The organism is Microbulbifer agarilyticus S89 (assembly GCF_000220505.1).
Taxonomy (GTDB): Bacteria; Pseudomonadota; Gammaproteobacteria; order Pseudomonadales; family Cellvibrionaceae; genus Microbulbifer; species Microbulbifer agarilyticus_B.
Genome location: NZ_AFPJ01000030.1, coordinates 1 through 57671 on the forward strand (window position 1 = coordinate 1; position 57671 = coordinate 57671).

Sequence of the window (57671 nt, forward strand, 5' to 3'; positions counted from 1 at the left end):
TGCCCTCTTCTACTGAAACAGACCGAACACTCTAGGAACGGAACTGATCGAATAGCAACCGACCAAAACAGCTCAATATTGGAAGCTATTTAGTGGCACAAAATGTCAGCAACCACGAAAAACAAGAAAATACCGACCGGCACCAATAACGCCCACAGCAGGGGCGGCTTACCTTATGCGCTTTTTGCGCGAAAATGGGAGCGTAGCGACCGCGCAAAACGTGCATAAGGTAAGGCGTCCCGCGGAGGCCCGAAGGGCCGGAGCTTCACTGCCTGTGATTGTTAAGCGCCGTGCTGGCACATGACATAAATGGCACCCACAAAGGTTACTAAATTTACCACAGCAAATATTGAAAGAAGCGCAGTGAGGACAACCAGCTCTGGGGCCACTTGAAGCCCAAGCTCATCTCGAATTTCAAAAACGTCTCTTCTGGTAACAAGATTTGTGACCGCACCGTAAGTAAATAAGATCACGAGAGAGAGACTTAGTAGTGCGGGTAACGCTAGCGCCCACTGCACATCATCCACCTTCCTGTTTGCAAAATAGAAGGTGAATATTGCACCAGATATGGCGAAGTGAAATGCATTTATCTTCACGACAACATCAATGTAGAACTTGTAGAGATCAATGTGTTTTTCGTAGTTCTTCCAGATTAGTTCTTTTCTTTCCATATCTCTCTCAAGCGCTTAACGCCGCCAGCAGGGGCAGCTTACCATGTGCGCGTTTTGCGCAAAAATGGGAGCAAAGCGACCTGCGCAAAAGGTGCGCAAGGTAAGCTGTCCCGCGGAGGGCCAAAGGCCCGGAGCTTTACTGCCTGGCCTCGTTATTGCGGCCGCACTCTGAAACAGATACTAGCACTTTGCCAGCCACGGCTTGGCTGGCCACTGCCCGAAATTTACAAGGAAAGAATACCGCACTTTCCCCAACTATTTTTTATCTTACCGGCACTCCAAAAAATCACTCCGGACTGCCCATTTATACTGATCTCGGACGAACACTCTAGGAAAGAACTTGAATGAATAGCAACTAACTAAACTGCCTCGATAGTGGATGCTATTTTTTGGCACTGAAACTTCAGCAACCTCTGATAAACGGAAAAAATTTACCGGCACCAATAACGCCGCCGGCAGGGGCAGCTTACCTTGTGCGCATTTTGCGCAAAAATGGGAGCAACGCGACCTGCGCAAAATGCGCACAAGGTAAGCTGTCCCGCGGAGGGCCGAAGGCCCGGAGCAAATTGCCCGGCTTTGTTAAGCGGGCCCTACGAAGCGCCACATCTCCCGTTCAAAACCAGACTTAGCGCCATCCTGTACACAATACGGAAAAGCCCAGCCATTGGAAAAGACTTCAATTGTTTTTTGAACTTCGGATGACGAAACACCCGAGAACTTAGGTACTACTTTCTCAGGAAAGCCACCGTTAGCCGGAACATCAAAAGTAAGCTCTAAATAGCAATCAGTGCATTGAATCTCAATTGAGTCCATCACTGCCAGAGGCAATAAGTATCCATGCTCACTTCTTTGCTCATATCCGCACTCTTTCGGTTGAACGATTTGGTTCTCCGATGGGATAACGCTTGCCCATGAGAGCGGCGGAAAAGCAAGAATAATGAATACAATTACTTTCATAGCTATTACCGCTTAACGCCCAGCGCAGGCGCAGCCAACGCGGAGCACATTTTGTGTTAATGTTTGAGCGCCAGCGAGTAACACAAAAGGTGCGTAGCGTTGGCTGTCGCTCTGCCGCTGTTTGTTAATCATTTAACCGGCCCCGACTGAGCCAAAGAAAATGAGCTGCTACAAGGACCGGGAGAATGATGAAGAACCCTACAATGTACGAACTAGTAGCGGTGAACAAGTATGCGAAAAGTGCCACAGTAGCGAGTACGCCAAAAAACAAACCAACTCTAATTTTATTAGCTGAGATCACCTTGGCTTCAGGGTTTAAAGTTTTTCTATATAGACTAAAAGCGGACCATATACCACACGCACCAAAAAAGACAACAACTAACATATAGACTGATGAAAGTGGTTGGTACGGAAGGGCTATTAACATAAAGGGTAAAAATACCAAGCCATACGCCAATATTAGTGATGGCATAGTGAACGCTAAATAAAACTCTGCGCTCAATAGGAATCGCTTAATCCGAGTACCTTTGCTCATTTTGCTCTTCCTTGATTAACAGTTTATTCATAAGCCTAAGGCTTTATATATTTTTGGCTACTATTTCCGGAGCCAGCCAAGCTGACTTCGAGAAAATACCACTATTTACAACAACTTATATAACACTGATTAAATCACAACCGGAAATAGCGAGCCACTGGCTTCAGTCGCCGTTTTCCACGGGAGGCTCTTGAACACATTTTTCGTCCAATAAAATCAATGAGTTAGAGAGGTTTTTCTTTGGATGTAAGCCACTGCTTATTATTTCGGACTATTCAGGGCTTTATTGTTTTGCGAAAACGCGCGGTTAAACCGAACCACCTGCGGCGTGTGCAGAGGCCCAGGCCCATTGGAAATTGAACCCACCCAGCCAACCGGTTACATCCAGCACTTCACCGATAAAGTACAACCCCGGCTGCTGCATACTTTCCATGCTTCGGGATGACACCTCATTGGTATCGACACCACCGAGGGTGACCTCTGCGGTGCGGTAGCCTTCGGTACCTTCCGGAGTCAGCGTCCAGGTTTGCAGCTTTTCTGCCAGTGTGCGCAGTTCACTATCGTTGTATTGCTTGAGCGGCTTCGTTTGCAGGTCGTTTCTGTGCAGGAGAAACTGCACCAGTTTTTTACTCCACAGTTCTGCCAGTGCGGTGTGCAGGGAGGTCTCCGGCTTGTTGCTGCGCTGCTCCACCAGCCAATCTGACAAATCCATTCCGGGAGCCAGATCAAAGGTCACCGGCATCCCCTCTTTCCAGTGGCTGGAAATCTGGAGTACGGCTGGGCCGCTCAACCCCTTGTGGGTAAACAGCATCTGTTCCTGAAAGGCACCCTGTGCACAACTGGCGGTTACTGCGAGTGAGGTGCCCGGCAATTCCTGCTGCCGGTTTAACGTGCGCTGATTCAATGTAAAGGGCACCAGTGCGGCGCGGGTGGGAACGATGTTATGGCCAAACTGACGTGCCACCTCATAGCCAAAGCCGGTGGCGCCCATGGTGGGAATCGACAGGCCACCGGTAGCGATCACCAGTGAGGTACAGAGAACCTTGCCCAGAGATGTATGTACGGCAAAGCCCTGCGGCTCGAGGGGCTCGATCCGCTGGATATCACAACGGGTGCGGATCTGCGCTTTGGCTTCGCGGCATTCCGTCAGCAGCAGATCGACAATGTCCCGGGATTTGTTATCGCAAAACAGCTGGCCGAGGGTTTTCTCGTGGTAGGGAATACCGTGCTTTTCTACCAGCGCGATAAAGTCCCACTGGGTATAGCGGGCCAGTGCGGATTTGCAGAAGTGCGGGTTTTCGCTGTAGAAGTTGTCCGGCGCCGTGTACAGGTTGGTGAAGTTGCAGCGACCGCCGCCGGACATCAGGATTTTCTTACCGACCTTGTTGGCGTGGTCGAGCACCAGCACGCTGCGGCCACGCTTGCCCGCCACCGAGGCACACATCAGGCCGGCGGCGCCGGCGCCGATGATCAGTACATCGGCCTGGGTGGGGAGGTCTGTCATTCTTTAGTCGAATCAGGAGTCGAATCAGGTCTTCGGCAGGGTTACGCCGCGCTGGCCCTGGTATTTACCACCGCGATCCTTGTAGGAAACATCGCAGATTTCATCGGACTCGAAGAACAGCATCTGCGCCACGCCTTCATTAGCGTAGATCTTCGCCGGCAGGTTGGTGGTGTTGGAGAATTCCAGGGTCACGTGCCCTTCCCACTCCGGCTCCAGCGGGGTCACGTTCACGATGATGCCGCAGCGCGCATAGGTGGACTTACCCAGGCACACGGTCAGCACCGAGCGCGGGATGCGGAAGTACTCGACGGTACGCGCCAGCGCAAAGGAGTTGGGCGGGATTACACAGTAGTCACCCTCGACGTCGACGAAGCTGTCTTCATCGAATGCCTTGGGGTCCACGGTGGCGGAGTGCACGTTGGTGAAGATCTTGAACTCACTGGCACAGCGCACATCGTAGCCGTAGCTCGAGGTGCCGTAAGAGATCAGGCGGTCGCCGGAGGCCCCGTGGCGTACCTGGCCCGGCTCGAAGGGCTCGATCATGCCCTCATTCTCAGCCATACGACGAATCCACTTATCGGATTTGATGCTCACCCTGTCCCCTCACTTGTTCATATCTGGCGGTCATTAAAGAGGCCGAATCATAGCGGTTTTGCCCTGTGCAAAAAAGTGTCAACTCACTTGGTACAGGCTTGCCGATACTGGATGAGTACTGTATAAATTGCCAGTAACAACTGTATACACATACAGTTAAACCCTGACAGACCACCCGTGTGGAGCGAGCCAATCGTGAACAGCGCCGAAAACTTTTTGCAAAACAAGCAGTTAGCTAAGCAGGCCAACAACGAGCCTGCGCCACCCAGCCAAGAGCAAGCGCAGCCATTGCAGCAATTGCTCACGCGCCCGGATATCTGGCAACTGGCCAGTGGCCACGGCCGCAGCCGCACTGGTATCAGTACCGGCTACCGCGGTCTTGATGCCATGCTCACTGGGCACGGGTGGCCGCGCGCCGCCTCTACCGAACTGCTGATCGACAAGGCGGGGATCGGCGAGATGTCACTGATCCTGCCCGCCCTGGCCGAACTCACCCGCCAGGGGCAGATGGTGATACTGGTGAATCCACCGCTGATTCCCTACGCCCCGGCACTGGTGCAGGCGGGTGTGCAGCTGGAGAAGCTGCTGGTTCTGCACCCCCGCGGCCAGCGGGACCAGCTGTGGGCAGCGGAACAGTCCCTGCAATCCGGTGCCTGCGGCGTGCTGGTCCAGTGGCAGGGTAAAGAAACCCCGGCAGACAAAGACCTGCGTCGCCTGCAGGTCGCCGCCCGTGATGGCGATTGTCTGCACGTCCATTTCCGCCCCGGCTCCTGTGTGAAAACGCCGTCGCCAGCGGCACTGCGCCTGCAGCTGAAGAGCGACGGCGAACAGCTGGCGCTGCACCTGTTCAAGCAGCTGAACGGTAAGTCCGGCCAGCGCGTGCATCTGGCGCGCAATCCGGATCTGGTGCGCCGCGATCAGCCACTGCACTAACGGCCCCGCCCGAGGATAAAGAGGAATCATTCATGCTCTGGCTCTGTATCCAGCTCCCCAAACTTCCCCTGGAAGCGCTGACCCGGGCGCACCGTGCCGGTGACAGTACTCCTCTGGCGGTGGCCCAAAGCAGTTTGATTATCGAGGCCAACCAGGCCGCCAATAGCCACAATGTGGAGCCCGGACTCAGCATTGCCACCGCCTGTGCTTACTGCGCAGACCTACAGCTACTCGAGCGGGATGCAGAACGGGAAGAGCAGCTCCTTCAACAACTGGCACAGTGGGCCTATAGCTTTACCCCAGTAGTCTCCCCACGCAGCGCCGAGCGCGAGCACAACCAGCCAGATAACCACTTTGCCTGCCTGTACCTAGAAATCAGCGGCTGCCTCAAGGCGCACCATGGCCTGCGCCCACTACTGCAACAACTGGGTAAAGAGCTGCGTAAAATGCGCATCAGCCACTTTATGGGACTGGGGCACAGCCCCAGTGCAGCCCACCTGTTGAGCCAGTTACCCGAGCACCGCCAATGGCTGGCAGAAACCAAACACGCCCCGACGCCACAGCAATGGCGCCAGTGGATCAGCTTTGCCCCCAGTAAACTGCTCGACTGCAACCACAAGGCCATTGCCAAGCTGTATGCCTCGGGTATCAAGCGGGTCAGCCAGTTGCTGGCGATTCCGCTGTCGGAAGTGGGCAGCCGCTTCGGCCGCAACTTTATCAGCTACCTGGCGCAGCTGAACGGCACCCGCCCGGACCCTGTACCCAGTTTTGAACCACCGGCGGAGTTCCACAACGAGCTGTTTTTCCCCAGCCCGTTGGATAACAGTGAACAGCTGCTCTTCCCCGCCGGCCGCCTGATACGCGAACTCTGCCGGCAGCTGCAGCGCCGTCAGCTGTACAGCCAACAACTGTGCTGGGTGCTGGATTACGGCAGCCGCGGCCAACAGCAGCTCAATGTGGAAGTATCCCGCCCACTGCTCGACCCGCAGCGTTTGATTGCGCTGACCAAGCTGCAGTTTGAACGGGTGGAATTGAAAGAGCCGGTACAGGCGTTGACGCTCAAGTGCCAGCAGCTGCAGCCGATTGAAAACCAGAACCTGCGCGAAGACTTCTTCGACGAGGGCAGCAAGCTCAATGAAAGTTACCAGCTGATCGACAAGCTCAAGGCGCGCCTTGGGCACCAGGCACTGTCCGGTGTCACCCTGAAAGAAAGCTATCTACCGGAACAGGCCTGGCAAAACGCCGACAGTCTCACCTTGCAAAGCAAAGCACGGAGCCACCACCTCACCCCGGTCAGGGCGCCCCGCCCCAACTGGTTGCTGCCAAGGCCGGACCGTATCCAGCAGCGGGACCACAAACTGTTTTACGACGGGGAACTGCATTTACTGCAGGGGCCGGAACGGATCGACGGTTACTGGTGGCAACACCGCCGTCACGCCCGTGACTATTACATCGCCCGTGGCAGCCACGGCAGCCTCTACTGGGTATTCCAGGACCTGACCTCAGAGAACTGGTTTCTGCACGGGGTGTATTCCTGAGCAAGCCAGCAACACCATAGCGGACACGTATCGGTATGCAGTACGCCGAACTTTTCTGTCAGAGTAATTTTTCCTTCCTTCAAGGTGCCTCGCATCCCCAGGAGCTAATTGCAACCGCTTACAAGCTTGGCTATGACGCACTGGCGATTACCGATGAGTGCTCCATGGCAGGTGTGGTGCGCGCCTACTCCGAGCTGCAAAGCCTGACGGAACAACAAGCGCGAAAATTCAAGTTGATTTGCGGCAGCCTGTTTCGCCTGCAGGAAGAGGACCAGCAACTGGTATTACTGGCCACGAACAGATTGGCCTACAGTGAAATTTGCCAGCTGATTTCCAGCTCGCGCCTGCGAGCGGAGAAAGGCCAGTACCAGACTTTTCTCGCGGATATCATCCAGCAATGTAAGCATGCACTGTGCCTGTGGCTGCCGCCGCAAACGACGCAACAAAAATTGCCATTGCAGATTCCCGGGGAACTGAAACAGCATTTTGGCGAGCGCCTGTATATCGCGCTGCACCACCATTTACTGCCCGGTGAAAACCAGCGTTTGCAGGCACTGATCGCCTTTGCCAAGTCCGAACAGCTTCCGCTAGTGGCCACCAATGCGGTCCTGATGCACAGTCGCAGCCGCAAACCGCTGCAGGATGTACTGAACGCAAACTATCACAACTGCACCCTGGATCAGCTGGGCTATCGCCTGCAACAGAATGCCGAGCGCTACCTGCGCAGCCTGCCAGAGATTTCGGCACTTTATCCACAGAGTGCGATTGAGAATACCCTGCGCATTGCCGAGCAGTGCACCTTTAGCCTGAGTGAACTGCAATACCAGTATCCCGCAGAGGTGATCGCGAAAAATAAAACCGCCGGTGAATACCTGCGGGAACTGGTGGAGACCGGTATTCCGATCCGCTGGCCCAGAGGGCCGGAAGAGCGTATCCGCCAGCAAATTGAAGTCGAGCTCGCGTTAATTGCCGAGCTGAAATATGAGCACTACTTCCTCACCATTTACGACATCGTCCAGTATGCGCGCAAGCAGCACATTCTCTATCAGGGGCGCGGCTCTGCGGCGAACTCAGTGGTGTGCTACTGCCTGTTTATTACGGAAATTGACCCGCACAAGATCGGTTTGCTGTTCGAACGGTTTATCTCGCGTGAGCGCAACGAACCACCGGATATCGATGTGGATTTCGAGCACGAACGGCGCGAGGAAATTATCCAGTACATCTATCAAAAATATGGGCGCGAACGCGCCGGGCTGGCAGCCACCAAAATCACCTACCGTTTCAAAAGTGCCCTGCGCGATATCGGCAAAGCGCTGGGGCTCGGCGCGGCAACCATTGAACAGCTGCAGGCCGAACGCAGCTGGTGGGATAAGCTGGAAGATTTTCCCGATCAATTAAAAAAAGTAGGCATCGCCCCCAACAGCGTCGCCGGGCGCATGCTGCCCAAGCTGCTGGAACAAATCTATGGCTTCCCTCGCCACCTGTCACAACACGTGGGTGGGTTTGTCATTACCGAACTGCCGCTCAGCCAGCTGGTGCCCATTGAAAACGCGGCCATGGAAGACCGCACCATCGTACAGTGGGACAAGGAAGACATCGAAGACCTGAAGCTGATGAAGGTCGATATCCTCGCCCTCGGTATGCTCACCGCCCTGCGCAAGGCACTCAACTATATGGCGCTGTATGGGCGCCGGATGCGCCTGCAGGATATTCCCGCGGATGACCCGGCGGTGTATGACATGATGTGCCGCGCGGATACGGTGGGCGTATTCCAGATCGAATCCCGCGCGCAGATGAGCATGCTGCCACGCCTGCAGCCACGCCGTTTTTATGAACTGGTTATCGAGATCGCTATCGTGCGCCCGGGGCCGATCCAGGGCGGCATGGTGCACCCCTATTTGCGGCGTAAGCAGAAGCTGGAGCCCGTCACTTATCCACATGAGAATTTGCGCCCGGTGCTGGAACGCACTCTGGGGGTACCTATTTTTCAGGAACAGGTAATCAAACTGTCCATGGTTGCCGCAGGCTTCAGTGGCGGCCAGGCCGATGCCCTGCGCCGGGCCATGGCCAGCTGGGGGAAAAACGGCAACCTGATGCAGTTTCGCGAAAAACTGATCGATGGCATGCTGGCCAATGGTTACCAGCACAGCCTGGCGGAACAGTTATTTGAGCAAATGAAAGGCTTTGGTTCCTACGGCTTTCCGGAGTCTCATTCCGCCAGCTTCGCCCTGCTCGCCTATTTCTCCGCGTGGATCAAATGTCATCATCCAGCAGCCTTTTACAGCAGCCTGCTGAACAGCCAACCCATGGGCTTCTACGCCCCGGCGCAACTGGTGTACGACGCCCAGCGGCACAATGTAAAAATACTGCCACTGGATGTGAACCACAGTGGCTGGCATCACCGTCTGGCACTGACAAACAATGCGCTACCAGCCATTCGCCTTGGCCTGCGCTTGGTAAAAGGGCTGGCCGAGGAAACCGCAGAGGCCATTGAGACGGAAAGACTGGAGGGGGACTTTCAATCGCAGCAGGATTTTACCCAGCGGGTCGATATCCCCCGCGCGCAAAGTGCCGTTCTGGCACATGCCAACTGCTTTTACAGTATTTCGGAAAACCGTTTCCACAGTACCTGGCAGGCACTAAATAGCCAGCTGGAGCATACGGCACCACCACAACACCAGCCGGAAACCAGCCAATCGGACAATATCTACAGCGATTATCAAACCACCGGCCTGACACTGCGTGAGCACCCGATCTCCTTACTGCGCAAGCAACGCCGCTTTGACAATCTCACCCGCGCCTGTGACCTGGATGCAATGAGGGATGGAGAAAGAATCAAAGTGCTCGGCCTGGTCACCTGCCGCCAGCGCCCGGGCAGTGCTGCGGGGGTACTGTTCCTCACCTTGGAAGACGAGACCGGGGTAATCAATGTGGTGTTGTGGAAGCAAATACAGGAGCGTTACCGCAAGGAAATTCTGCGCGGCAAAATGTTATTGATTGAAGGCAACCTGCAGGTTAGCCGGGATGCCGAGACCCAGCAGCTCTCGGTCATCCATCTGATCGGGAAAAAGCTCGACTGCTTAGCCTGGAAAGAGATCCAGCGGGTGCGGAGTTTTCATTGATTGAAATAAAAAAGGCCTCCCGAGGGAGGCCTTTTTGCAAGCTGCAGACTTAGAATTCTGCACTCGCGCGCAGGTACCAGAAGCCACCGTTAAAACCAAACGGTGAAGTCAGCGCCTGACGTACGCCGAGGAACTGCAGGGTCGGATCCGCTTCATCATCCGGCTGAACATCGAAAATATTTTCACCACCGATAGACAGCTTGTAGTTATCCGCCAGAGTGATTGTGGTTTCGATATCCACCAGAATTTCACTGCCGTAGGAAGATGCATCAGAAGCATCACCCGGGCCGAACAGACCAAAGGTGCTCTCCCAACCACTGTAACGGTTCAGACGCAGGTAGCCGTTAAACATGTCACCGGCGTCATAATCAAAGGTCAGGGTTGTACGGTCGCTTGGCACCTGGTTTTCCAGGTCAAAAACGCGGGAAGCGTTAATGGTATTAGGGGCAACCTTGCTCACATCCTGGTTGTTGTGATTGTGGCGCAGATCCACAACCAGGGAACCACCGCCAATTTCAAAATCGCTGGTTACCGCCAGATCAATACCGGACACATCAGAGTCAAATGCATTGACGAAGTAGTTAGCGTTACTGCCTTCCAGCAGTGCCGCATTCTCTACGCCAGCACCTTCCAACAGAGCCACATCGGCAGCACCGATGGTGTTGTTACGCAGGGCCAGGCGATCTTCGATGGCAATATTGTAGTAATCGATGGTCACGCTGGTGTTATCCAACGGGCTCCACACTGCACCAAGGGTAAAGCTGGTAGACTCTTCCGGAGTCAACTCCTTGGCACCCAGAGTCATGGCCACCGGATGATTTACCGGGTAAGTACCGTTGGGAATCAGGTTGCCAGAAGAGTCAGAAGTCGTAGTGACGTTCAGGGTGTTCACCTGACCCGGGGTGGGTGCACGGAAGCCGGTGTTCGCGGTACCGCGCAGAGCAAAGCTATCGGTAAAGTCGTAACGTGCAGACAGTTTCCAGTCGAAGGTGGAGCCGAACTCGTCGTAATTCTCGAAACGCAGTGCGGCACCCAGGAGCAGTTTGTCGGTTACATCCGCTTCCAGATCTACGTACGCCGCAGTACTGGTACTGCTGTACTCACCAGCCGCTTCCACCGGGAAGCCCTGGAAACCATCAGAGCCCACGCCAAATACCGCAGCAGTCGGGCCTACCGCAATGGAGGCTTCGTCACCCGCGCCAATCTTGTAGGTCTCATCGCGCCATTCCATACCGAACGCCACGTTCAATGGTGAGGAGAAAGCGGCAACATCTACCGGCTTAACGAAATCCGCATTTACGCTGGTCTCGGCCTGCGTCAAGGTACCCGGATTGAAGGTCAACGGCGAGTTGATGCCCAGGCTCGGGTTAATGGAGTTTTCCAGCACATAGGACACTTCGCTCTCGGCGGTGCGTGCGCGCAGGTCCCAGCTAATGCCGTTGTCCCACTCTCCACGGGCGCCAACCACGGCAGAAACATCGGTAATGTCCGCACCGAAGGATGGATTATAGCCACCGGGGAACTGGGTGTAGATGGGGTTGCGCAGTACATAACCGCTGGCGCTGCTGCTGTCCGCCATCAGGTAATCAGCCGGGTTCAAACCCTGGGCGACAATGTCATCCACCAGGGACTGCGGTGCGGGGTCTGGCATAAAGTCGCCGTCGCCATCGGCCTGCAGTGTTTCACGCGCGCCAAACTCCGCGGAGGGGTCCAGTACCGGGCCACGGTAGAAGAAATCAGAAATGGTCTCGTTTTTGGAATAACCGAAGTTACCGTACAGCTCGGTCGTATCACTCAGCGCGTAGCCGGTATTGGCAAAGAACTTGAGCGCTTCCACTTCCGGGTCACCCCAGCGCTGGCCGAGGCCATCCAGGGGTACATTTTCTTCACCCACGATGCTGCCAACATAGACCGCATCCGGACGCGCTTCACCGCGCCAGGTTTTATCCGCGGAGGAGTGTTCGATGGTAGCGTTCAGGAAGCCCTGTTCACCGAGAGCAAAACCGCCGTTCGCCGCCAGTGTGGTGCGTGCGCCATCGCCCTCAAAGTATTCACCGGTCTGGGCAGACAGGCCGAAGCCTTCCGCATCGTCTTTCAGGATTACGTTCACCACACCGGCAATAGCGTCGGAACCGTACTGGGCAGAAGCGCCATCACGCAAAACTTCGACGCGTTCAATGGCCATAGAGGGCAGCGCGGCAAAGTCCACGGCCTGCGCACCCTGGTTGGTGGTGCCCAGCGGGGCCAACTGCAGGTTTACCAATGCAGAACGGTGACGACGGGTGCCGTTAACCAGTACCAGAGTCTGGTCGGGCGAGAGATTGCGCAGGGTAACTGGGCGAATAAACGCGGTACCATCGGCAATCGGAAAACGCTGAGTGTTGAACGACGGTGCGATCTTGGCCAGTGATTCGGTAAGGTCAAAATTACCCTGTTCAGAAAATTGATTGCCACCCAGTACATCGACCGGCGACAAAGTCTCGGTGGGAGCCACACCTTCTTTGCGAGTGCCGGTGGTAATTACTTCTTCCATTACCTCCTGGTCGTTCGCCGGCTCTGCTTCCTGTTGGGAAAACGCCAGAGATGCTGGCAGTGCGGTTGCCGCAGCCATCGCCAACGTCAGTGCATTAATTTTAAATACGCGCATGAATACCCCTCTCCTAGTTATTTATATGAAACCAGGGTCGATCGGAGCTCAGATACCGCTCCTGACTTCCCGAGAAGCAATACCTTGATAGCGGAACCCCTCCATCGCTTGCCCCTCACATGCAGAAGCAATGATGTGACCCTAATTTAGTTTTTATTCGCAAAACAAAAGTCGCACCAGAGTAGGGCAAATCGATAGCTGCATCAACGAATCATGCACTCAATGAAATTGGCGCCAAGCAAAAGCTAAAGAACCTTTTCGATGGCGGAAAATCAGGAAACAAACATCTTGATAAAAAGCAGAAAAGGAAACGAACATCCTAGTGTCGGCAAGCGTGGATTAACACGCCTTCAGGAAAATGTGGCTTAATCCAAGTGCGGAGTTTTCACTGAGAATCAGCGGCAGGATTACCCGGTCAGCCGAAGTCCTGCTTCTCCATCCACGGAATAATCCGCTCGAACGCGCGCTCGATGTTTTCTATCGAGGTGGCGTAACTGAAGCGCAGCGCGTTGCGGCTGCTCTCGCCAAAGGTATCACCGGCAATGGTGCAAACGCCGGTTTCCCGCAGTAACCGCAGCGCGACATTATTGCCGTTTACGCCTTCCGGCAGCGCGGGAAACATATAAAACGCACCTTCTGGCACATATCCTTCCAGAAAAGGGGTTTCATCTACCAGCTCAACCAGCCGGTTGCGGCGTTTCCGGTAGGTGGCCACTGTGTCGGCAACAAAACGGCGATCGCCTTTCAAAGCAGCTACGCCGCCCCACTGACACGGGGTATTCGCCACCGTGGTGGTAAACATATGATAACGACGTAGCTTGCGGATAGCGCCCTGGCTCGCGATCAACCAGCCGACGCGCATACCAGCCATGCTGAAGGTCTTGGAAAAGCTGCTGGTCACCATCACGTGGTCTAGGTCCGAGCAACAGGACAGCACACTGGCGTAATCGCGGTCATCGTAGATAAGGTGATCGTAGACCTCATCGCTGATCACATAAATGCCACGATAAGCCGCCTCCTGCACGATCGTCTCCACCGTTTCCCGCGGATACACAGTACCGGTAGGGTTGCTGGGTGAGTTGAGAATGATCGCGTGGGTGTTGGTATCAATCGCGTCGATAACTTCCTGCGGATCCAGCTGGTGATTATTTTCCGCGCGGGTCGGGATGTATTTTACCTCCCCGCCATTCATGCGAATCAGCGGCGCATACAGCATGAAAGACGGGTCGGGCACAATAAACTCACGCCCCGGCGCGGACACTGCGGTGAGCGCCAGATAAATGGCTTCCGTAGCGCCGGAGGTAATCAGAATATTTTCCGGGGTGAGTGCGCGCCCGCCACGCTCACTATAATACTCCGCCAGTGCATCAAGCAGTTCAGGCAACCCCGCATCCATGGTGTACCCGGTCTGCCCCGCATTCAATGCATCCACCGTCGCCTGCACCACATGCGGTGGCGTCGGCGCGTCGGGCTGGCCGATGGACAAATGAATGACGTCTTCCATGGAAGCCGCCATATTGACCATCTTACGGATGCCCGGCACGGGAATGGTGAGCAGCGCAGGGTTCCAGACCGGGTCTTCCGATTCGTAAAAATCAAAATCCAGCCGACTCATATATTTGCTCCCGCCGTGGCGCCCTCGTCGGAACGTTGATAAAACAAATCGGGACGCTTGTCGGTTAGTGGCGCCGCCAGCTGGTAGGCCTGTGCTGCGCGCAACACGGCACGATCGTCGAAGCGAGCTCCGACTAATTGCAAGCCAATCGGCAGGCCAGCACGGTCGAAACCACAGGGTACAGAGATGGCCGGTTGCCCGGTCATATTGAACGGATAAGTAAACGGGGTCCACGAAGGCCAGCGGGTGCTGGGCCAGTCCTCCGGCACTTCACGACCGGCGGTGAACGCGGTAATCGGAAGTGTCGGCGTCAGCAAAAGATCGTACTTGTTGTGGAACGCGGCCATGCGCTCACACAGGGCGGCGCGCTCATTGACGGCCTCCAAATAATCCAGCATGGAAAGCTGCGCGGCCTTCTCGGACACTGCCACCAGCTGCGGATCCATCACCGCGCGCTGCTTTTTGCCAATGTCGCGCAGCGCGTTGGCCGCACCACCGTAAAACAGGTGACCGAATGCGGCCAGTGGATCATCAAAACCCGGCGCCACTTCGGTCACTTCCGCACCCAGCGATTGCAACAGTTGGGCGGCCGCGCGCACGCTCTCTTCCACCTCGCGCTCCACCTGCACATAGCCGAGGGTTGCACTGAACGCGATATGTACTCCGCGCAACAAGTCCTGCGGCTCGCCTTCCAGTGCCGCAAGATAATCGATATTGCGGCGGGGAATCGCATTGGTATCCCGGGAATCCGCCTCCGTGAGCACGTTCATCAACAGGGCGCAGTCGGGCACGGTCCAGGTCATGGGGCCGGCGTGCGCCAGAGTTCCAAACGGACTCGCGGGCCAGTGTGGCACTTCGCCAAAACTGGGCTTCAGGCCTACTAGGCCGCTGAACCCGGCGGGAATCCGGATGGAGCCGCCCGCGTCGGTACCCAGTGCCAGCGGGCCCATTCCGAGAGGTACCGCGGCGGCGCTGCCACCGCTGGAACCACCGGCGGTCTTGTCCGGGTTCCAGGGGTTGCGAGTGACGCCGTCTACCGGATTATCGGTTACACCTTTCCAACCAAACTCCGGCGTGGTGGTTTTCCCCAGCGGCACTGCGCCATTGCGTCTGAGCGCCGCAACACTGGGCGCCTCTTTGCCGAGCGTGGATTTTGGGTCGATGGTTTTGGAGCCCTTGATGGTGGGCCACTGGGAAGTGAGAAAAACATCCTTGATGGCAACGGGAACACCGTCCAGCAACCCTTCGGGGTTGCCCTGCTGGTAACGCTGCTCGGACGCGCGCGCAAATGACAGCGTGGTTTCTTCATCCACAAGGTTGTACGCATTCACCACCGGGTTACAGCGTGCAATTTGCGCGAGCATCGCTTGGGTGGCTTCAACCGGAGAAAATTGCTTGTCTTGGTAGCCCTTGAGCAATTCCAGTGCAGACATTCGAATAAAATCGTTCATCGGCGTTATTCTCCGGTTTGTCCCTTCGACTGGCGTCGTTGGGAGGTCGTTAGAAGATCACCTGGTTATGGTGCTCGCAGTTATCATGCTCTTACAAACTGCAATTGTGACGCTCCCCCTAATGTAGCCCGAATTGGCGCCGATTCCGCGAAACACATGTAGAACAATCCGCCCCGATTACGTTGGACAAAATAAAACGTACAAACTCAACCCAGCGGGTGAGGAAATGCTTTCCCGTACTCCTGGGCCAATGCTTGCAGGTCCATGGCGATCGTCGGATACAGAGCAACACCATTCTCTAATTGATCACTACGCAAATTCCATGCCCGCTTTCCCGGAACGCGCACGGAGTCGCCATCATCAGCTTCACACGATTCCCACAAGTGCGTGAGTGCCGCGGTTTGGCGAAGGAAATTCTGTGCACTGCCAAATGCCGCGGGGTCAATGATCTGCAAGAATACGGAGTTGGCTTCATCATCTTGTTCCACGGAGTCCGCGCGGCCATATCCGCCGAGCCCCATGGACAAAATCTCCAGCATTGCAGACAGTGCCGCACCCTTGTAGCCGTGGTCAGCACCACCCACCGGCAGAATACTGCCTCCGTTAGCAAACGCAGCGGGATCATCGGAAAGATGGCCGTCGCGGTCTTTCAGGTACTGCCCAGGTAATTTCTTACCCTCGCGCTCGGCACGCGCCACATAGCCACCGGCAGTCACCGACATGCTGATATCGAATAACAGGGGGTAATCCCCTGCTGGCGCACAGAAGGCAATCGGATTGGCGGAAAACAGCGGAGTCTTGCAGCCCTGGGGAGAAACGGTTTTCTCTGCTGGTGTGGAACAGGTCAGGATGCCTACACAATTGCGCGCAACAATTTTGGGAAGATAAGCCGCTAGACAGGCAATATGCTGGCTTCGACGGATCGTCGCCGTCACCACGCCCTGCTCGCCGACCCTCGCCAGCGCCTGATCAATCGCCTGGTTGACCACCCAGGGCCCGGGCAGAAAATCTGCATCCCAGTTAAAACAGTTGCCGCGATCGGACAGCACTTTTGGCTCGCCACGCAGGCGTGAAGCGCCGCTCTCCAGCCACTTCAAATTACTGGCCACCCGGTTCAGCCCATGGGTAGTAAAGCCCATCAGGTCTGCCTCCAGAAAAACCTCGGCCATGGTATCGGCGCGGTCGGATGCGATACCCGTCGAGGCAAATAGGGTACTGGCGAATTCTTTCAGCGCGTGCGCGTCGTAACGTGGGTGCATAATGGTGTCTCGTCATCCTTTCGAATTTTTGCGCAGGGTTTTTATGTAGAGTTCTTGTGCAGAGTCTTTGTGAAGTGTCTCTGTAAAGAGTCTTCAGTGACCCGAAATCTTGCCGCGCATGGATTTAATTTTGCCGCGGCGGGCTTTGCTATTGAGGCGACGCTCCTTGGAGCCTTTGGTGGGTTTGGTGGGGATGCGCTTTTTCGGCGCGACCAAGACGCTGGCAATCATTTCACGCAATCGCTCCAGTACGTCTGCACGATTCTTTTCCTGGGTGCGGAACCGTTGCCCCTTGATCACAATCACACCTTCATCGGTAATACGCTGGTCACGCAGCGCGAAAAGACGCTGCTTCACCGGACCCGGCAGGCTGGACGCGCCAATGTCGAAACGCAGATGGATGGCGGTGGAGACCTTATTCACATTCTGACCACCGGCACCACCAGAGCGCATTGCATGCATTTCCACTTCATCAAGTGGCAGCGTCAGATTACGAGAAATAAATAGCATAAGAAGGGGCTTTTATATTCGACTCATTTATAGCGGGTACATTCGTCTATGCTTACTCGAAGCAAAGAAAAATAATACCAAATTGACACGTTAAATCCTCGTACTACACACGAAGAGCGACATGAGTCAGGCATGAGCCGAAACAGCAGTAAACACTTGGCGCACTTCAATCCCCCCGTATTCTATGCGGCGACGGCAGTACTCCTGTTGATCGTGGCCTACGCGGTACTGGTCCCGGATCACGCCACCTCCACGTTCAAGTACCTGCAGACGTGGGTCGTGGAACACATGAGCTGGTATTACGTGCTGGCCGTGGCGGTCGTCCTGATCGGCACTGTTGCCATCGCCATGTCCCGGTTTGGCGCCATCAAGCTAGGGCCTGAGCACGCTGAGCCGGATTACGATTTTCTCTCCTGGTTCGCCATGCTGTTTTCTGCTGGCATGGGTATCGGCCTTCTGTTCTTCGGTGTTGCCGAACCGGTGATGCACTATTTGGACCCGCCCGTAGGCGATACCGGTACGGTGACGGCTGCGCGCCAGGCCATGGTGCTTACCTTCTTCCACTGGGGTTTTCATGCCTGGGCAATCTACGCGATTGTGGCGCTGATACTCGGCTATTTCAGTTACCGACACAAACTCCCGCTCACCCTGCGTTCCGCGCTATACCCAATGATTGGCGAACGCATTTATGGCCCCATGGGGCACGCGGTCGATGTGTTTGCCATTGTCGGCACTGTCTGCGGTGTAGCGACAACTCTGGGCTACGGGGTGCTGCAGATCAATTCCGGCCTGAATCACCTGTTCGGCTTACCGATCGGCGACGGCGTACAGGTGGCCCTGATTATACTGACCACTTTGCTTGCCACGGTATCGGTGATTGCCGGTCTGGATACCGGAATCAAGCGGCTGTCCCAGCTCAATATGATATTGGCCGGGTTGCTTTTGATGATGGTGTTACTACTAGGCAGCACCGTATATCTGTTGCAGGCATTTGTGCAGAATTTTGGCAGCTACCTGTCACAGATCATCAACAAGACCTTCAATCTTTACGCGTACGATCCCACGGACTGGCTGGGTGGCTGGACCATTCTGTACTGGGGCTGGTGGATGTCCTGGTCGCCATTTGTGGGCCTGTTCATTGCGCGTATCTCGCGCGGACGCACCATTCGCGAGTTTGTCATCGGTGCAATGCTGGTACCGGCACTGGTCACCATGATGTGGATGACGTTCTTCGGAAACTCCGCCATTCATATGATTCTTGACCAGGGGCTTACCCAGCTGGGCGAGGTCGTTGCCAAGGACCAATCCGTCGCGCTGTTCCAGTTTCTCGAGCAATTTCCTTTTTCCTCGGTCTTTTCGTTTGTCGCGGTCATTATGGTCATCGTGTTCTTCGTGACCTCAGCGGATTCAGGGGCAATGGTGGTCAACATGCTGTCCTCCCACGGACGGGACGAAACGCCGCTGTGGCAGCGAATATTCTGGTGCTTCCTGATTGGCGCTGTGGCGATCGCGCTATTGCTTGCGGGGGGGTTGGGCTCGCTACAGACGGCGGTCATTGTGAGCGCGCTGCCTTTTTCCGTGATACTGCTGATTGCGATGTACGGCCTGATCAGCGCCCTGCGCGCCGACAGCGCAAAACGCATTAGCCAGCACGCACCGGTGGCGCCCATCAGTGCACGCAACCCTGTGGTCTGGCAGGAACGTTTGGAAAATGCATTGCAGCTTTCCACCTTGGCCCAGGTGCAAGCCTTTATCGACAACACCGGTAAACCGGCACTGCAACAGTTTGCGGAAGAAGTGCAAAAAAATGGCTACGAGGCGTCGGTCACCGAGCCCAAGAAACACGTGGTCCAGCTGGAAGTGATGCAGGGCAATGAAACCAGCTTCATTTATGGATTGCACCCCAAGGCCACGCTGAAGCCAGATGCCGCCAATCCAGACCGCGAGCTGGATGACGATGTCGATGATGATCCGGACGATATCTACTTCCGCGCGGAGGTACATCTTCACGAAGGCGGCCAGGACTACGATGTCATGGGCTGGACCTCCGAGCAGTTACTGACGGACATGGTCTCCCAGTACGAGCGCCACATGCAGTTCCTGCACACACTGCGCTAGCACCACGGCCCTCTCAGTATCGGCTCAGTATCGCCTCAACATCTCCTCGGCATCTCCTCAACGCCCCCGCAAAACCGCGGGAATGTTACCGAGGTACACGCGCCACAAGATGTGACCAATCAGACAGGATTAGTTTCGACTTTTCATTCACTCTGCATTTTTCCTCGGTTAGTATCGGACAAGTTCTGGTTTTTCTGGGACTACTAACAGATAAAAATAATGATGCACACACAGGTCTTTCGCTGACACAGCTCAGCGGCAGCGCTGTGCGTAGCGATGCTAGGAGACAACCATGCCCAACGCCAAGCGCAGTCTGGCGGCAGCGATTGCTTTTGCTTCCATCACCAGCGGCCTGAGCGGCACCGCCCTTGCCGACGAATCCCCCTTTTCCCAGGTGGTCGCTTTTGGCGACAGCCTCACCGACGTGGGCAACGCCGGCGTATTCACCAGCGGTGACGACAAGCAGGCAGCCATCGACATTCTTTCGCAACAACTCGGCCTGGGACCGGTTACCCCGTCGTGTGCCGGCCTGAACCTGTGCCTTCCCGAAGTAGACCCAAGCCTGAGCGAAGCCGAACTACTGGCATCCGCAGAGGCCCAGGTGCGCGCTTCACTGTCGAGTGTCGGCGGTGGTTGGGCGGTAGGTGGCCACCGCGCTGCCGATGTACTGCTGAATGTGCTCGGCACCCGCGGCTATATGGATTACCTCGCCGCACAGGGACGCTCCCTCGACGTCAGCGCACACAATTTTGTCAGCGCCCTGCTGCCTGACCCTACCCGCGAAACCGCCACCGGCCTCTACGCCGACCTGACCCAGCTGGTAACCCTGCTGCAAGGCCCAGACGTAATTGCGCAATTGCGCGCGGGCGCGGCCCAGGCGGAAGCCGCCGGTGATGCAGCCACCGCAGCACAGCTGAACGCCGAGGCCGATGCCTGGCAGGCTGCCGTCAACGCAGCCCCCGGCGCTATCGTTGCCGATTCTGGCATTACCGGTAACCCACACCCACTGGGCCTGGGCTACCTGGAAACCACAAGTGGCCGCGCCGATGGCAAGGCACTGTATTGGATTAATGGTGGCGGCAATGACCTGCTGAGCGGCTTCACCGCATCCTTGAGTGGTTCCATTACCGGCGAACAGTTTGCCGCACAGACCGGCCTCGCCGCCAACATGCTGGCCGACAGTGCCGCGGCACTATCGGATGCGGGCGCCAACTATATTCTGGTGGCCAACGCGCCGGACATCAGCCAGACCCCGGGCATGTATGCCGCGGTTGCACAGGCGGTAGCAGCAAGCCCGGAAGCGGCACAGCTGGCCAGCGCAGTGGCCGGCGGTCTGCTCACCCAGGAAGAAGCTGACGCGCAGCTGGCTGCAGCTATCGATGGCACCCTTTCCCAAGCGAGCGACGCAGTAACCCTGTTTAACAGTACCCTGCTGGCCGACGCGCGCGATATCGACGGCGTGCTGATGGTGGATATGGAAGGTATCGTTACCGTCGCCCAGGCGAATCCGGCCGCACTCGGATTCTCCGACGAGTTTGACCAGAGCACCCTGTGCTACAACGGCAACGGCTGTATCGAGCACCCGGTTTACGGTGAGAACGGTACAGCGCCGGACGCCAGTCAGCTGCTGTTTAATGATTCCGTGCACCCCACCCAAGCTGCGCAGGAACTGCTCGCGGACTACTACACCGCTGTAGTGAACGCTGCACAGGTCGCAGGCCAGTTGCCCGATATGGGCGTACAGGCTTCTCGCAGCCACACCGCTGCGCTGGAAGAAAGCTTTGCCAGCAGCCGTTACCGCACAGCGGAAACCGGCGTGTTTGTGAGTGGCGTATTCGGTAACAGCGATTACGACAACAACCTGGCACCCGCCGCCAGCGGTGACGGCAACGGCGGCCTGATCGGCGCCGGTTACGCGCTGCGTGATAACTTGCAGCTGGGCTTCGCGGTGAGCCGCTCTGACCTGTCCCTGGAAAACAGCCAGAGCGACATCGAGTCCACCTCGACCAACTACAGCCTGTTCACGCGCTACCACGCCAATGGTTTCTTTGTTGACGCCAGCGCGACCATCACCGATGTGGATTACGACCGTATCGGCCGCCACTTCCAGCTGGGTGATCAGTTCTCGGAGACGCTGTACGGCGACACCAGCGGTGAAAACACCACCCTGGAACTCACTGCCGGACTGAATATTTCCAACGGAGAAGCACGCTTCGGACCGTTCGCCGGTGTAACCAAGGTGACCGCCGATGTGGATGGCTACAGCGAAGGTGCCATCGATGGATTCACCTATGCCAGTGCCGACAACCAGCAGGCTGACCCGTTTGGTATGAACTTCGGCAGCCAGGAGCGCCGCTACACCACTATGCGTTTCGGTGCGTTCGCCGATAAGGCCTGGGGGGACGTGAGTGCACATGCGCAGCTGTGGTACGAAGACACCACCGGTACCGAAAACGACATGCTGGAAGTGGGTGTTAAGTCCATGACCGGCAATATGAATGCAATGCCGAGCTACGCCAGCAAAGACACCGGGCTCTTCGAAGACGGTGCCGGCGCACTGGTTGGCTTGCGCTGGCAGGCGGCGGAAGCCATCGGGGTGAGCGCAAACCTTACCGCGCGCCCGAACTCCGAACACGGTTCCATCAATGTAACCTACCGCTTCTGATAAAAAGCACTTAGCCAAATAAAAACGCCCACTTCGGTGGGCGTTTTTATTTGTGGATAAAGCTGGGTATTCTCCTCTACCCAGCGATAACCTGAAGTGCCCTCATACAATGTCTAGCTCCCCAATGCCCACCATCACCACCGAACGCTTGCGCCTGCGCCAGCTCACCGACAGCGATGCCGATGCGCAATTCACCCTGGAACTTCTAAACGACCCGGACTTTCACCGCTATATTGGTGACCGTGGCGTGCGCACGCTCGAGGATGCGCGTCAGTATCTCCTGCGCGGCCCCATAGCCATGTATGCATCCCACGGCCTCGGAATGTGTTGTGTAGAACTAAAAGATGGAACCCCCATTGGGCAATCCGGGCTGATGCGCCGCGCGGAATTGGATAATGTAGAAGTCGGCTTCGCCTATCTGCCGCAATATCGCGGACAAGGTTATGCCTTGGAGGCGGCAAGCGCGGCCATGCAATGGGGAAAAAAATCATTGGGTCTAACGCGCATTCTCGCGATAGCTGCGCCCGATAATCACGCCTCTATCCAATTGCTGGAGAAACTCGGGCTGGGCAAGGAAGACGTTTTCACATTCCCGGACAGTAACGAAGAACTCGCACTTCTTGCATGGAACCGGGAAAGCCAATCGAGTAAACAATAAAAAAGCGGGCCGAAGCCCGCTTTTTTACATCACCAACACTCAGTGTGCGCTGGCTGCACCGGCGCCTTGCGGGAAGCGAATGCTTTCCACCATTTCCTGTACATCGGCCGGGATCTTACGGGTAAATTTCGCTACACCAATCGCCACGGCAAAGTTCAGCATCATGCCGAGGGTTCCGATACCTTCCGGCGAAATACCAAACCACCAATTCTCCGGTGTATTGGCTGCAGGGTTGATGAACTTGAAGTACACAATGTACGCTGCGGTAAACAGGATACCTGACAGCATACCGGCAATGGCCCCCTCCTTGTTCATGCGCTTGGAGAAGATCCCCATGATGATCGCCGGGAAGAACGACGATGCCGCGAGCCCGAAGGCAAAGGCCACCACCTGGGCGACAAAACCCGGCGGATTGATCCCGAGATACCCCGCAATACAAACGGCAACCGCCGCGGCAGCCCGCGCATAACCCAGCTCCTGTTTTTCAGTTATGCGTGGCATCAGGTTGCGCTTGAGCAAGTCGTGGGAAATGGACGTCGATATCACCAGCAGTAACCCGGCGGAAGTGGACAGGGCCGCAGCCACACCACCGGCGGCAACCAGTGCGATTACCCAGGCAGGCAGGTTGGCAATTTCCGGATTGGCCAACACCATAATGTCCCGGTCCACCTGCATCTCATTGCGCTCGTCACCGGAGTAGAACATCTTGCCGTCGGCATTCTTGTCGTCCCACTGGATCAGGCCGGTCTCTTCCCAGTTGGCTACCCAGCTCGGGGCTTCCGCGTGTGGGGTGCCCTGCCCGTCCGGCCCGTTAATGGTGTCGATCATATTGACCCGGGCAAACGAGGCAATAGCCGGCGCGGTGGTGTACAGCAGCGCAATAAACAGCAGTGCCCAGCCGGCAGATTTTCGCGCATCGCGCACTTTGGGTACGGTGAAGAAGCGTACGATTACATGCGGCAGACCGGCAGTGCCGACCATCAAGGCTGCGGTAATGAAAAACATATCCACAGTACTCTTACTGCCCGAGGTGTACTCGGCAAACCCCAACTCTGTGGATAACCCGTCCAACTTATCCAGCAGATAAGTGCCGTCGGCCAGCAGGCCGCCGAAACCCGTCTGGGGAAGCACATGGCCGGTCATCATGATGGAAATAAATACCGCCGGCACCATATAGGCAAAAATCAGTACACAGTATTGTGCCACCTGCGTGTAGGTAATGCCCTTCATGCCGCCGAGCACCGCGTAGAAAAACACTACCCCCATGCCGATCATCACACCGGTGGCGATATCCACTTCCAGAAAACGGGAGAACACCACGCCCACGCCACGCATTTGGCCAGCCACATAGGTAAAGCTGACAAAAATCGCACAAATTACCGCGACGGTACGCGCGGCCTGGGAATAATAGCGATCACCGATGAAATCGGGCACGGTGAACTTGCCAAACTTGCGCAGGTAAGGTGCGAGGCACAGGGCCAACAGTACATAACCGCCGGTCCAACCCAGTAGATACACCGCACCGTCGTAACCCATAAAGGAAATCAGACCGGCCATGGAAATAAAGGAGGCCGCAGACATCCAGTCCGCCGCCGTGGCCATGCCGTTGGCCACCGGGTGCACCCCACCGCCGGCCACATAGAAATCATTCGTGGAGCCCGCGCGGGCCCACAGGGCGATGGCGATATACAGGACAAAGGTGGCCCCAACGATCAAAAAGGTAAGGCTCTGAACATCCATGCTTACTGCCCTCCTTCAAGCTGCTGGGCTGACGCTGCGGGGTGCCCAGCAGACGGCTCGGCATCTTCCGCAGAAGGCGCCGACTCATCGTCTTCATATACACCGTACTTCTTGTCCAGCTGATTCATCCTGTAGACATAGAAAAAAATCAACCCGAGGAACACATAGATAGCGCCCTGCTGGGCAAACCAGAACCCCAGCTTAAAGCCGCCAAAGCGGATCTGGTTCAATTCTTCTACAAACACTATTCCGCAGCCAAAAGACACCGCAAACCAGATGCACAGCAGGCTAAGCATCAGGCGAACGTTTTCTTTCCAGTAACGGGCGGCCTGTTGCCGGTTGGCAAAACTCATCGCACGACTCCTCAGGTCAATTTATTTTTATTAGGACTTGTTACTCTACCGTGAACTGAGCGTACAAAAAAGCGACATGAAAAATGGGCGAAATGGGGCCTCGCACAAGTCCGGGGTCCGTATTTGACAAGCCAAAGCGCTGTACTAGGCTCAGTAGGGGCATTGCTCCTTTTACAATAAGCCAGAGAGAATCACGCCATGATCATCGCCACCGATATGCCTGAAGTTTCCAGCTGCGCCGCAACCTCGTGCGCCTACAACACAGACTCTTCCTGCCATGCGCGCGCCATCACCATTGGCGACGGTGACGATCCGGACTGCGATACCTTTTTCAGCAACAGCCATCACACCAAGCGACAACGCAACGCCGGTGTGGGCGCCTGCAAGGTCGGAGGCTGCAGCCACAATATCGACTTCGAGTGCACTGCTGACCATATTGAACTTGGCTACAGCGGCGATACGGTTAACTGCCTCACCTACGCGCACTAACCTGCGCACGCTTAAAAAGCTCCGAACGCCCGGCCCTGCATCTTGCACGGCATCATGACTGAGTAGCAGCCACGCGCCGCTACTCAAAATCCTTCGTCAATCTCCCTCCAGCCTCAGCCACGGCGCGCCTGCAACTCAGTAGTTCTTATCGCACCCCCCCTTGGTGCCCCTGCTCCACTGATCCACTCCACAGGTCCACTCCACAGGTCCAGCCCAGCGGTCGACAAACCTGAATGGCACAAAATTCAACACAAATCGCCAAATCTCGCACAGAGGTTAAACCAGCCGACACGAGAAATAATTTATTCTTGATCGACCGCTCGATTTGGAATATTTTGTTACTCGGGGTGCGATGCCCCGGAGCCGAAACTAATAAAAATCAATGGGAGAAAGGGATGAAGCAACTCACCAAAGCCATTCGCATTGCGAATTGCTCACTACTCACTCTGGCAGCCCTCGCCGCGATGCCCGCCGCAATGGCGCAAGATGCCACTCAAGGAACCCCACAGAGTGATGCGATCGAGGAGGTACAGGTCACCGGTATCCGCGGTTCTGTGAAAAAGAGTTTGGATATCAAGCGCGACTCCGATGTGATGGTCGACGCAATTTCCGCAGAGGATGTAGGTAAATTCCCAGACCAGACAGTGGCTGACGCACTGCAGCGTGTTGCGGGCGTTTCCGTACAGAAAACCGACGGTGAAGCGGATCGGGTCAGTATTCGCGGTACCGCACCCCACCTGAACCTGACCCTGTTCAACGGCCAGAATGTGGCGACTGCAGAAGCCTCTGCCAGTGTCACCAATCCGCCGAGCCGTAGCTTTAACTACTCACTGCTGCCCGCAGAATTGATCGACACCCTGGAAGTGCACAAGTCTGCCCAGGCCAAAGTCGAAGAGGGATCCATTGGTGGCACCGTGATCGTCAAAACGCGCTCGCCACTGGACACCGAAGCAAACTACGCCGCCTTCTCCGTAAAGAACATGTACCAGGAGTCTGCGGACGAGCACAGCCCTTCTATCTCCGGGTTCTATAACTGGAAAAATGACAACGCTGACTTCGGATTTAACCTTGGCTATGTGCGCAAGGACAATCGCGTACAGCGCGACACCAATGGTCTTGGCTACCTGGGCTACCAGGAGGTACTGGATGCCGATGGCGAGCTGCTCTACCGCGCGCCCAATAATATACGCTCCTCGCGCTTCCGCTCGGAGAAAGACCTCTCTACCTATACCGCCAACCTGGAATGGCAAGCCACCGACAGCCTGAACATCGAGCTTACCAACCTATTCTCCAAGGTTGATCGCGTCGACCAGACCATTACTAACGGCGTGCGCACGCTGGGTGCATTGAGTGGTGCCGGCGTATCCAATGCGGTCATCAATAATGGCGTCCTGGTTTCCGGCACGCTCATGAGCGATGCGAATGGCGGCCGTGAAAAGGAAGAGTCCTGGTACAGTAGTAATAACAACGAAGGTGGCTACCAGACCCGCGCGCATACCCTGAAAGTCGAATATGCCGGCGAGCGCTACACCCTCGAAGCGCAACTGGGTACCACCCGCGCTGAAGGCGATATTCTGGACGACCAGATTGAATTTGAAGCGAGCCTGGATGGCAGCTTTAGCTTGGCCGGGGAGCCGACTTATCAATTCCTGTCGGACGTGACGCCTGCCGACTATGCGACCATGTACACCCACCGCAACATCTTCGATAACGCCGAACGGGAAGACTATGCGCAGTTTGACCTGAACGTGGAAGTCGATATGGATTGGCTGACCTCCGTGGATATCGGAGCGAAATATCGTGACCACGACAAGGTTTCCAACCTGCACAAGGATGTTTGGATCGTATTCCTCGACCCCTGGATCACGACCCTCGATAACTATGCCAATGGTGCCGTTGCCGGTGACTTCAAAGGTTCCAGCAATGCCCAGCAGGGCCTGTACGAATTCCAGTATGCGAACTGGCTGGACTGGACCGATGCGACCCCGACCTACCGCTCGAACTATCGCCCAGATTACAGCTTTGAAATTCAGGAAGAAATTACCAGCATGTATGTGCAGGGTAATTTCGAGTATGAAAACCTGCGCGGTAACGTCGGTGTGCGCTACGCATCCACCGATGGCACCAGTATCGGTTTCCAGCTGTTCAAGCCGGTCTCCTGGAATCCGGATACCTGGACCATGACTCCGACCGAGCTTGAGAACGACTACGACAATATTCTGCCGAGCCTGAACCTGGCTTATGACCTGAACGATGACACTGTATTGCGTTTTGCTGCGGCTAAGGTGATCTCTCGTCCAGACTATGACAGCCTGCGTATGACTCGTGGCTTTGCCAACAGTGTCTGGGTACCTGGCTACGATGGTTTCGGCAGTGGCGGTAACCCGGAGCTGGATCCTTATCAGGCAAACCAGTACGACATCTCAGCGGAGTACTACTTTACCGAGTCCTCAATTGTCTCCCTTGCCTTCTTCTACAAGGACATCGACACCTACACCGATACCACGGACGTACGTGAGACCCTTATTGGTGAGGAAGGTCCCGGGGAATACCGTATTACCATTCCGGTTAACGGCTTGGGCGGTGTCAATCAGGGCGTTGAGCTGAACGTACAGCACGACTTTGGCAATGGCTTTGGTGTACTCGCAAACTACACCTGGTCGGATGCCGACATGCTCGAGTCCGACGAAGATCGCGAAGCGGGTATCGAGAAACTGCTGCCCGGTAACTCCAGTGATACGTATAACCTGACCGGTTACTACGAAGATCACGGCGTATCCGCGCGTCTCGCATACAACTATCGCTCCGACTATTACACCGGTACCACGCGTAATGGTCTGCAGCGGAATCAGGACGGCTACGGCCAGCTGGACGCTAACCTGTCCTATCAGCTGACCGACAATGTATCCCTGGTAATGAACCTGCTCAATCTGACCGACTCCGAGCAGAGCAGCAGCTGGGGCGACCAGTCGCTGCCGGGTGATGTAAACCAATATGGGCGTCGTATCTTTGCTGGAGTTAATGCGAAGTTCTAAGCGCGCACTTCAAAAATAAAAAAGGCCGGCCCGCTTTGCGGTGCCGGCCTTTTTTAGGCTCGCGATCGAGTAAACGACTAACGACGCATACGCAGCTGTTAACTCACTTTCTCACCATGCGCCTGTTTATCGGCGTGATAAGAAGAGCGCACCATGGGGCCGCAGGCGGCGTGTGTGAAGCCGATCTGCTCGGCGTATACACGGTACTCTTCGAACTCGTCCGGGTGCACGTAACGCTGTACCGGCAAGTGCTCTTTACTTGGCTGCAGGTACTGACCAATGGTCAGCATGTCGATATCGTGGGCACGCATATCGTCCAACACTTCAAAAATTTCTTCCTTGGTCTCACCCAGGCCCACCATCAGACCAGACTTGGTCAGGACGTCCGGGCGACGCTTCTTGTATTCCTGCAGTAATTTCAGAGACCACTTGTAGTTGGCACCCGGGCGGGATTCGCGGTACAGGCGCGGCACGGTTTCCAGGTTGTGGTTGAACACGTCTGGCGCCTCGGCTTCCAGGATATCCAGCGCCACGTCCATACGGCCGCGGAAATCCGGGGTGAGGATTTCCACCTGCAGGTTCGGCGACAACGCGCGGGACTGCTTGATGCATTCGGCGAAGTGCTCGGCACCGCCATCGCGCAGGTCATCGCGGTCCACGGAGGTAATTACCACGTAGCGCAGGCTCATGGCCGCAATGGCTTCAGCCAGTTGCTGCGGCTCGTTCGGGTCCAGCGGATTGGGTTTGCCGTGGCCCACATCGCAGAAGGGGCAGCGGCGGGTGCAGATCTCACCCATGATCATAAAGGTGGCGGTACCACCACTGAAACATTCACCCAGGTTCGGGCAGCTGGCTTCTTCACAGACGGTAGCCAGCTTCTGTGAGCGCAGAATGCTCTTGATGCGCTCGACTTCCTTGGAAGCCTTTACCGACGGCACCTTGACGCGAATCCAGTCTGGCTTGCGCAGGGTCTGGTCACTGGCGATTACCTTTACCGGGATACGCTCAACCTTTTCGCCATCGCGCAGCTTTTCGCCCTGCTGCAAACGACGGGTGCGTTTTACCGGTACGAGATCCGGTTTACCGGTCTCAGACGGGTTTACTTCAGTCGCCTTTATTTCAGACTGGTCGGCGTCAAATCGTTCAGACATTACTTGTTCCTGATTCGGTAGCCTGCGCCTGTGCAGCTACCTCAAATACGTTTTCATCCAGCGGGTGCCAGCTGGCTTGCGGCAGCCCCAGCTTTTGCTGCAGCGCTGCAACAAACTTCTCCGCAACATCCTGCCAAGTGGGCGTCGGCTGTATGACTTCGGCCATCTGCACCATCTGCATCCCCGCGTAACCACACGGATTGATGCGCAGGAAGGGCCCCAGATCCATATCAATGTTGATGGCGATGCCGTGGAAACTACAGCCGCGGCGCACCCGCAGGCCAATCGAGGCAATCTTGTTCCCCGCGCGCGGACCTTCGGTCAGGTATACGCCCGGAGCATCGGCACGGGGCGCGGCACTGATACCGTATTCGGCAAGCATCGCCACGGTCGCTTCTTCCAGCGCTGTCACCAGATCGCGCACACCGATCTTGCTGCGGCGTAGATCCAGCAGCGGGTACACCACCAGCTGGCCTGGGCCGTGATAGGTCACCTGGCCGCCGCGATCGACTTGCACCACCGGAATGTCACCGGTATTCAGCAGGTGCTCGGCCTTGCCAGCCTGCCCCTGGGTGAATACGGGTGGGTGCTCCACGCACCAGATCTGGTCCGCCGCGTCGTTGCCGCGGGTATCGGTGTAGTGAGCCATGGCGCGCCATACGGTCTCGTAATCGCGCCGGCCAAGGTTGCAGATGACCGGTTCCGAACCCGCCATCACAGCACCATATGTACGCCCGGATGGGCCTTGAGTTCTTCGAACAGTGCCTTGAGCTGCGGCTCGCCGGTGGCGAGGATATAGAAGGTCACCGAGTTGAATTTCCCATTGCGGCTGGGCTTGTGCTTCAACTTGCTCTCGTCGAAGCCCGGCGCGTGCCGGCGCATCACATCCATCACAAAATCGTGCACCTGGTCGTCGGCGTCTCGCACCACTTTGACCATATAGTCTTCACAGGGGAATTCGATTTTAGGAGGCTGCTGCTCTGAATCCTGGGTCATACCACGCTCACATGGCCGCAGGTCAGATGGTGGATTTTGCCGGTATCTGCCCGGCGAGGATTGCGGCCGGGCGAGAATTATACAGTGCCGATGAAGCACTGGACAGGGAGGAAAGATTGCAGACGAAACTGCTTTGAGCGGGGGTTAAAACAGCCCGGCGAAAGGTTTCGCCGGGCCAGCGCAGGATTTTACTGGAAGAACGACATCACAAAGCGCTTGATGGAATCCCATACGCGCTTGAAGAAGCCCGCCTCTTCCACATCTTCGGCTACCACTGCAGGTACATCTGCGACGGTTTCGCCATCCAGATTCACAACCACTTTACCCACCTGCTGCCCTTTGGCCAGCGGCGCCTTCAGCTCGCCATCGATAATCAGGTCGGCCTTGATGTTCTCTTCACCACCGCGCGGGATGGTAACGAATACATCGCGAGATACCGCGATACCCACAGAGTCGGCCTTGCCGCCCCACACGCGTTCGGTCTGCAGCACGTCGTCACTGCCGTACACTTTGTGTGTCTGGTAGTAGCGGAAGCCATAAGCGAGCAGCTTCTGAGTTTCCGCCGCCCGTTTCTCGTCGCTGTCGGCGCCCACCACCACGGAAATCAGGCGCATGCCACGCTTGACCGCGGAAGCCACCAGGCAGTAACCGGCCTCTTCGGTGTGGCCGGTCTTGATGCCATCTACCGCCGGGTCGCGCCACAACAGGCGGTTGCGGTTCGGCTGGTTGATGCCGTTGAAGCGGAAGTACTTCTCGGCATGGATCGGATAGTGTTCCGGGTGGTCATTGATCACCGCCTGGGCCAGCGTGCCCAAATCCCGTACGGTGGTCATATGGCCTTCGGCGGGCCAGCCGGTGGCATTCACATAGTTGGTGTCCTGCATACCGAGCAACTGCGCCTGCTGGTTCATCACCTCAGCAAACACCTCCTCGCTACCAGAAACGTATTCCGCCAGGGCAATACTCGCGTCGTTACCGGACTGCACAATCACGCCGCGCAGCAAGTCGATCACCGGGACCTTGTCGCCGACCTTTACAAACATTTTGGAACCGCCCTTGCGCCAGGCTTTTTCCGAAATGTTCACCATGTCCTGTTCTTTGATTGCGCCTTTTTCCAGCTCCTCAATGACGATGTAGCTGGTCATCATCTTGGTCAGGCTGGCGGGAGGAATCTGCTTGTCGGCATCGTGCTCAACCAGAATCTGGCCGGTGTGGGCATCCATCAGGATGTATGCCGAGGCGGCGAGCTGTGGCGGCGCGGGAATCAGTGGTTTATCGGCCTGGGCCACACTGGCGCCAACAAACAGGAGCAGACAGGCAAATAAGCGTTTGAACATGGGTATCTCTTATTCCTTGCGTTCTTAAAGTGTCAGTTCCCGGCATCCACCGGGAGAATACAGTATCGGTATTGGCTGTAACCTGCAGTTACTGGACTTAATCCACAACCACCTGGGGTTGACCAAAATTCTGCTGTTCAACGGATTCCCGCAGCGCGACCAGTGCTCGCTGCTGCTCAATCGGCCCTATTCGTACCCTGTATAGCATCTTTCCGCCACGGTTTACCGGGCTTACGGTAACAGGATAGCCGAATGTGGCGGCCAGCTGCGCGCGAATCTGCTCCGCCTGCGAAGATGAGCTATAAGCACCCACCTGCAGGAAGGTGTTGTCGGGCAATTTGAAGCTGGCATCTTGCGGCAGCCCATTGCGCGCGGCGGCGTCTTTTTCTACCGCCAGTGTCTCCATGGCACTGGGCAGGCTCGCGGGATCCAGCGCCTCCACCTCGACGCGGGCAACCCCCTTGTCGATATAGCCAAGCTTCTGCGCAGCGGTGTAACTCAGGTCAATAATACGCCCGGGCACGAAAGGACCGCGGTCATTCACCCGCACGATAATGCTGCGGCCATTATCCAGATTGGTGACCTTCGCGTAACTGGGCAACGGCAAGGTTTTGTGCGCGGCCGACATGGCGTACATGTTATACACCTCGCCATTGGCCGTCTTGCGGCCATGGAACTTGGTGCCATACCAGGAGGCATGCCCGCGCTCGCGATAGCCTTTCACACCATCGAGCACCCGATACCTTACGCCATTCACCACATACGGGGATTTGTTGCCGGCAACACCAATAGGCTCGCGTACGGGTGTCACTTCCGGGGTTGCCAGCATATCGACCGGTACCGCCGGGCCGCTGTCGCGCACTTGATCGAAGGGGATATCCCCCGGCTGTACCGCTGGGGTTCGCTTCTGCTCCAGGGGAACTGTACTGCAGGCTGACACAAGCGCCAACAGACAAGCAGCGCCAATTCGGGCCGAACACCCGGACAGTGGTTTATTCATGATTTCCCCCCGGTGCGAGATACACGCATTCGCTACCGTTTTTATCGATCTGATCCGCTTTGAGCGGTCAATTATTACTGTGCGATATTGTTGCAGCGCACTCTGGCGCCTTTCAACCTATATAACGTCCGGCAACCGAAATAACTTCAGGAGCGGCCGCCGCGCGCCTTGATAATTTCTTGCCCCAGTTCGTACACCGCCATCGCATACATACGACTGTGGTTGTAGCGGGTGATGGTGTAAAAATTATTCAATCCGATCCAGAACTGCTCGCCACTTTTGGTTTTCAGTGAGAACACATTGGCCGGCATTTCCTTCGTGACCTGCGCCGTGGTGGGGAAGCCTTTTGCCTCGACTTCGCCCACCGTCCACTTGGGCTTCAGGCTGTCGTTTACGATGGTCATATCGGCGTTGGGCAGCGGCTTGGTGATCACGGCAACCGGTTCGCCGGTCTTCCAGCCGTGCTGGACAAAGTAATTGGCGACACTGCCAATCGCGTCCTCCGTGTCGGTCCAGATGTCGACGCGGCCGTCGCCGTTAAAGTCCACGGCATAGAAACGATAGCTCGAGGGCATGAACTGCCCGAAGCCCATGGCACCGGCATAAGAGCCTTTCAGGCTGGTGGGGTCGATCTTCTCATCGCGGGTAAGCAACAGGTAGTTTTCCAGTTCCTTGGTAAAGAACTTGGAGCGGCGGGGATAGTTGAAGGCGAGGGTGGACAGTGCATCAATTACCCGATAGCTGCCCATATTGCCACCGTAGCGGGTCTCGACACCGATAATGGCAACAATGATTTCCGGCGGCACACCGTACTTTTCTTCTGCGGCTTTCAGCGCTTCTGCGTTCTTGTCCCAGAATTCGACGCCACCACGGATACGGGCATCAGTGATAAAGATATTGCGGTAATCGTACCAGGGCTTGGCCTTCTCAGCCGGACGCTTGATGGCCTTAAGAATGGAGTCCTTGCGCTTGGCCTCGCGCATCAGTGTTTCGAGCTCGACGCGGCTGAAATTGTGCTCGGCCACCATATAGTCCACAAAGGCTTTGGCCTGGACATTTTCATCATGCCCCTGCTCCTGGGCGCAGGCGCTGAGCACCAGTCCCAGACCAGCCAACAATCCCGTGGTCCACTTCAAAACAACCGCTCCTGTCTTCATAAAGTACTTCCAATTACCTTTTCACTGTTCACTGTGTAAATCCTTGCAATCATCGCGATCGCCATTAATCCGCCCTGACAGCGTATGGCTATTGTGACTACAAGCGCGCCAAAAAGTGGCACGATACACGTGAAAAAGTAATGTCAGCCTGAACCGGCTCACGTTATTGGCAAACGTGGCGCAATTCCGGTGACATCATCAGAGGTAATCAGAAAAGCACTCTGCGCCTTTCCGTGCTGATGGCCATCAAAATACCGAACCCGGCCATCAAGGTGATGACCGAGGTACCGCCATGACTCACCAATGGCAGGGGTACCCCCACCACCGGCAGTAAGCCAGTGACCATGCCGATATTCACAAACACGTACACGAAAAATGTCAGCGTGAGACTACCCGCCAACAAGCGACCGAATACGTGTTGGGCCATAAAACTAATATAGATGCCCCGGGCAATGATCAACAGGTACACCGCGAGAAGTATCAGCGCACCGCGCATACCCCACTCCTCCGCCAGCACCGCGATAATGAAATCGGTGTGGCTCTCCGGCAAAAAGTCGAGTTGCGACTGGGTGCCCTGCATGTACCCCTTACCGGACCAGCCGCCAGAACCAATGGCGGCTTTGGACTGGAAAATGTTCCAACCGGCGCCAAGCCGGTCCGCATCCGGGTTGAACAGGGTGAGAATGCGCTGCTTCTGGTAATCCCGCAGTCCCCACATCCAGATCGGCCAGGCGGCCATCAACAACATGACCGCCGCGCTGCCGATCAACTTCCAGCTGAGGCCGGAAAGATACAGCGCAAAAATACCGGATGCGGCGATGAGGATGGATGTACCCAGGTCCGGCTGGCGCACGATCAACAGCGCCGGCACCCCGATAATCACCAGTGTGGTAAATACGGTTAACAGGGAAGGCGGCAACGTGCGCTTGTGCAGATAGGCGGCCACCGCGATCGGCACCGCCAGTTTGAGCGCTTCCGACGGCTGGAAGCGGAAGCCACCAATTTGCAGCCAGCGCTGTGCCCCCTTGGCACCGACCCCGATCAACAGCACCGCGACGAGCAGGCAGCACCCCGCCAGGTAAAACCATGGGGACCAGCGGCGATAAAACTCCAGCGGGATCTGTGCGGCAACAAACATGCCGACAAAGGCGAGCGCCATAAACACGGCCTGACGTTTTACATAATGCAACTCATCACCGGCAGCGCTGTAAAGCACACCCAGCCCCATTCCCGCCAGTAACAGCAAGAGCAGCAACAGGGGTAGATCAATGTGCCAGCGGCGTGCCAGGCTTTCCGGGCGGCGCAGACTGCTGCCTGCATCCGGCAGACGGTGCATATAATCGCGACTAGCCACGAAACGCTCTCCCCATCGGTTCTGTGCACTGTTCGCCGAGATGCGGAATGTACAGCGGCTGAATACTCGCGGTGTCTTCCAGTGGTCGTGACATCCAGTCAAAGAAGACTTCCCTGGCGACTGGCGCCGCCACCAGCCCACCGCCCTCACCATTCTCCACCAGTACCGATACCGCGATCTGCGGGTCATCCATCGGTGCGAAGGCAACAAATAAGGCGTGGTCGCGGTGGCGTTCTTTCAGGGCTTCCGAGTCGTATTTTGCCCCCTGGGCAATACCCACCACCTGCGCGGTACCGGTTTTACCCGCCACCTTGAAGTCCAGGCCCGCACCAGCGCGCTTGCCGGTACCGTTGGTGGCGTACACCACGGCTTCCATACCCTCGAATACCACATCCCAGTGATCGGGGTGTGCATCCACATGGTGCAGTACTTCTGGCGGCTGTTCGACACCATCGACCGCCATCACCATTTGCGGACGATAGTGGGTACCGCGGTTGGCAATGGTGGCGGTCATCACCGCCAGCTGCAGCGGTGTCGCCAGCACAAAGCCCTGCCCCAGTATCGCGTTAAGGCTGTCGCCGGGGAACCACGGCATACCCCGGGCGCCACGCTTCCAGTCACGCGACGGGAACAAGCCCGGATACTCGCGCGGCAGGTCAATACCGGTTTTCTCCCCCAGGCCAAAGCGCGTGGCAATATCGTGCATCTGGTCAATGCTCCAGCGCGACGCCAAATCCCAGAAATAAGTATCACAGCTCTCCGCGAGCCCCTGCACCAAATCCACCTGATTACCATGCCCGGTACGCTTCCAGTCGCGATAAATACGCGGGTCATTGGGCAGTTTGAAGAAACCCGGGTCGCGAATTTTTGTGTCGATTTCAATAATGCCATCCGCCAGACCGCCGAGCCCCATCATAGGCTTCAGCGTTGACCCCGGCGGATACTGCCCCTGCACCACACGGTTGAACAGCGGCACATCCAGCGAGTCTCTCAACGCGCTGTAGTCCTTGAAACTGATACCTGTGACAAACAGGTTGGGGTCGAAGGACGGCTGACTGACGAAGGCGAGAACCCCACCGGTTTTCACGTCGATCGCCACCACGGCACCGCGCTTGTCGCCAAGCGCGCGGGTGGCAACCTCTTGCAGGCGAGTGTCCAGATGCAGGGTCAGCTCCGCACCCGGCTTGGGATCCTGGCGCTCCAGTACGCGCAGTACCCGGCCGCGGGCATTGGTCTCGACATTTTCAAACCCGACCTTGCCCAGCAGCAACTCTTCATAGGAACGCTCGAGGCCGACCTTGCCAATACTCTGGGTTCCGCGGTAGCGGCGCACATCTTCCTCGGTGAAGCCGGAAAGTTCACGCTCGTTAATACGGCCGACGTAGCCGACGCTGTGGGCGAACAGATCCTGCTCGGGGTAATAGCGCACCAGCTCGGCCTCCACAGAGACACCAACGAGATGGAATTCATTCACGCTGATGCGGGCAATTTCTTCTTCGCTGAGGCGGTAGCGCAGGGGGACGGGTTCAAATGGACGGCGCCGCGGCAGGCGGCGTTTGAATTTTTCTACATCGCTGTCGTTCAGCTGTACCAGCTGACCAATCAGTTCCAGCGTGGCGTCCAGGTCCTTGACCCGCTCGCGCACGATCGACAGGGTGTAACTGGGGCGGTTGTCGGCCAGCAGCTGGCCATTGCGATCGTAGATCAGGCCCCGGGTAGGCGGGACCGGGCGCACCTGAATACGGTTCTCATCGGACTGGGTGCGGTAGTCCTCGAAATTCACCACCTGCAGGTTGTAAAAGCGGGCAACCAGCACCCCCAGCAGCACTACGACCCCGCAGATGGCCACCAGCATCCGGTTGCGGAATAGCCGCTGCTCCGTGTGGTGATCTTTAAAATGCAGGTTTTCAGACATGCTGGTGAATACAGATTATTCGGTGGCGCGAAAATGACCACGAAGTGTACACAAGTTTGCTGTCCCTGCGGAAGTAAACCACTGCTCATAACAGCCATTTACAGTGCATCAATAGGCACGGTTATCCAGCTACTGAGACCCCGCCCACGGGCACCGGTTCACTTGTGATAGGGGTGACCCGCAAGCAGTGTCCAGGCACGGTAGAGCTGTTCCGCCAGCAGCACGCGCACCAGTGGGTGCGGCATGGTGAGTGCCGACAGCGACCACTTCTGGTTGGCGCGGGCCACGCACTCCGGCGCCAGTCCATCGGGCCCACCGATCAGCAGGCATACGTTGTCGCCGCCCATCTGCCAGTCCGCCAGCTCGCGGGATAGCTGCTCTGTACTCCAGGACTTGCCCTTCACTTCCAGCGCGACCACATGTTCCCGCGGCTGGATGGCGGCGAGCATCGCCTCGCCCTCTTTCTGTCGGGCTTTCTCTACCAGGGCGGGGGAGTTTTTCTGGCCGCGATTGCCGAGCGGGATTTCGACCATTTCCAGGGTCAGCTCCCGCGGCAGGCGCTTGGCGTACTCGTTGTACCCCTCCTGCACCCACCCGGGCATCTTGCCGCCGGCAGCAATTATTCTGATCTTCACGAGGATGGCATCTTCACGAAAGACAAGCTGACAAGATCAGTCTTGGTGAGGGTCGGAGCCATCCGCATCCTGGCGGGTGTTCGGGGTCATGGACCAGAGCTTTTCCAGGTCGTAGAAACCGCGGGTTTCCGCCTGCATCACGTGCACCACCACGTCACCGTAATCCACCAGCACCCACTCGCCCTGGTCCATTCCTTCGACACCGATGGGGCGAATACCCGCTTCCTTGCCATCCTCGACCACATTGTTGGCCAGGGATTTCACCTGACGGTTGGAGGTACCCGTGCAAATGATCAACGTTTCCATCACGTCGCTCAGTCCGGACACATCCATGGAAACAATGTCTTTACCCTTGAGGTCTTCCAGTGCGTTTACCGCAATTGATTTGATATCAGTCATAACACCTGTATCGGGAGCCTATGCTCCACCGTTTTAGCGCTCCTGTTGATAGAGCCCTTGAGATTGAATGTAGTCCAGCACCCGCTCCGGCAGTAAAAACTGCGGGGAGCGACCACTGTGTATTTGATGGCGAATATCCGTGGCAGAAATCGGCAGTAAACGCCGCTCCTGCACCAGGATCTTGCCCGCCGGTTGCCGCTGGATATCCGCCAGCGCGCCACGCCGGGCCGCCAATAGGTCCGCGACCTGCCCGCTTGCCGGCAGCTCCCAGCCCGGTCGTGCCACCACCACCAGGTGGGCCAGCTCGAGCAATCGTTGCCAGCGATGCCAGCTGGGCAGCCCCAGCAGGGAATCCATCCCCATACAAAAGGAAATAGACACCCCTGTGCCCAACTCACTGCGCAACTCCTCGAACGTATCCACGGTGTACGTGGGGCCGGCACGCAGCAGCTCGCGAGGGTCCAGCACCAACTCCGGACAGTCATCCAGAGCCAGCGCCAGCATCTCCCGCCGTTTTTCCGCCGTGACACCGGGCGCGGCGCGGTGCGCGGGCTGGTGCGACGGCAGCAGGCGCATTTCGTCAAAACCCAGTGACTGCTTCAGCTCCAGTGCCATGCGCAGATGGCCGAAGTGAATCGGGTCAAAGGTGCCGCCGAACAGCGCCAGGGTATTCGACGAGCGCGCAGTCATTGGCGAATTTGCCCGTCGCCAAATACGATCCATTTCTGTGAGGTCAGGCCTTCCAGGCCCACCGGGCCACGGGCGTGGATCTTATCGGTACTGATACCAATTTCCGCACCCAGGCCGTACTCGAAACCGTCGGCAAAACGCGTCGACGCATTCACGATCACGGAACTCGAATCCACTTCCGCCATAAACCGGCGCGCGCGGGTGTAGTCCTCGGTAACGATCGCTTCGGTGTGGCCGGAGCTGTACTGCGCGATATGTTCCATCGCCGCATCCATATCCACCACCACGCGAATCGACAGTACCGGTGCCAGATATTCCGTCGCCCAGTCTTCCTCGGTGGCGGGTAATGCCTGCGGCAGGATCGAACGCGTTTTGTCGCAGCCGCGCAGCTCAACACCTTTGTCACTGTAGGCAGCGGCGAGGCGCGGCAGAAACTCTGCGGCCACCGCCTCAGCCACCAGCAGAGTCTCCATCGCATTGCACACGCCATAGCGATGGGTCTTGGCATTGAGCGCAATATTAAATGCTTTTTCCGTATCCGCCCGGTCATCCAGGTACACGTGGCAGATACCATCGAGATGCTTGATCACCGGAACCCGGGCCTCGCGGCTGATACGCTCGATCAGACCCTTGCCACCGCGCGGTACGATCACGTCTACAAACTCCGGCATCGAAATCAGTGCACCCACCGCCGCGCGATCAGTGGTATCCACCACCTGCACCGCCGCTTCCGGCAACCCCACCTGCTGCAGACCAGAGGTAATACACGCGGCAATGGCCCCGTTGGAGTGCAGCGCTTCGCTACCGCCACGCAAAATAGTGGCGTTGCCCGACTTCAGGCAAAGGCTGGCGGCATCAATGGTCACATTCGGGCGAGATTCATAAATAATCCCCACCACCCCGAGGGGCACGCGCATTTTGCCAAGCTGAATACCACTGGGGCGGTATTTCAAATCGCTCACCTCACCCACCGGATCGGGCAACTCTGCGATTTGCAGTAGCCCTTCGATCATGGCGTCGATGCGCGCGTCGTTCAGCTCCAGGCGGTCCAACAGGGCCGCGTCCAGGCCGTTGTCGCGGCCATTCTGCATGTCCTGGGCGTTGGCCGCCGCCAGTTGCGGTCGCTGCTTATCCAGCTCCGCGGCGATCGCCTTGAGCGCAGCGTTTTTCACTCCAGTGTCGGCGCGAGCCATCAGACGGGCTGCTGCGCGCGCGGCGCGGCCCATGGCCTGCATCTTCTGTTCAGTACTTTGTTGACTGCCCTGCTGCTCGGTGGCGCTGACACTGTTCACTGCTTATCTCCATGCATTACACGCTATCGGTCCGGGACCTTTGCCGGTCCCGCGTCATTCTGTCCGGTCTCCGCCGACGAGCTTCGCCATTCCCGCCCAACAGGAAGGCGTCCAAAAGAAAACCGCCAATAAGAAAGTCGCCAAATAGAAAGCCGCCGGAAAAAGGCCGCGCAGTATACCGTAAGCGCGGCCAAAAAATGGTCTGGATTGGCTTGAGTTAAGCGGAATCCTGCGGTTTCACCCCCAATTTCTGGTGGAGGTAGGCGATCCCCAGCAATGCGAGCCCCATGCCCATAAACGAGGCCACCCGCAGCAGCCCCTCAAGCCCGGACATATCCACCAGAAACAGCTTGACGATCACCAGTGCCAAAAGCGCCATACCGCCCTGGTAAGCGCTGCGCCAGCCACGCCAGCTGGCAACCAGGATCGCGATGACCGCAACCGCCAGCCACACCGCCGAATAGGTGTAGAGCTCGCCGGTGCTTGCCGGTGTATCGAGGCGGATATTGCCCTGCCACAGGTGTCGCACCTCAAGCGATATCCACACAAATGCCGCAAGTGCCGCCAACAGCCCGGCAAAGCGGCGCACACTGGGCAAGTAATAGCGACTGGCCAGTGCCGCCAGCAACACGGGCCCGGCAAACGCCGGGATCAGCATATTCGCCAGCGGGCGCTCGCCAATCTCGCGCCACACCGAGGGCTCACTCAATGCAGTGGCCAGTAGAATCAGGATGTAACAGCCGAGCCCGGCCAGCATCAGCACGCGTGCGTAGCCGTCGTACCAGCGACCAAAGCTGCCACTAAGCAAGCTCTTGCGGTAATAAACGAGGCCCAGGCAGGTAAACAGCCACATATCAATGACCGCCTCGGCAAAGCTGAACTCGGCAGCGAGCGCATTGCCGTTGTAGAGCCAGTAACGGCACTCCGCCCACAGAGTGAGCACCAGCAGGTGCAGGGCAGCCGCTTCCGCCCAGCGCGCCAAACTAGCCGGTACCGAATCCACTGGCTGGGAAGCGGCAAGTAGTCGCGCAGCGATCCAGGCGCACAGGGTCGCGCCACCATAAGTCCACAGCGACCAGTGCGCGACGTTTTCATAGCTGAGCAGCCACGGGTTCAATGTCAGCCGCACCACTACCACCAGCAACACCGCCTTCAGCAACCAGCCGAGCGCGGGCATATCAAAGCGGCGGATCACCCACGCCAGGGATATCGCCTGCAGTGCGAGTGCCAGGGTAAGACTCGCCTGCTGCAGCCACAGGCACACCGCCAGGCTGTAGGCGAAATGGGCGGCGATAAACAGCCATACCACCATGCCCCGCGACCAGTGTTTACCGACACCACGACTGCCCAGCAGCATGAAGATGGCGCCAAATATTGCCGCATACAGACACCACAAATATTGCGGCAGGAAGTCCCCGGCAAGGGCATACCCCAGCAACAGCGACAACAGTGGCGCCATCACCGCCAGCGACGCCCACCAGGCCGCAGTGACCGCCCGCGCTTTACTCTCGCCGCTACCCACCGCGAAATAGTTGAATACGGCAAAACCACTAAACAGCAGCGTGTTGACCAGCAGGTAGGTCAAAAATGGGCTGTGCAGTTCGGGGGCCATTGGCGACAAACGCAGGGGTTCACCGCCTACCTGATTGGCGAACCAGGCCGCCACCTGCCCAAGAAACAGCACCCAGGGTACCGGCGCCAGGCGCGGAGTCTGGCGTGCGGCCAGTAAGGTCACAATCGCGAGCGGGCTCCAGGCCCAGATCGCCGAAGACAGAAAACCTTCTCGCAAAATGGATATGCACTGCGCGGCGACCAGTAACAGCAGGCTGGGCAGCACCAGCGCGCCCTGCTGACTGGTATCCGGGATACGCAGGCGCAGCAGCCAGTCCCGTGGAATGACGGCCAGAATCAGGTAGGCGACGACCGCCAGATAGGGACCGCGCCAACCATCGGCCTGGTGCCCAACCAGGGAAACCAGCCACCACAGCAGTGCTCCGGCCAGCAATCCAAGCCAGAGCCAGCTGCGATAAACGTGGCGCAGGAGCAGCAGTACCGATGCGGAGATGATGAGTGCATACACCATTGCCCCAAGGACATTGCCGGAATCACTGGAGACCAGAATCGGTACCGAATAAGCACCGAGCATGCCGATAGCGGCCAATACCGGGCCGTGCAAGCGCGCCAACCACATGGTCACCAGCGCCACCAGCGCCAGGGCACCAAACGCAACCCCGGGCTCGATAAAGTGATACAGATGCACCGCGGAAAGAACGGCCGCAAATGCGGTTATGGCACCACCGGCGGCGAGGGCGGCAAAGGTCGGGTGGGTACCACCGGTTTTGCGGCGCAACACTTCCGCGGCAATGTACAGCGCCAGCGCCGTCACCAGCCCCAGTACCACCCTGACCTTGGGTCCGAGCATGCCCTGCTCGATTCCGTAGCGGGCCAGAAATACCCCGGACAGCGCCACACAGGCGCCACCGAGCCACACCATCCAGTTTTTCTGCAGGTTCGCGAAAAAGCGACCGCCTGCGGTGGGCCCTGCAGGCGAACGCTTCTCCGCTTGCCGGCGCCAGCGCTGGCTGCGGGGTTTCTGCGGTGTCGCCGACGGAGGCTGACCCAAATCGAGATCCAGTTCGAGCGTATCGGACTCTGGTGGCGATTGCGCAGCGGTGGGAAATACATCGTTATCGCCCGCAGCACTGCGGTTCTGGCCCGTGGCTTCGCCCAGCTCAGACACTTCGTCCAGGCGCGCACTCAAATTGCGCACCTCTCTGCGCAACTGCTTTACCTCGGCAAAGGCAAACATCCCCATAAATGCGCCAACGATGATCGAGATGATCAGCAGGACGCCGAGTAACACAAAATTTTCCATAGCGTTCTTTCAGGTTTTATTGTTTTGTTTCTCTCAGCCACAGCGGTCCACTCCCCCGCCGCTGTTGCTGTTACTCCTTGGCGCCTACCCCTTGGCGCCTACCCCTTGGCGCTACTCCTTAGCCCAGCGATCCAAATTGGCAGCGATACTTGCCAGCCGCTCCAGCGGATCGTGACTCGCCAGCAATTCCACGCGCGCCGCATCCTCCAGCGGCAGCAGCTGTGCCAACTGCCAGGACAGCGCCTCCGCAGACTCAACCGGGGCAAACTTCAGTGCCAAAGTTGCCGCGTGTTGCTTTAAGTCGTTCAGCACCGCAAGCAGGCCATCGCAGCTCTCCGGCACCGGGTGCGACTCCTCGTCGGGCAGCCACTCCACTTCCGCCATCAGCAGGCCATCTTCCTCGCGGTGGGTCTCCAACACACGGAAGCGGGACTCACCGGCCACATCGATATGCAGCAGCCCCTCTTCACCCTGGCTCCAGTCCACCACGCGCACATACAGTCCCAGCGGCCAGACTTCCGAAGGCCCCACCTCTTTGCCGTTGCGAATCAACACGACGCCGAAACCGGTGTCGGATTTCATGGACTCGGTCACCAACCGCAGATAGCGCTGTTCGAAGATACGCAGCGGCAGCGTCACCCCGGGAAACAGGGCCATGTTGAGAGGAAAGAGCGGAATAAGTGACAAAATACTGACTCTCTGGTTGCACGTGGATGGGACAACGATACCACTCCTGCGGATGGCACAAGAATAATCTCCCGACGCGCAAACAAAAAATCGCGCCATCTGATCTATGCTCAGAACTATGTGCGAAGTGAAATCGCAGATGTGCAACGCGGTTGCCCATCAACGATCGTGAATCAAGAGGTATCACCATGCGTTGGCGCCAGGGTCGCAGAAGCTCGAATGTTGAAGATCGCCGCGGAGAAAAATCACCGGGAGGCGGCGGCCTGGGAGGGATGGGCAACCTGCTCGCGCTGGCCCCTTTCCTGCTGCGCAGCAAAACCGGCTGGCTGATTCTCGCCGCCCTCGCCGCCCTGTACTTCTTTGGCGGCAACCTGTTTAGCGGCATGCAGACAACCGAATCCCCAAGCCTGGGCCCGGACGCACAGACCGCGCCGGGCACCCCCGGGGCCACGGACGAACTGGCGCAGTTTGTCGCGGTCGTGCTGGGGTCCACCGAAGATGTATGGGGTGGCATATTCCAGCAGGCCGGCTCCCAATACATGGCACCCAAACTGGTGCTGTACACCGACGCAGTGCGTTCCGCCTGTGGCTTGAGCTCTGCCGCGGTAGGACCCTTTTACTGCCCGGGTGACCAGAAAGTGTACCTGGACCTGAGTTTCCTCAACGAACTCAAGAAACTAGGTGCCCCCGGGGACTTCGCCTTCGCCTACGTGATCGCCCACGAAGTGGGCCACCATGTGCAGAACCTACAGGGCACTTCCGCGCAGGTGCAACAGGCGCGCATGCGCGCCGACAAGGTAACCGCAAACCGGCTCTCGGTAATGCTGGAACTACAGGCCGACTGCTACGCCGGCGTATGGGCGTTTTACGCCAACCGCGACAAGCAAATGCTCGAGCCTGGGGACGTAGAGGAGGGTCTGCGTGCCGCGGCCGCAGTGGGTGACGATCACCTGCAACGCCGCGCCGGCCGCGCCGTATCGCCCGACGCATTTACCCACGGCAGCGCTGAGCAACGCGCCTACTGGTTCAATCGCGGATTCAGCACCGGCGATGTGAACCAGTGCAACACCTTTGCCGCGCTATCCGGACAGTGAGTAGCGCCCCAGTTCGTTACGCACTAAGCTTGCCGCTCAACAAACACTTCATCACCAATAAATAGGGAGATACCCGTGCCAAGAGCAACAGCACGCCACATTCTGGTTGAAACTGAAGCCCAGTGTCAGGACCTGAAAAAGCAAATCGAAGACGGCGCCGATTTCGGAAAAATTGCCCAGCAATACTCCAAGTGCCCGTCCGGCCGCAATGGCGGCGACCTGGGTGAGTTCGGTCAGGGTCAGATGGTGCCGGAATTCGACAAGGTGGTTTTCAACGATGAGTTGAACAAGGTACACGGCCCGGTGAAAACCCAGTTTGGCTATCACCTGCTGGAAGTGACCAGCCGCAGCGCGTGATTTAAAAGCTCAGGGCATCAATGACACAGATGCCCGATGCTAAGGTGCCGGTACCGGGCGAGACATTGTGAGACCTTCTAAAACAAGGATGTTTTAGAAGAGCCCCCCAGGGATGGGTCCACGGCGAGTCTCACAATGTCTTGCCCGGTGGCGGTACCGCCACCGAGACCAGAACAAAGCACCCGCCCCCGAATTATTCCTCACTCAGCGCTGGCTTCAGTGCTTGTCTCAGCCTGCCATTCAAACAGGTTCATCTCGATAAAGAAGAAGGCTACCAGCCACAGGAATGCATCCCAGAAGTCCAGGAAGCTGCCGTTGAAGCCCCAGTAGATAGCGCACAGCAACAGCGTGAAATACAGGACACCCTTGATTACCTGAGAGTAACGCATAATGGAATCGGACAGCTGATGACGCAGCTGCAGCCATACATCAAAGGTCAGGATCGCCACCACCAGCAGCCAGGCACCGGAATTAATCACATCCACCCAGGCCAACCACTGAATCTCACGCCAGACTTCCGCAGAACCCACAACCTGCGCGCCCGCCAGTTGCAGCAAATTCGCATCCGCCAACGAACCACAGTTGGCCGCCGTCAACGCCACATAGTCATCCTGCTCCAGCACCAAAGACCAACCGCCGTTTGCCACGAGGTCACACGCCGCTGCCGATACCGGGAGAAGATTGGTCACCGTCACCATCTCGGAGAAGTAACCGTAGAAGGAATAGACAATAAATACGTAACAGAACGCCGACACCGCGTTCAGAGCCCACTTGGTTGCGCCCTTCAGCTTCTCGTCCGACAGCACCCAGGTTTCCAGTTCGAACACCAGCAGCAACACCACCCAGGCCAGGGTATCGATCGAATCGTTATAGGCCTCAATGATTTTGCCCAGGCTAACCCCATCGGCAAACACCGTACCCGCGGCCGCATGGTTTTCCAGGAAAAACGCATAAACGTTGTACGCCAGCAAACTGTACACAACGTACTTAAAGATCTTGAACAGGGTATAGCGATTAGCGGATAAACCGGCCAAAGAAACCACCTCGGACATTGGCGAAGAACCTCGATAGCGTGATTATTGTTGTTACTTACTCAAGTCTGGATGCAGTGCTTGCTTAGCTGCGGATCTTACAACGGCTGTCGTCGTCGCAATAAACAGCAATATCGAATAATTATTCGGTTTTTGCAACCACCAGCGCACAATTTCACCGAATAGCACGATATTTCTCAAGCCAGAAAGAAAAGCGAAAATTGTTTTAGTTGGCAACCGCACGCTGCGGTGCGGTACCAGAAGCGCCATCGTCAAACAGGCGGTCAAAGCGCACCTCTGGCTCCGTCCAGGCACCGTTGATGCGGTAGCTGACACTGGCGACGCGATCCACCTGTTTTTTGAACACCTTACTGATCAGGTAAACCCCCGCCGCCGCTGGCAGGCCACCGGCCAGCGCCGCAACAAATGCGAGGTTGTTGCCCACCGGCAGGGTTGCCACCAGCGTCAGGTTCAGATCTTCCCGCTGCAGGTTCACCCGCCCCGCCATCTGCAACTCACTGGTGGGGCCTTCCACCTGAATGGGTACCGCAATCAGCAACTCGCCGTCCCCTTCGAAATACACCTCACCGTGCACCCGGTCAAACGTCAGGCCACTTTGCACCAGGTCCGAGAAATCCAGACGCAGGCGCCGCGCCCAGGTATCGAAGTTGAACAGGGACAGCAGCCGCAACAGGGATGTGCCGGCATTGTCACTGGCCCGCAGGAACCGGCCATTGCGGATATCGATGCGAATTTCGCCGTTCATACCATTGGGGCGCACCATCGCCGGCGAACCGCTCCAGCGCAGCGCAGTATCAAATACCGCCGAACGGCTTTCGATGGCCGCTTCCTGCCCCCACGCCTGCAGTACGTTACCGAGGTTATCGCCACTCAAGCGACCAATAAACTGGGTGGACTCACTGCCATCGGCATCGCGCATCCACATCAGCTGGGCGCCCAGGCGATTCTCGCCTTCGCCACGCCCTTCGATCCGTAAACCACGCATGGCGCCCTGAATTTCACTAACCACCAGGCGCTCTTCGGAGGGGCGCAGGCGGAACGACCAGGGCCCCATCGCCTCCTCACCGAGCCACAAGTTTTCCGTGGCGAAATCCACCCGCGGCAAAGCCGTGAAATCAAAGCCTTGCCAGCGATCCTGTATCGCCTCGCGTACGGCAACTTCCCCCAGCTCAGGGGTTTCCTGTTCGCTGTCGCCGCCTCGGGCTTGCTTCTTGGCCAGTGCCGGCAACCGAAGATGCTCGAGTTTCAACACCAACGGTGAGGTGGAATTCAATAGCCCAATCAATTCACCAGCGGCAGTCTCGCTATCAAACTGTATCTGCCAGTCGGCTCCCAGCCCACGGCCGCGTGCATGTATGTTCTCGATCTGCACCGCATTCGACACTTTCAGCAAATCGGTACTGAGGTCGAGGGTGATGGGCAATGCGGAAGCATCCTCCCCGGTTACAGGCTCGCCGGCATTCTCGGTGTAAATTTCCAGTGCCTGTTTCCAGGACGCAAAATCCACGATCGCCAGATCGCCGAACACGGAAATACCCGGCGAGTCAGGCAGGGTGGCCGGTGCATTCAGCGCAATGGCGGCACGCTCCAGCTTGCCATCGACCTGCCACAGCTGGCCCTGCAAGTGCTCGCCGTAACTGAGGTGATACAGGTTGCCTTCATCCCCGATTGGCACCCGCATCACAAATCGCGACTTGTCACCCGCGAGCTTTCCAAGCGGTGCTGGCAGACCGACGGCAACCTGCTGCAAATCAGAGGAAACCTCCAGCACGGCACCGTACGGTTTGTTCTTGGATTTGGCCGGAATGGTAACCAGTGCCTGATAATCGAGGTCACCGTCCATCCACTGCAATTCCGGGCGCCCACTCCAGCGCCCGATCGCTGCGGTGTTCGCACTGCCATTCACCACCACCTGCGTATCGCGCGCATCGCCACTGCCCAGGTGTTGAATCGATGCCTGCAAGGGTTGCCCCCACAGAGCGCCACGGAAGCTGGAACCTTCCAGGCCTTTCTCACTGTGGTAACGCACCCTGCCGCTGAGCTGATCAATCTGCAGGTTGAGCTTCTGCAGGTTCAGTTCGCTTCCGGCAAGCGTCAGGTCAATGTCCTGCATCGGCGCAAATTTGGCCCCCCCCATGGGCTGGGCAATTTTCAGCGTACCCTGCATATCGCCATTCAATGACCAGTGATCAAAGGCATCGCCCAGCTTGTCGCGCAGGGGGGATTCCCGCAGCAGCTTCAAACCATCCGCCGCAGGCCCTTTCAAGTCTGCAGAGACATCCAGGCGCGAACCACCCGGCGCAGGCAAGATTCGCACCGACACATTTTCGCCGTCCACTTGCCACAGCTTGGCTGTGGGCGCCATCACCATGACTTCCGTATCGTTGATTCCCAGATGGCCATTCACTTGCTTGGCGACGGGCCAACCACTGGCATAACGCAAACTGCTGTCGGCAATATCGGCCTGCAGCTGTACCGTCTGCCGTTGCTTGCTTTTCCCCAGTGCGAGGAGTTCGGGGTCTTCGCCGGTGCGGTAACTGTATCCCCGGTAAATAAACCCGGCGGCGGGAATCTGCCCCGAGTTATCTACACCGATACTGTTGTTCAGCCACTGGCGCAGGTCGGCGCTGACGACCGTCGGCACCAGGTGGCGCTGCTCGGCAACCGCGACATTGCGCAGGCCCAGCGCCAGGGTGAAGTCTGATGGACGGGTAAATGGAACCAGCGGGATCTGCAGCAAAAACTGGCCGCGGAAAGCGCCAGCAGCGGGCACCTGCCCCTGCGCGCCGCGCGCGGCGGCATCCAGTAACAGCGGGCCGGAATATACGGATACGGTGTCGTGCTCACGGTCTACATCCCAGGCTACGGTGCCCCGAGCTGAGGTAAATTCGAATGGTGCGTCGTACAGCATGGGAAAGTGCGCGCTGAAACCGCTCTGGCTATCGAGCTCAACCCGGCCACCCTGCCCGTTCAGCGACAGGAAACCATTCACGCCGGTCACCGCCGGCGCACCGCGGTGCGCGCCCGCGGCGACATCGTGCAGATTGGCCGCGATGGTCACTTCGCCATTTACCCGCGACAGGCGCACATTTTGCAGCTCACCGGTGGGCTCCAGCGCCTGCAGCCACTCGTCGGCTTTCGGCGGGATCAACTCCAGTACCCGCAGCACCCGGTGCCAGGCCTGCAGTTCAATCTGATCCAGCGCCAGCTGCAGGTTGCCCTGCTGATCGCCGCTCGCCTGCAGGTTCACGTCCGGTACTTCCAACTGCTGCCAGTTAAGCCCCAGGTCTTGCAGTACCAGCTCCCACTGCTTGCCGGGGCGCCAGTTGCCGGAAATGTTGCTCGACAGGGCATTCAGCGTACCCAGCGCTCCCGCCGGTGCTTTCTGAGAATCCGTGTCACCGCCGGACGCGCCGTCCTCGGCAACCTGAGACAGGCTCAAGTTGCCACGCAGGCTGTAACCGGAGTCCGCATCCGAACTGAGCCATAGGCGCCCGCCGGCCAGTTTGCGCCCAGGCCAGTAGAGTTTCTCGGGCAGGGGTGACAACTGGTAAATCAACCCGATCAGGTCGGCATCGACCAGTAGCTCATTCAGTTGTGCGTAGCCGCGCAGGGTGAACGCCTCGCTGCGACGGGGGTCGCCGCGCCCTTCCAGTACCAAACGCAGGCTCTCCTCGCCACTGTTCAGGCTTTGCACCGCACCGGTAACAAATGCCCGCGCCACCAAACGGTGGAAGCCGCCGCTATTTTCAAGCTGGATTTCCCGAAGGTTCACATTCGCCGACTGCCCATCGGTAAGGGACAGGCCGATGCTGGCATCGCGTACCAGTACCTTGGGGCCCAACTGGAAAATGCGTGCGGGATCACCCAGGCGCACGCCATCGGTGGCTGGTGTGGCCGGCTGGCTGGCTCGCGGGAAGCCACGCACCTGCCAGCCGCCTTCTGCCCGCTGTTCCAGCGTCGCGGAAAAACCATCAACCTCCAGGTTTTTCCAGATCAGTTCGCGATTCCACAGGCTCGCCAGCAGGTCCAGATGAAACAGGCCACGGCGCAGCGCGACCTGGCCATCCTCACCAATCTTGAGGCCATCCAGCTGCAGGGCAACTTCCAGCGCCTGCCAGCGCAGCGAGATATGCTCGAGTGCAACCGGTGCGCCCAGCTGCTGGGACAGCCAGCCACTAATTTGCGGGCTGTACTTGCTGACTTGGGGCGAAAGGATACGCCCGGTCTGCACCAGGATCGCCAGGGAGATCACCAGGACCACCACCAGCAACCAGAACTTGCGGACGAACCAGCGCAACCACAGCATCAGGCAGACTCTCCCTGAGGAAAGGCCATGCTCGGGCGCACGCACGCAGTCTTGGTTGGACGATCACACCAGTACAATGTCGTACTGCTCCTGGTTGTAAATAGGCTCCACCTGAAACTGAATCGGGCGGGCAATAAATTCTTCCAAATCGGCCACGTTGGCCGACTCCTCATCCAGCAGCAGGTCAATCACCACCTGGCTGGCCAGCACCATAATCTTGTCGCTGTCGTAGGCGCGGGCTTCGCGAATAATTTCGCGGAAAATCTCGTAGCACACCGTTTCCGCCGTCTTCAGGGTACCGCGACCTGCGCATACCGAGCAGGGCTCGCACAGCATCTGGCCGAGGGACTCGCGGGTACGCTTGCGCGTCATCTCCACCAGCCCGAGCTCGGATACACCGGTGATACTGCTTTTCGCGTGATCGCGCTCCAGCGCTTTCTCCAGCGTGCGCAATACCTGGCGCTGATGCTCGGTATCCTGCATATCGATAAAGTCGATAATGATGATACCGCCGAGGTTGCGCAGGCGCAGCTGGCGGGCAATCGCCGTGGCCGCCTCCAGGTTGGTCTTGAAGATGGTCTCTTCGAGATTGCGATGCCCAACAAACGCGCCGGTGTTGACGTCGATGGTACTCATCGCCTCGGTCTGCTCGACAATCAGGTACCCACCGGACTTGAGCGTCACCTTGTTCTGCAGCGCCTTGCGGATTTCCTCTTCGACACCGTACAGGTCAAACAGCGGACGCTCGCCGGGGTAGTGCTCGATCCGCGGGGCGACTTCCGGCGCGTATTTGCTGGTGAACTTGGCCGCGCGGGCGTGGGCCTCGCGTGAGTCAATTCGGATCTTTTCGGTGTGCGGGCGGGCCAGATCGCGCAGCGCACGCATAAACAACGGCAAGTCCTCGTAGATGATCGAGGGCTCTTTCTCCGCCTTGATACGCTGCTCCAGCTCATTCCAGAGCCGGTACAGGAATGGAATGTCGCGCAGCAGCTCTTCTTCGCTAACGCCTTCGGCAACCGTACGCAGGATAAAGCCGCCGTCGCCGCTCAATCCCTCATCCGCCAGCTTGGTGGAGGCGAGATCCACCAGCGCGCGCAGGCGCTCTCGTTCGGACTCATCCTCGATGCGATTGGAGATACCGATATGCCGGGTCTGCGGCATATACACCAGGTAGCGAGCAGATACCGACAGGTGCGTGGTAAGGCGCGCGCCTTTGCTGGAGATCGGGTCCTTGACCACCTGCACCACCAGCGACTGCCCCTCACGCACCAGCGCGCGGATATCGGCCACTTCGCCTTCGCGGGATTCCATGCCCTCGTCATCCAACGGCGCAATATCCGAGGCGTGGATAAACCCGGCGCGTTCCAGCCCGATATCCACAAACGCGGCCTGCATACCGGGCAGCACGCGCACGACTTTGCCCTTGTAGATATTGCCGACAATACCGCGGCTCGCGGTGCGCTCCAGGTAAACCTCCTGCAACACACCGTTTTCTACCAGCGCCACACGGGTCTCCATGGGCGCCACATTGATCAATAATTCTTCACTCACCGGACCGCTACTCCCCGATCACCCCTGCATCGACGCGCCGATCAAATTGCCAGAAGGGGATGCCCGCGCGCTCCAGAAACCCCGACAGGGTCTCCAGCGGCAACCCCACCACATTGCTGTAACTACCCTGGATGGACGCCACCAGCAGAGCGCCCTTGCCCTGAATACCGTAACCACCGGCCTTGTCACGCGGCTCGCCGGTATTCCAGTAGTCCTCGATCAGGCGATCGCTCAATTCACGAAAGCGTACCCGGGTTTCGACCACAGTACTGAACGACTGATCCCCGTCGGTCAGACAAATGGCGGTAAGCACCGCGTGCTCGGCGCCGGACATCAGGCCCATCATGCGGCTAAAGTCGGCGAAATCCCGCGGCTTCTCCAGCACCACATCTTGCACGATGCCCAGGGTATCGGCGCCCAGAGACCAGACCGCAGCCCCCGCTTCCGTTTCCACCTGAGCAAGGCCAGCCCGCGCCTTCTCCTGGGCGAGACGCAGCACATAATCCCGCCCAGACTCTTCCGGGCGGCGACATTCTTCCACCGAAGTGGCAGCAGAGAAAAACGGAACCCCTATCTGCGACAGCAGCTCAGCGCGCCGGGGAGAACCCGAGGCGAGCAGTAGGCGTGGCGCAGAAGTGGTTTGTCGAGAGTCTGGCTGTGGCACGGGCAACGCTTATGATTATGTATTTGCTGGACGAAATATCAGAACGCCTGATTATAGCGCCAGCGCTCGAAAAATAACCGCCCCTTGAGGTTACTTAACGCAAATTTCGGCCGAGTTTTTGTTGCCGGGCTTTTGTCACGGCTGACCGCAGGGCCGGGGTCGGGCAATCACCTAACGCGCAGGCTCGAGGCGGTGCGGTGCAACCAGGGGGTAATCAGCGGCCACAATACCGCCGTGGTGAGCGCCGGCCACAGAAAGGTCAGCCCCGGGACCGACTTGCCAGCCAGGCTGTGCACCCAGTTGCCCAACAACTGGTTGATCCCCACCAATACAAATACCCACATCAGCTGCTGCCCCGGGTTAAACGCGCGGGTGCGGCGATAGGTCAACAGGCTGAAATAGGCGAGCACCGCCAGAGATAGGGCGTGCGCCCCAAGAGTTGCCCCGGTTACCAGGTCTTCGGCGAGCCCCACCATCCAGGCAAAGCCCACCCCCAGCTCCTGGGGCATACGCGTCGTCCAGAAAATTACCAGCAGTGCACAGAATGCAGGTCGAAACCACAGCCAGTCCGTCGGCAGGGGCATCACTGCCAGCAGCAGCGCAACCACCACGGTAAACAGGATAAACCAGCGATTGTGGGCATCCATCCGCTCAGTCCTGCCCCTCGTCGATGGGCGCGTTCAGTACCGCCAACACAAAACGGCTGCGGTTCATACGCCCGCGGGGCTCCACATCCACTTCGGCAAAGGCGCGTCCGGGATCACGCTTGACCGAAATCACCTCACCCACCGGGTAGCCCGCGGGGAAGCGGCCACCGAGCCCGGAGCTCAACAGCAGGTCGCCCTCACGGATATCGCTGGTATTGGCCAGATGACGCAACTTGAGTCGATATAAATCCCCGGTGCCCTCGGCCACCGCGCGCACGCTGTTGCGCAGCACCTGTACGGGCAGGGCATGGTTGGCATCGGTGATCAGCAGCACCCGGCTGGAAAAATCGCCGGCCTCAATCACCTGCCCCAGCAGGCCGCTGGCGTCCATGATTGCGGCACCCTGCACTACGCCATCGCTGCGACCCTTGTCGATAATCAGCACATGTTCCAGTGGGTCCGGGGACACGCCGATCACCTGTGCCACCAGCACCCGCTGGTTCACGCTCTCGGCGGAGTTCATCAATTCTTTGAGCTGGGTGTTTTCCGCGCGCACCGCGGCGAGGAGCTGCGCCTGCTGCTCGAGCAGCATCACCTGATGCTTGAGGCGGCTGTTTTCCTCCAGCAGTTCATCGCGGGTACGCCATTGCTCGCCGGCCCAATCACCTACTCGGGAGGGGGTTCCGGTGAGCCAGTAAAAAGGCGCAGCCAGGCTGGCAAGGCGCTCGCGCACCGGATTCAGCCAGTCGGTGTAGAGATTGATCAGGATCAGCGCCGTCGCCACCAGCCCCAGCACAAGTATGCGGGATTCCGGTGACGGGCCTCGGGTAAATAGCGGTTTAATGGGCGGCCCCCATCGACCTGTTCAGCAATGATGTTCTTATTGATCTGTGCGCGTATCCATACGCTGGTGAATCGGCGGCGCTCGGCCCAACTACTCCCTCAGGAAGTCATTGGGGTGCAATCGGCGCTCCGTGAGCACCGCCGTCGCAGACTGGTCGAAACCAGCTGCAAGTCGGGATTAGCTGGAAACTCAACTTGAAACTAAGTAAAGACGGCTCTTGTCCATCATATCCAGCGCCTGGCCACCGCCACGGGCAACGCAAGTCAGCGGATCGTCAGCGACGATCACCGGCAGACCAGACTCTTCCATCAGCAGGCGATCCAGGTCGCGCAACAGCGCACCACCACCGGTCAGCACCATGCCGCGCTCGGCGATATCGGAAGCCAGTTCGGGGGGAGACTGCTCCAGCGCACTCTTCACCGCCTGTACGATGCCGGTCAGAGGTTCTTGCAGGGCTTCCAGAATCTCATCGCTGTTCAGGGTGAAGCTGCGCGGCACACCCTCGGCCAGGTTGCGGCCGCGCACGTCGATCTCACGCACTTCGCTGCCGGCATAGGCACAGCCAATTTCTTCTTTAATGCGCTCGGCAGTGGCATCGCCAATGACGCTGCCGTAGTTGCGGCGCACATAGTTAACGATGGCTTCGTCAAAACGGTCACCGCCAATGCGCACGGAATCGGAGTACACCACACCATTCAGGGAGATGATTGCGATCTCAGTGGTACCACCACCGATATCCACCACCATGGAGCCGCTCGCCTCTTCCACCTTCAGGCCGGCACCGATCGCCGCCGCCATGGGTTCTTCGATCAGCCATACCTCACGGGCACCGGCGCCGAGGGCAGATTCGCGAATCGCACGGCGCTCAACTTCGGTGGACTGACAGGGCACACATACCAGAACCCGCGGGCTCGGGCGCATCCAGCTGTTCTCGTGCACCTTCTTGATGAAGTGCTGCAGCATCTTCTCGGTGACCTGGAAGTCTGCAATCACGCCGTCTTTCAGCGGACGAATCGCAGTGATATTGCCCGGGGTACGACCCAGCATGCGCTTGGCTTCCACGCCAACCGCTTCCACAATTTTGGTTCCGTTGTAGTGACGAATGGCAACAACAGACGGCTCGTCGAGGACTACGCCGCGATCGCGCACGTAGATAAGCGTGTTGGCAGTACCCAGGTCGATAGAGAGATCACTGGAGAACATGCCCCGCAAACGTTTAAACATGGAATTCGATTACCTTAATTCTTCTGTAGTACAACACCCGAGCGGGGTCAGGTGCCGGGAGCGCAAACTAGAGTGAATCGCGCCCCCAGCTGGAGATGCGCCACAGGATAATTAGTCCACGCAAACAATTCTGTGTTCCGGACGGCGTTTTCGTCCGCTCTTCGACGAATAAGCCAGACGCGACGGTGGCCTGGCCAGAATCGGCAAACTCTAACAATGGCGGGGGTCGAGGGCAAGGCTCAGCGCCCTCTGATTTATAAGCATTAAGAGTTTCCCCCACAGGTATGCTAAATTTGCGCTCCTTCTATTCCCGCCAGTCCCGTAAAACCGGGCCTGGCCGCAAATTAGCCAATGAGAAGCTGGAGTCTCTACCCCCATGGCCGTGGACGCGCAAACCATCGAAAAGCTGGCCGAACTGGCCCGCATCGCCATTTCTGAAGAAACCATAGACGAAGTCAGTAGCCGACTGGGTGACGTGCTGCAGCTGGTGGACCAGCTGCAGGCGGTCAATACCGATGGCGTTGAACCCATGGCCCATCCACTGGATGAGGTGCAGGTCCTGCGCCAGGACGCCGTGACCGAGCCGAACCAGCGTGAAGCGTTCCTCGCCCTGGCACCCCAATCGGAAGCGGGCCTTTACCTGGTCCCCAAGGTCATCGACTAACCGTCGACCCGACCCACCAACCAAGCACTGACCTGGGCCACCACAGAATAGACAAGAAACCGGATTTCCAATGCATCAGTTGACCATCGCCGAGATCATCCGCGGCCTGCGCGACAAACAATTCTCCAGCGTTGAACTCACCAGCCACTACCTGGAACGTATCCAGCAGCTCGACAACCAGTTCAACAGTTTTATCACCGTCACCAGCGAGCAAGCGCTGAAAGAGGCTGCGGCTGCCGACGCCCGCCTGGCGCAGGGCGATGCCCCGGCCCTGTGCGGTGTACCCGTGGCACACAAGGATATCTTCTGCACCAATGGCGTGCGCACCAGCTGTGGCTCGAAGATGCTCGACAACTTTGTGCCGCCCTACGACGCCACCGTAATCGACAACTTCCAGCGGGCGGGCGCCATCAGCCTGGGCAAGACCAATATGGATGAGTTCGCCATGGGCTCCTCCAACGAGACCAGCTTTTACGGCGCAGTGAAAAACCCCTGGAATGTGGAGCGCATCCCCGGCGGCTCCTCCGGCGGTTCCGCTGCTGCAGTGGCGGCGCTACTGGCCCCGGGCGCCACCGCCACCGACACCGGCGGCTCGATTCGCCAGCCCGCGGCCATGACCGGTACCACCGGCCTCAAGCCGACCTATGGCCGTGTGTCACGCTGGGGCATGATCGCGTTCGCCTCCAGCCTGGACCAGGGCGGCCCGATCACACGCACCGCAGAAGACGCCACGCTGATGCTGTCGGTAATGGCGAGCCCCGATGCAAAAGACTCCACCTGCCTGGATCGCCCGGTGCAGGACTACACCGCGCACCTGAACGACTCCATCGCCGGCCTCAAGATTGGTGTGCCAAGCGAATACTTTGGTGAAGGCCTCGATAGTGAAGTCGGCGCGCGCGTCCAGGACGCGTTGAAGGAATACGAAAAACTCGGTGCCGAGCTGGTGGAAATCAGCCTGCCCCACAGCAAGCTGGCGGTACCGGCCTACTACGTGATCGCACCGGCAGAGGCCTCCGCCAACCTGTCGCGCTTCGATGGTGTGCGCTACGGCTACCGCTGTGAAAACCCCGCGGACCTGCGCGACCTGTACATGCGCTCCCGCGGCGAGGGCTTCGGCGAGGAAGTGAAGCGCCGTATTCTTGTCGGCAGCTACGCCCTGTCTGCCGGTTACTACGACGCCTACTACAACAAGGCCCAGCAGGTGCGCCGCCTGATCAAGCAGGACTTTGTCGATGCTTTCGACAAGGTCGACGTCATCATGGGCCCCACGGCTCCGAACCCCGCATTCAAGCTGGGTGAGAAGAATGCCGACCCGGTGGCCATGTACCTGGAAGACATTTACACCATCGCCACTAACCTGGCGGGCCTGCCCGGCATGTCCAT

The 57671-nt window shown here is 57.9% G+C and carries 44 protein-coding genes (1 of these 44 running past the window's edge); 12 read left to right on the forward strand and 32 right to left on the reverse strand.

The annotated features are described in order from the left end of the window. Positions 1–281: 281 nt before the first annotated feature. The 4 genes from AS89_RS18190 to dcd all read right to left on the reverse strand — a co-directional run bounded on the left by AS89_RS18190 (position 282) and on the right by dcd (position 4261). Positions 282–671, reverse strand: coding sequence for a hypothetical protein (locus tag AS89_RS18190; protein WP_010132171.1), 390 nt, complete (start codon positions 669–671; stop codon positions 282–284). Between the two features lie 579 nt (positions 672–1250). After that, complete coding sequence (locus tag AS89_RS17245) at positions 1251–1628, reverse strand: hypothetical protein (RefSeq protein WP_033230222.1); 378 nt, start codon at positions 1626–1628, stop codon at positions 1251–1253. 842 nt (positions 1629–2470) lie between these two features. Beyond that, positions 2471–3667, reverse strand: a complete 1197-nt coding sequence (locus tag AS89_RS0108795) for an NAD(P)/FAD-dependent oxidoreductase (RefSeq protein ID WP_010132173.1) — start codon at positions 3665–3667, stop codon at positions 2471–2473. A gap of 24 nt (positions 3668–3691) precedes the next feature. Then, positions 3692–4261: a dCTP deaminase gene (gene dcd, locus AS89_RS0108800; RefSeq protein ID WP_010132174.1), complete on the reverse strand. Its 570-nt coding sequence runs from the start codon at positions 4259–4261 to the stop codon at positions 3692–3694. Positions 4262–4456: 195 nt separating this feature from the next. Between dcd and imuA the strand changes: the two genes are divergently transcribed. Genes imuA through AS89_RS0108815 form a run of 3 tightly spaced genes read left to right on the forward strand, consistent with a single transcriptional unit; the run spans position 4457 to position 9854 of the window. After that, the gene (imuA, locus tag AS89_RS0108805; RefSeq protein WP_010132175.1) at positions 4457–5194 is read left to right on the forward strand and encodes a translesion DNA synthesis-associated protein ImuA; all 738 of its coding nucleotides are present in this window, start codon (positions 4457–4459) and stop codon (positions 5192–5194) included. 32 nt (positions 5195–5226) lie between these two features. Then, positions 5227–6732, forward strand: a complete 1506-nt coding sequence (locus AS89_RS0108810; RefSeq protein WP_010132176.1) for a Y-family DNA polymerase — start codon at positions 5227–5229, stop codon at positions 6730–6732. A 35-nt stretch (positions 6733–6767) separates the two neighbouring features. Further along, the gene (locus AS89_RS0108815; RefSeq protein WP_010132177.1) at positions 6768–9854 is read left to right on the forward strand and encodes an error-prone DNA polymerase; all 3087 of its coding nucleotides are present in this window, start codon (positions 6768–6770) and stop codon (positions 9852–9854) included. A gap of 49 nt (positions 9855–9903) precedes the next feature. On the opposite strand, the gene AS89_RS0108820 is transcribed toward AS89_RS0108815, so the two are convergent. The 5 genes from AS89_RS0108820 to arfB all read right to left on the reverse strand — a co-directional run bounded on the left by AS89_RS0108820 (position 9904) and on the right by arfB (position 17336). Further along, positions 9904–12501 (reverse strand): TonB-dependent receptor plug domain-containing protein, encoded by a 2598-nt coding sequence (locus tag AS89_RS0108820; protein ID WP_010132178.1) that lies wholly within the window; start codon positions 12499–12501, stop codon positions 9904–9906. 415 nt (positions 12502–12916) lie between these two features. Continuing rightward, complete coding sequence (locus AS89_RS0108825) at positions 12917–14116, reverse strand: pyridoxal phosphate-dependent aminotransferase (RefSeq protein ID WP_010132179.1); 1200 nt, start codon at positions 14114–14116, stop codon at positions 12917–12919. Continuing rightward, positions 14113–15567, reverse strand: a complete 1455-nt coding sequence (locus AS89_RS0108830) for an amidase (RefSeq protein WP_010132181.1) — start codon at positions 15565–15567, stop codon at positions 14113–14115. The genes AS89_RS0108825 and AS89_RS0108830 overlap by 4 nt, the downstream gene beginning before the upstream one ends. A 206-nt stretch (positions 15568–15773) precedes the next feature. After that, entirely contained in the window at positions 15774–16826 is a 1053-nt protein-coding gene (locus tag AS89_RS0108835; RefSeq protein WP_010132182.1) for an Ldh family oxidoreductase, read from the reverse strand. A 93-nt stretch (positions 16827–16919) separates the two neighbouring features. After that, a complete protein-coding gene (gene arfB, locus AS89_RS0108840) occupies positions 16920–17336 on the reverse strand; it encodes an alternative ribosome rescue aminoacyl-tRNA hydrolase ArfB (RefSeq protein ID WP_010132183.1) in 417 nt (138 codons plus the stop codon). Positions 17337–17468: 132 nt separating this feature from the next. Here arfB and AS89_RS0108845 point away from each other — a divergent pair, with 132 nt between their 5' ends. The 3 genes from AS89_RS0108845 (at position 17469) to AS89_RS0108855 (ending at position 22777) form a co-directional block, all read left to right on the forward strand. After that, a complete protein-coding gene (locus AS89_RS0108845; RefSeq protein WP_010132184.1) occupies positions 17469–19454 on the forward strand; it encodes a BCCT family transporter in 1986 nt (661 codons plus the stop codon). Between the two features lie 292 nt (positions 19455–19746). Then, entirely contained in the window at positions 19747–22119 is a 2373-nt protein-coding gene (locus AS89_RS0108850) for an autotransporter outer membrane beta-barrel domain-containing protein (RefSeq protein WP_010132185.1), read from the forward strand. Positions 22120–22243: 124 nt separating this feature from the next. Further along, positions 22244–22777 carry a GNAT family N-acetyltransferase gene (locus AS89_RS0108855; protein ID WP_010132186.1) on the forward strand — a complete coding sequence of 178 codons (534 nt, stop codon included), beginning with the start codon at positions 22244–22246 and terminating at the stop codon, positions 22775–22777. 39 nt (positions 22778–22816) lie between these two features. Here AS89_RS0108855 and AS89_RS0108860 read toward each other — a convergent pair whose 3' ends face one another. Together AS89_RS0108860 and AS89_RS17250 are read right to left on the reverse strand one after the other, a co-directional pair. After that, positions 22817–24517 (reverse strand): sodium:solute symporter family protein, encoded by a 1701-nt coding sequence (locus tag AS89_RS0108860; RefSeq protein WP_010132187.1) that lies wholly within the window; start codon positions 24515–24517, stop codon positions 22817–22819. A 2-nt stretch (positions 24518–24519) separates the two neighbouring features. After that, positions 24520–24870: a DUF4212 domain-containing protein gene (locus AS89_RS17250; protein ID WP_010132188.1), complete on the reverse strand. Its 351-nt coding sequence runs from the start codon at positions 24868–24870 to the stop codon at positions 24520–24522. A gap of 198 nt (positions 24871–25068) precedes the next feature. Here AS89_RS17250 and AS89_RS0108870 point away from each other — a divergent pair, with 198 nt between their 5' ends. Further along, positions 25069–25359: a DUF1540 domain-containing protein gene (locus tag AS89_RS0108870; protein ID WP_010132189.1), complete on the forward strand. Its 291-nt coding sequence runs from the start codon at positions 25069–25071 to the stop codon at positions 25357–25359. 395 nt (positions 25360–25754) lie between these two features. Next, positions 25755–28394, forward strand: coding sequence for a TonB-dependent receptor (locus tag AS89_RS0108875; RefSeq protein WP_010132190.1), 2640 nt, complete (start codon positions 25755–25757; stop codon positions 28392–28394). A gap of 98 nt (positions 28395–28492) precedes the next feature. Here AS89_RS0108875 and lipA read toward each other — a convergent pair whose 3' ends face one another. From lipA to AS89_RS0108950, 14 genes are all read right to left on the reverse strand, one after another. Further along, the gene (gene lipA / locus AS89_RS0108880; RefSeq protein ID WP_010132191.1) at positions 28493–29545 is read right to left on the reverse strand and encodes a lipoyl synthase; all 1053 of its coding nucleotides are present in this window, start codon (positions 29543–29545) and stop codon (positions 28493–28495) included. Beyond that, positions 29538–30260, reverse strand: a complete 723-nt coding sequence (gene lipB / locus AS89_RS0108885) for a lipoyl(octanoyl) transferase LipB (RefSeq protein ID WP_010132192.1) — start codon at positions 30258–30260, stop codon at positions 29538–29540. The genes lipA and lipB overlap by 8 nt, the downstream gene beginning before the upstream one ends. Continuing rightward, entirely contained in the window at positions 30260–30541 is a 282-nt protein-coding gene (locus AS89_RS0108890; RefSeq protein WP_010132193.1) for an HP0495 family protein, read from the reverse strand. The genes lipB and AS89_RS0108890 overlap by 1 nt, the downstream gene beginning before the upstream one ends. Before the next feature lie 188 nt (positions 30542–30729). Beyond that, the gene (locus AS89_RS0108900; RefSeq protein ID WP_010132194.1) at positions 30730–31878 is read right to left on the reverse strand and encodes a D-alanyl-D-alanine carboxypeptidase family protein; all 1149 of its coding nucleotides are present in this window, start codon (positions 31876–31878) and stop codon (positions 30730–30732) included. Positions 31879–31975: 97 nt separating this feature from the next. Then, on the reverse strand, positions 31976–32878 hold the full coding sequence (locus AS89_RS0108905) for a septal ring lytic transglycosylase RlpA family protein (RefSeq protein WP_010132195.1): 903 nt from the start codon (positions 32876–32878) through the stop codon (positions 31976–31978). Between the two features lie 146 nt (positions 32879–33024). Then, positions 33025–34014: a lytic murein transglycosylase B gene (gene mltB, locus AS89_RS0108910; RefSeq protein WP_010132196.1), complete on the reverse strand. Its 990-nt coding sequence runs from the start codon at positions 34012–34014 to the stop codon at positions 33025–33027. A gap of 229 nt (positions 34015–34243) precedes the next feature. Continuing rightward, a complete protein-coding gene (gene rodA / locus AS89_RS0108915) occupies positions 34244–35389 on the reverse strand; it encodes a rod shape-determining protein RodA (RefSeq protein ID WP_010132198.1) in 1146 nt (381 codons plus the stop codon). Further along, a complete protein-coding gene (gene mrdA, locus AS89_RS0108920; RefSeq protein WP_010132199.1) occupies positions 35382–37304 on the reverse strand; it encodes a penicillin-binding protein 2 in 1923 nt (640 codons plus the stop codon). The genes rodA and mrdA overlap by 8 nt, the downstream gene beginning before the upstream one ends. A 158-nt stretch (positions 37305–37462) precedes the next feature. Continuing rightward, positions 37463–37939, reverse strand: coding sequence for a 23S rRNA (pseudouridine(1915)-N(3))-methyltransferase RlmH (gene rlmH, locus AS89_RS0108925; RefSeq protein WP_010132200.1), 477 nt, complete (start codon positions 37937–37939; stop codon positions 37463–37465). 36 nt (positions 37940–37975) lie between these two features. Beyond that, positions 37976–38338, reverse strand: a complete 363-nt coding sequence (gene rsfS, locus AS89_RS0108930) for a ribosome silencing factor (RefSeq protein WP_010132201.1) — start codon at positions 38336–38338, stop codon at positions 37976–37978. Between the two features lie 33 nt (positions 38339–38371). After that, positions 38372–39028 carry a nicotinate-nucleotide adenylyltransferase gene (nadD, locus tag AS89_RS0108935; protein WP_010132202.1) on the reverse strand — a complete coding sequence of 219 codons (657 nt, stop codon included), beginning with the start codon at positions 39026–39028 and terminating at the stop codon, positions 38372–38374. After that, complete coding sequence (locus AS89_RS0108940) at positions 39025–40320, reverse strand: glutamate-5-semialdehyde dehydrogenase (protein ID WP_010132203.1); 1296 nt, start codon at positions 40318–40320, stop codon at positions 39025–39027. Before AS89_RS0108940 ends, nadD begins: the two co-directional genes overlap by 4 nt. Positions 40321–40537: 217 nt before the next feature. After that, positions 40538–43195, reverse strand: coding sequence for a DUF2339 domain-containing protein (locus tag AS89_RS17255; protein ID WP_010132204.1), 2658 nt, complete (start codon positions 43193–43195; stop codon positions 40538–40540). 111 nt (positions 43196–43306) lie between these two features. Then, positions 43307–43882: an LON peptidase substrate-binding domain-containing protein gene (locus tag AS89_RS0108950; protein ID WP_010132206.1), complete on the reverse strand. Its 576-nt coding sequence runs from the start codon at positions 43880–43882 to the stop codon at positions 43307–43309. A gap of 188 nt (positions 43883–44070) precedes the next feature. On the opposite strand from AS89_RS0108950, the gene ypfJ reads away from it, so the two are divergent. Both ypfJ and AS89_RS0108960 read left to right on the forward strand, forming a co-directional pair. Then, positions 44071–44976: a KPN_02809 family neutral zinc metallopeptidase gene (gene ypfJ, locus AS89_RS0108955; protein ID WP_029249907.1), complete on the forward strand. Its 906-nt coding sequence runs from the start codon at positions 44071–44073 to the stop codon at positions 44974–44976. A gap of 75 nt (positions 44977–45051) precedes the next feature. Then, positions 45052–45333 (forward strand): peptidylprolyl isomerase, encoded by a 282-nt coding sequence (locus tag AS89_RS0108960; protein WP_010132209.1) that lies wholly within the window; start codon positions 45052–45054, stop codon positions 45331–45333. A gap of 200 nt (positions 45334–45533) precedes the next feature. Here the strand turns inward: AS89_RS0108960 and AS89_RS0108965 are convergent, their stop codons facing one another. The 7 genes from AS89_RS0108965 to AS89_RS0109000 all read right to left on the reverse strand — a co-directional run bounded on the left by AS89_RS0108965 (position 45534) and on the right by AS89_RS0109000 (position 55624). Continuing rightward, entirely contained in the window at positions 45534–46376 is an 843-nt protein-coding gene (locus tag AS89_RS0108965; protein ID WP_373419108.1) for a hypothetical protein, read from the reverse strand. A 214-nt stretch (positions 46377–46590) separates the two neighbouring features. Beyond that, positions 46591–50694: a YhdP family phospholipid transporter gene (locus AS89_RS0108970; RefSeq protein ID WP_010132211.1), complete on the reverse strand. Its 4104-nt coding sequence runs from the start codon at positions 50692–50694 to the stop codon at positions 46591–46593. Between the two features lie 63 nt (positions 50695–50757). Further along, positions 50758–52245: a ribonuclease G gene (gene rng, locus AS89_RS0108975; protein WP_010132212.1), complete on the reverse strand. Its 1488-nt coding sequence runs from the start codon at positions 52243–52245 to the stop codon at positions 50758–50760. Between the two features lie 7 nt (positions 52246–52252). Continuing rightward, entirely contained in the window at positions 52253–52909 is a 657-nt protein-coding gene (locus AS89_RS0108980; RefSeq protein WP_050901673.1) for a Maf family protein, read from the reverse strand. 167 nt (positions 52910–53076) lie between these two features. Next, positions 53077–53556: a rod shape-determining protein MreD gene (gene mreD, locus AS89_RS0108990; RefSeq protein ID WP_010132214.1), complete on the reverse strand. Its 480-nt coding sequence runs from the start codon at positions 53554–53556 to the stop codon at positions 53077–53079. A 4-nt stretch (positions 53557–53560) separates the two neighbouring features. Next, a complete protein-coding gene (gene mreC / locus AS89_RS0108995; protein WP_081475709.1) occupies positions 53561–54400 on the reverse strand; it encodes a rod shape-determining protein MreC in 840 nt (279 codons plus the stop codon). 189 nt (positions 54401–54589) lie between these two features. After that, complete coding sequence (locus AS89_RS0109000) at positions 54590–55624, reverse strand: rod shape-determining protein (RefSeq protein WP_010132216.1); 1035 nt, start codon at positions 55622–55624, stop codon at positions 54590–54592. Between the two features lie 376 nt (positions 55625–56000). Here AS89_RS0109000 and gatC point away from each other — a divergent pair, with 376 nt between their 5' ends. Together gatC and gatA are read left to right on the forward strand one after the other, a co-directional pair. After that, positions 56001–56288 (forward strand): Asp-tRNA(Asn)/Glu-tRNA(Gln) amidotransferase subunit GatC, encoded by a 288-nt coding sequence (gene gatC / locus AS89_RS0109005; RefSeq protein WP_010132218.1) that lies wholly within the window; start codon positions 56001–56003, stop codon positions 56286–56288. A 70-nt stretch (positions 56289–56358) separates the two neighbouring features. Then, positions 56359–57671, forward strand: partial view of an Asp-tRNA(Asn)/Glu-tRNA(Gln) amidotransferase subunit GatA gene (gene gatA / locus AS89_RS0109010; RefSeq protein ID WP_010132219.1) — the 5' portion only. Its footprint extends 142 nt past the window's final position; 1313 of the gene's 1455 nt are visible here — the first part of the coding sequence; the start codon lies at positions 56359–56361; its stop codon lies off the right edge, out of view.

What these genes read in the sequence shown, in the direction of transcription:
- AS89_RS18190 (WP_010132171.1), bottom strand. Translation starts at nt 671, where the DNA reads ATGGAAAGAAAAGAACTAATCTGGAAGAACTACGAAAAACACATTGAT.
- AS89_RS17245 (WP_033230222.1), bottom strand. Translation starts at nt 1,628, where the DNA reads ATGAAAGTAATTGTATTCATTATTCTTGCTTTTCCGCCGCTCTCATGG.
- AS89_RS0108795 (WP_010132173.1), bottom strand. Translation starts at nt 3,667, where the DNA reads ATGACAGACCTCCCCACCCAGGCCGATGTACTGATCATCGGCGCCGGC.
- AS89_RS0108810 (WP_010132176.1), top strand. Translation starts at nt 5,227, where the DNA reads ATGCTCTGGCTCTGTATCCAGCTCCCCAAACTTCCCCTGGAAGCGCTG.
- AS89_RS0108815 (WP_010132177.1), top strand. Translation starts at nt 6,768, where the DNA reads ATGCAGTACGCCGAACTTTTCTGTCAGAGTAATTTTTCCTTCCTTCAA.
- AS89_RS0108820 (WP_010132178.1), bottom strand. Translation starts at nt 12,501, where the DNA reads ATGCGCGTATTTAAAATTAATGCACTGACGTTGGCGATGGCTGCGGCA.
- AS89_RS0108825 (WP_010132179.1), bottom strand. Translation starts at nt 14,116, where the DNA reads ATGAGTCGGCTGGATTTTGATTTTTACGAATCGGAAGACCCGGTCTGG.
- AS89_RS0108830 (WP_010132181.1), bottom strand. Translation starts at nt 15,567, where the DNA reads ATGAACGATTTTATTCGAATGTCTGCACTGGAATTGCTCAAGGGCTAC.
- AS89_RS0108835 (WP_010132182.1), bottom strand. Translation starts at nt 16,826, where the DNA reads ATGCACCCACGTTACGACGCGCACGCGCTGAAAGAATTCGCCAGTACC.
- arfB (WP_010132183.1), bottom strand. Translation starts at nt 17,336, where the DNA reads ATGCTATTTATTTCTCGTAATCTGACGCTGCCACTTGATGAAGTGGAA.
- AS89_RS0108845 (WP_010132184.1), top strand. Translation starts at nt 17,469, where the DNA reads ATGAGCCGAAACAGCAGTAAACACTTGGCGCACTTCAATCCCCCCGTA.
- AS89_RS0108850 (WP_010132185.1), top strand. Translation starts at nt 19,747, where the DNA reads ATGCCCAACGCCAAGCGCAGTCTGGCGGCAGCGATTGCTTTTGCTTCC.
- AS89_RS0108855 (WP_010132186.1), top strand. Translation starts at nt 22,244, where the DNA reads ATGCCCACCATCACCACCGAACGCTTGCGCCTGCGCCAGCTCACCGAC.
- AS89_RS0108860 (WP_010132187.1), bottom strand. Translation starts at nt 24,517, where the DNA reads ATGGATGTTCAGAGCCTTACCTTTTTGATCGTTGGGGCCACCTTTGTC.
- AS89_RS17250 (WP_010132188.1), bottom strand. Translation starts at nt 24,870, where the DNA reads ATGAGTTTTGCCAACCGGCAACAGGCCGCCCGTTACTGGAAAGAAAAC.
- AS89_RS0108870 (WP_010132189.1), top strand. Translation starts at nt 25,069, where the DNA reads ATGATCATCGCCACCGATATGCCTGAAGTTTCCAGCTGCGCCGCAACC.
- AS89_RS0108875 (WP_010132190.1), top strand. Translation starts at nt 25,755, where the DNA reads ATGAAGCAACTCACCAAAGCCATTCGCATTGCGAATTGCTCACTACTC.
- lipA (WP_010132191.1), bottom strand. Translation starts at nt 29,545, where the DNA reads ATGTCTGAACGATTTGACGCCGACCAGTCTGAAATAAAGGCGACTGAA.
- lipB (WP_010132192.1), bottom strand. Translation starts at nt 30,260, where the DNA reads ATGGCGGGTTCGGAACCGGTCATCTGCAACCTTGGCCGGCGCGATTAC.
- AS89_RS0108890 (WP_010132193.1), bottom strand. Translation starts at nt 30,541, where the DNA reads ATGACCCAGGATTCAGAGCAGCAGCCTCCTAAAATCGAATTCCCCTGT.
- AS89_RS0108900 (WP_010132194.1), bottom strand. Translation starts at nt 31,878, where the DNA reads ATGTTCAAACGCTTATTTGCCTGTCTGCTCCTGTTTGTTGGCGCCAGT.
- AS89_RS0108905 (WP_010132195.1), bottom strand. Translation starts at nt 32,878, where the DNA reads ATGAATAAACCACTGTCCGGGTGTTCGGCCCGAATTGGCGCTGCTTGT.
- mrdA (WP_010132199.1), bottom strand. Translation starts at nt 37,304, where the DNA reads ATGTCTGAAAACCTGCATTTTAAAGATCACCACACGGAGCAGCGGCTA.
- rsfS (WP_010132201.1), bottom strand. Translation starts at nt 38,338, where the DNA reads ATGACTGATATCAAATCAATTGCGGTAAACGCACTGGAAGACCTCAAG.
- nadD (WP_010132202.1), bottom strand. Translation starts at nt 39,028, where the DNA reads ATGACTGCGCGCTCGTCGAATACCCTGGCGCTGTTCGGCGGCACCTTT.
- AS89_RS17255 (WP_010132204.1), bottom strand. Translation starts at nt 43,195, where the DNA reads ATGGAAAATTTTGTGTTACTCGGCGTCCTGCTGATCATCTCGATCATC.
- ypfJ (WP_029249907.1), top strand. Translation starts at nt 44,071, where the DNA reads ATGCGTTGGCGCCAGGGTCGCAGAAGCTCGAATGTTGAAGATCGCCGC.
- AS89_RS0108970 (WP_010132211.1), bottom strand. Translation starts at nt 50,694, where the DNA reads ATGCTGTGGTTGCGCTGGTTCGTCCGCAAGTTCTGGTTGCTGGTGGTG.
- mreD (WP_010132214.1), bottom strand. Translation starts at nt 53,556, where the DNA reads ATGGATGCCCACAATCGCTGGTTTATCCTGTTTACCGTGGTGGTTGCG.
- AS89_RS0109000 (WP_010132216.1), bottom strand. Translation starts at nt 55,624, where the DNA reads ATGTTTAAACGTTTGCGGGGCATGTTCTCCAGTGATCTCTCTATCGAC.
- gatC (WP_010132218.1), top strand. Translation starts at nt 56,001, where the DNA reads ATGGCCGTGGACGCGCAAACCATCGAAAAGCTGGCCGAACTGGCCCGC.